The organism is Mucilaginibacter sp. P25, assembly GCF_050859465.1.
Lineage (GTDB): Bacteria > Bacteroidota > Bacteroidia > Sphingobacteriales > Sphingobacteriaceae > Mucilaginibacter > Mucilaginibacter gossypii.
In genome coordinates this window covers 1,262,405-1,318,714 of sequence record NZ_CP193937.1, presented here as the reverse complement: position 1 = coordinate 1,318,714, position 56,310 = coordinate 1,262,405, and the positions used below count along the sequence as shown (strand labels likewise).

Annotated in this window: 60 protein-coding genes and 8 pseudogenes (2 of these 68 only partly in view); 35 read left to right on the top strand and 33 right to left on the bottom strand. The window is 42.4% G+C overall.

Translation table 11 applies throughout. The annotated features are described in order from the left end of the window. The 7 genes from ACRQ5D_RS06940 to ACRQ5D_RS06910 form a co-directional block, all read left to right on the top strand. Positions 1-381, top strand: partial view of a SprT-like domain-containing protein gene (locus tag ACRQ5D_RS06940; protein ID WP_090532317.1) — the 3' portion only. Its footprint begins 249 nt before the window's first position; only the last 381 of its 630 coding nucleotides appear in the window; its start codon lies beyond the left edge, outside the window; the stop codon is at positions 379-381. Positions 382-689: 308 nt separating this feature from the next. Continuing rightward, a complete protein-coding gene (locus ACRQ5D_RS06935; RefSeq protein WP_431199311.1) occupies positions 690-1,328 on the top strand; it encodes an MBL fold metallo-hydrolase in 639 nt (212 codons plus the stop codon). A 61-nt stretch (positions 1,329-1,389) separates the two neighbouring features. Next, positions 1,390-2,370: an ABC transporter permease gene (locus ACRQ5D_RS06930; RefSeq protein WP_431199310.1), complete on the top strand. Its 981-nt coding sequence runs from the start codon at positions 1,390-1,392 to the stop codon at positions 2,368-2,370. Next, positions 2,367-2,615 (top strand): hypothetical protein, encoded by a 249-nt coding sequence (locus tag ACRQ5D_RS06925; RefSeq protein WP_431199309.1) that lies wholly within the window; start codon positions 2,367-2,369, stop codon positions 2,613-2,615. The genes ACRQ5D_RS06930 and ACRQ5D_RS06925 overlap by 4 nt, the downstream gene beginning before the upstream one ends. Positions 2,616-2,630: 15 nt before the next feature. Continuing rightward, positions 2,631-2,996 carry a hypothetical protein gene (locus tag ACRQ5D_RS06920; RefSeq protein WP_431199308.1) on the top strand — a complete coding sequence of 122 codons (366 nt, stop codon included), beginning with the start codon at positions 2,631-2,633 and terminating at the stop codon, positions 2,994-2,996. 99 nt (positions 2,997-3,095) lie between these two features. Then, positions 3,096-3,476 (top strand): 30S ribosome-binding factor RbfA, encoded by a 381-nt coding sequence (gene rbfA, locus ACRQ5D_RS06915; RefSeq protein WP_112653375.1) that lies wholly within the window; start codon positions 3,096-3,098, stop codon positions 3,474-3,476. Positions 3,477-3,482: 6 nt separating this feature from the next. Further along, the gene (locus tag ACRQ5D_RS06910; RefSeq protein ID WP_091167094.1) at positions 3,483-4,190 is read left to right on the top strand and encodes a peptidoglycan DD-metalloendopeptidase family protein; all 708 of its coding nucleotides are present in this window, start codon (positions 3,483-3,485) and stop codon (positions 4,188-4,190) included. Positions 4,191-4,347: 157 nt separating this feature from the next. On the opposite strand, the gene bshC is transcribed toward ACRQ5D_RS06910, so the two are convergent. From bshC to ACRQ5D_RS06875, 7 genes and pseudogenes are all read right to left on the bottom strand, one after another. Continuing rightward, positions 4,348-5,901, bottom strand: coding sequence for a bacillithiol biosynthesis cysteine-adding enzyme BshC (gene bshC, locus ACRQ5D_RS06905; protein ID WP_431200963.1), 1,554 nt, complete (start codon positions 5,899-5,901; stop codon positions 4,348-4,350). 193 nt (positions 5,902-6,094) lie between these two features. After that, on the bottom strand, positions 6,095-7,432 hold the full coding sequence (gene rimO / locus ACRQ5D_RS06900) for a 30S ribosomal protein S12 methylthiotransferase RimO (protein WP_431199307.1): 1,338 nt from the start codon (positions 7,430-7,432) through the stop codon (positions 6,095-6,097). A gap of 101 nt (positions 7,433-7,533) precedes the next feature. Next, a pseudogene (ftsY, locus tag ACRQ5D_RS06895) lies at positions 7,534-8,498 on the bottom strand (signal recognition particle-docking protein FtsY). 185 nt (positions 8,499-8,683) lie between these two features. Beyond that, positions 8,684-8,848: a DUF4295 domain-containing protein gene (locus tag ACRQ5D_RS06890; protein ID WP_090532298.1), complete on the bottom strand. Its 165-nt coding sequence runs from the start codon at positions 8,846-8,848 to the stop codon at positions 8,684-8,686. A gap of 84 nt (positions 8,849-8,932) precedes the next feature. After that, a complete protein-coding gene (gene rpmG, locus ACRQ5D_RS06885; RefSeq protein ID WP_022830075.1) occupies positions 8,933-9,115 on the bottom strand; it encodes a 50S ribosomal protein L33 in 183 nt (60 codons plus the stop codon). Positions 9,116-9,197: 82 nt separating this feature from the next. After that, complete coding sequence (gene rpmB, locus ACRQ5D_RS06880) at positions 9,198-9,431, bottom strand: 50S ribosomal protein L28 (protein ID WP_022830076.1); 234 nt, start codon at positions 9,429-9,431, stop codon at positions 9,198-9,200. A gap of 416 nt (positions 9,432-9,847) precedes the next feature. Beyond that, positions 9,848-10,990: an NAD(P)/FAD-dependent oxidoreductase gene (locus ACRQ5D_RS06875; protein ID WP_431199306.1), complete on the bottom strand. Its 1,143-nt coding sequence runs from the start codon at positions 10,988-10,990 to the stop codon at positions 9,848-9,850. A 171-nt stretch (positions 10,991-11,161) separates the two neighbouring features. On the opposite strand from ACRQ5D_RS06875, the gene ACRQ5D_RS06870 reads away from it, so the two are divergent. After that, entirely contained in the window at positions 11,162-11,869 is a 708-nt protein-coding gene (locus ACRQ5D_RS06870; protein ID WP_256337406.1) for a zinc metallopeptidase, read from the top strand. 204 nt (positions 11,870-12,073) lie between these two features. Here the strand turns inward: ACRQ5D_RS06870 and apaG are convergent, their stop codons facing one another. Both apaG and dusB read right to left on the bottom strand, forming a co-directional pair. After that, positions 12,074-12,460: a Co2+/Mg2+ efflux protein ApaG gene (gene apaG / locus ACRQ5D_RS06865; protein ID WP_090532292.1), complete on the bottom strand. Its 387-nt coding sequence runs from the start codon at positions 12,458-12,460 to the stop codon at positions 12,074-12,076. Between the two features lie 45 nt (positions 12,461-12,505). Further along, positions 12,506-13,496 (bottom strand): annotated as a pseudogene (dusB, locus tag ACRQ5D_RS06860) (tRNA dihydrouridine synthase DusB). Between the two features lie 39 nt (positions 13,497-13,535). On the opposite strand from dusB, the gene ACRQ5D_RS06855 reads away from it, so the two are divergent. From ACRQ5D_RS06855 to ACRQ5D_RS06840, 4 genes and pseudogenes are all read left to right on the top strand, one after another. Beyond that, the gene (locus ACRQ5D_RS06855) at positions 13,536-14,480 is read left to right on the top strand and encodes a lysostaphin resistance A-like protein (protein ID WP_431199305.1); all 945 of its coding nucleotides are present in this window, start codon (positions 13,536-13,538) and stop codon (positions 14,478-14,480) included. Next, positions 14,481-14,693: a DUF2007 domain-containing protein gene (locus ACRQ5D_RS06850; RefSeq protein WP_091167115.1), complete on the top strand. Its 213-nt coding sequence runs from the start codon at positions 14,481-14,483 to the stop codon at positions 14,691-14,693. It begins immediately after the preceding gene. Beyond that, positions 14,690-15,423: pseudogene (locus ACRQ5D_RS06845) on the top strand (phosphatidate cytidylyltransferase); the annotation flags it as partial. The gene ACRQ5D_RS06850 and the pseudogene ACRQ5D_RS06845, both read left to right, overlap by 4 nt. A gap of 98 nt (positions 15,424-15,521) precedes the next feature. Further along, positions 15,522-16,175 (top strand): annotated as a pseudogene (locus tag ACRQ5D_RS06840) (phosphatidylserine decarboxylase family protein); the annotation flags it as partial. Positions 16,176-17,000: 825 nt separating this feature from the next. Here ACRQ5D_RS06840 and rplS read toward each other — a convergent pair. Beyond that, a pseudogene (rplS, locus tag ACRQ5D_RS06835) lies at positions 17,001-17,347 on the bottom strand (50S ribosomal protein L19). 912 nt (positions 17,348-18,259) lie between these two features. On the opposite strand from rplS, the gene ACRQ5D_RS06830 reads away from it, so the two are divergent. Continuing rightward, on the top strand, positions 18,260-19,495 hold the full coding sequence (locus ACRQ5D_RS06830; RefSeq protein WP_432328591.1) for a hypothetical protein: 1,236 nt from the start codon (positions 18,260-18,262) through the stop codon (positions 19,493-19,495). Between the two features lie 55 nt (positions 19,496-19,550). Here the strand turns inward: ACRQ5D_RS06830 and trmD are convergent. From trmD to ACRQ5D_RS06790, 8 genes and pseudogenes are all read right to left on the bottom strand, one after another. Next, positions 19,551-20,230, bottom strand: a pseudogene (gene trmD, locus ACRQ5D_RS06825) (tRNA (guanosine(37)-N1)-methyltransferase TrmD). Positions 20,231-20,336: 106 nt separating this feature from the next. After that, positions 20,337-20,708 carry a VOC family protein gene (locus tag ACRQ5D_RS06820; protein WP_413323181.1) on the bottom strand — a complete coding sequence of 124 codons (372 nt, stop codon included), beginning with the start codon at positions 20,706-20,708 and terminating at the stop codon, positions 20,337-20,339. A 153-nt stretch (positions 20,709-20,861) separates the two neighbouring features. Then, on the bottom strand, positions 20,862-21,251 hold the full coding sequence (locus tag ACRQ5D_RS06815; RefSeq protein WP_431199302.1) for a VOC family protein: 390 nt from the start codon (positions 21,249-21,251) through the stop codon (positions 20,862-20,864). Between the two features lie 16 nt (positions 21,252-21,267). Further along, positions 21,268-21,468 carry a helix-turn-helix transcriptional regulator gene (locus tag ACRQ5D_RS06810; RefSeq protein ID WP_176625861.1) on the bottom strand — a complete coding sequence of 67 codons (201 nt, stop codon included), beginning with the start codon at positions 21,466-21,468 and terminating at the stop codon, positions 21,268-21,270. 192 nt (positions 21,469-21,660) lie between these two features. Next, positions 21,661-21,903, bottom strand: a complete 243-nt coding sequence (locus ACRQ5D_RS06805; protein ID WP_432328590.1) for a hypothetical protein — start codon at positions 21,901-21,903, stop codon at positions 21,661-21,663. Between the two features lie 68 nt (positions 21,904-21,971). Beyond that, the gene (locus ACRQ5D_RS06800; RefSeq protein WP_091167138.1) at positions 21,972-22,406 is read right to left on the bottom strand and encodes a hypothetical protein; all 435 of its coding nucleotides are present in this window, start codon (positions 22,404-22,406) and stop codon (positions 21,972-21,974) included. A gap of 158 nt (positions 22,407-22,564) precedes the next feature. Beyond that, positions 22,565-23,092, bottom strand: coding sequence for a ribosome maturation factor RimM (rimM, locus tag ACRQ5D_RS06795; protein WP_091167147.1), 528 nt, complete (start codon positions 23,090-23,092; stop codon positions 22,565-22,567). A gap of 122 nt (positions 23,093-23,214) precedes the next feature. Beyond that, the gene (locus tag ACRQ5D_RS06790; protein ID WP_091167150.1) at positions 23,215-23,736 is read right to left on the bottom strand and encodes a 30S ribosomal protein S16; all 522 of its coding nucleotides are present in this window, start codon (positions 23,734-23,736) and stop codon (positions 23,215-23,217) included. Between the two features lie 231 nt (positions 23,737-23,967). On the opposite strand from ACRQ5D_RS06790, the gene ACRQ5D_RS06785 reads away from it, so the two are divergent. Together ACRQ5D_RS06785 and ACRQ5D_RS06780 are read left to right on the top strand one after the other, a co-directional pair. Then, on the top strand, positions 23,968-24,504 hold the full coding sequence (locus ACRQ5D_RS06785) for a 5' nucleotidase, NT5C type (RefSeq protein ID WP_091167152.1): 537 nt from the start codon (positions 23,968-23,970) through the stop codon (positions 24,502-24,504). A 54-nt stretch (positions 24,505-24,558) separates the two neighbouring features. Further along, positions 24,559-25,911 (top strand): PAS domain S-box protein, encoded by a 1,353-nt coding sequence (locus ACRQ5D_RS06780; protein WP_143020744.1) that lies wholly within the window; start codon positions 24,559-24,561, stop codon positions 25,909-25,911. A 55-nt stretch (positions 25,912-25,966) separates the two neighbouring features. Here the strand turns inward: ACRQ5D_RS06780 and pfkA are convergent, their stop codons facing one another. The 4 genes from pfkA to ACRQ5D_RS06760 all read right to left on the bottom strand — a co-directional run bounded on the left by pfkA (position 25,967) and on the right by ACRQ5D_RS06760 (position 30,113). Next, a complete protein-coding gene (gene pfkA, locus ACRQ5D_RS06775; RefSeq protein ID WP_090532241.1) occupies positions 25,967-26,944 on the bottom strand; it encodes a 6-phosphofructokinase in 978 nt (325 codons plus the stop codon). 146 nt (positions 26,945-27,090) lie between these two features. Next, entirely contained in the window at positions 27,091-28,722 is a 1,632-nt protein-coding gene (locus ACRQ5D_RS06770; protein ID WP_431199301.1) for a protein-disulfide reductase DsbD family protein, read from the bottom strand. Between the two features lie 148 nt (positions 28,723-28,870). Next, positions 28,871-29,323, bottom strand: a complete 453-nt coding sequence (locus tag ACRQ5D_RS06765) for a protein-disulfide reductase DsbD domain-containing protein (protein WP_091167161.1) — start codon at positions 29,321-29,323, stop codon at positions 28,871-28,873. A gap of 16 nt (positions 29,324-29,339) precedes the next feature. After that, positions 29,340-30,113 carry a biotin--[acetyl-CoA-carboxylase] ligase gene (locus ACRQ5D_RS06760; protein WP_091167164.1) on the bottom strand — a complete coding sequence of 258 codons (774 nt, stop codon included), beginning with the start codon at positions 30,111-30,113 and terminating at the stop codon, positions 29,340-29,342. 47 nt (positions 30,114-30,160) lie between these two features. Between ACRQ5D_RS06760 and rsfS the strand changes: the two are divergent. From rsfS to ACRQ5D_RS06745, 3 genes and pseudogenes are all read left to right on the top strand, one after another. Beyond that, positions 30,161-30,534 (top strand): annotated as a pseudogene (gene rsfS / locus ACRQ5D_RS06755) (ribosome silencing factor). Between the two features lie 90 nt (positions 30,535-30,624). Further along, positions 30,625-32,736: an ATP-dependent zinc metalloprotease FtsH gene (ftsH, locus tag ACRQ5D_RS06750; RefSeq protein ID WP_091167169.1), complete on the top strand. Its 2,112-nt coding sequence runs from the start codon at positions 30,625-30,627 to the stop codon at positions 32,734-32,736. A gap of 55 nt (positions 32,737-32,791) precedes the next feature. Next, the gene (locus ACRQ5D_RS06745; protein ID WP_091167171.1) at positions 32,792-33,430 is read left to right on the top strand and encodes a LutC/YkgG family protein; all 639 of its coding nucleotides are present in this window, start codon (positions 32,792-32,794) and stop codon (positions 33,428-33,430) included. 130 nt (positions 33,431-33,560) lie between these two features. Here ACRQ5D_RS06745 and ACRQ5D_RS06740 read toward each other — a convergent pair whose 3' ends face one another. Then, positions 33,561-34,646: a metallophosphoesterase gene (locus tag ACRQ5D_RS06740; RefSeq protein ID WP_091167174.1), complete on the bottom strand. Its 1,086-nt coding sequence runs from the start codon at positions 34,644-34,646 to the stop codon at positions 33,561-33,563. Positions 34,647-34,796: 150 nt separating this feature from the next. On the opposite strand from ACRQ5D_RS06740, the gene ACRQ5D_RS06735 reads away from it, so the two are divergent. Both ACRQ5D_RS06735 and ACRQ5D_RS06730 read left to right on the top strand, forming a co-directional pair. After that, the gene (locus ACRQ5D_RS06735; protein ID WP_091167176.1) at positions 34,797-35,168 is read left to right on the top strand and encodes a hypothetical protein; all 372 of its coding nucleotides are present in this window, start codon (positions 34,797-34,799) and stop codon (positions 35,166-35,168) included. Positions 35,169-35,221: 53 nt separating this feature from the next. Next, positions 35,222-35,596, top strand: coding sequence for a hypothetical protein (locus tag ACRQ5D_RS06730; protein WP_431199299.1), 375 nt, complete (start codon positions 35,222-35,224; stop codon positions 35,594-35,596). 174 nt (positions 35,597-35,770) lie between these two features. Here the strand turns inward: ACRQ5D_RS06730 and ACRQ5D_RS06725 are convergent, their stop codons facing one another. After that, positions 35,771-35,944, bottom strand: a complete 174-nt coding sequence (locus ACRQ5D_RS06725) for a hypothetical protein (RefSeq protein WP_431199298.1) — start codon at positions 35,942-35,944, stop codon at positions 35,771-35,773. Here ACRQ5D_RS06725 and ACRQ5D_RS06720 point away from each other — a divergent pair. Genes ACRQ5D_RS06720 through ACRQ5D_RS06695 form a run of 6 tightly spaced genes read left to right on the top strand, consistent with a single transcriptional unit; the run spans position 35,936 to position 38,379 of the window. Next, complete coding sequence (locus tag ACRQ5D_RS06720) at positions 35,936-36,154, top strand: histidine kinase (protein ID WP_432328589.1); 219 nt, start codon at positions 35,936-35,938, stop codon at positions 36,152-36,154. The two genes, ACRQ5D_RS06725 and ACRQ5D_RS06720, sit on opposite strands and share 9 nt — an antisense overlap. Positions 36,155-36,192: 38 nt before the next feature. After that, on the top strand, positions 36,193-36,672 hold the full coding sequence (locus ACRQ5D_RS06715; protein ID WP_431199296.1) for a sensor histidine kinase: 480 nt from the start codon (positions 36,193-36,195) through the stop codon (positions 36,670-36,672). Continuing rightward, a complete protein-coding gene (locus ACRQ5D_RS06710) occupies positions 36,638-37,144 on the top strand; it encodes a response regulator (RefSeq protein WP_432328588.1) in 507 nt (168 codons plus the stop codon). The genes ACRQ5D_RS06715 and ACRQ5D_RS06710 overlap by 35 nt, the downstream gene beginning before the upstream one ends. 4 nt (positions 37,145-37,148) lie before the next feature. Then, entirely contained in the window at positions 37,149-37,280 is a 132-nt protein-coding gene (locus ACRQ5D_RS06705; RefSeq protein WP_432329726.1) for a LuxR C-terminal-related transcriptional regulator, read from the top strand. A 29-nt stretch (positions 37,281-37,309) separates the two neighbouring features. After that, on the top strand, positions 37,310-37,750 hold the full coding sequence (locus ACRQ5D_RS06700; protein WP_431199295.1) for a hypothetical protein: 441 nt from the start codon (positions 37,310-37,312) through the stop codon (positions 37,748-37,750). Further along, entirely contained in the window at positions 37,696-38,379 is a 684-nt protein-coding gene (locus ACRQ5D_RS06695) for a radical SAM protein (protein WP_431199294.1), read from the top strand. Before ACRQ5D_RS06700 ends, ACRQ5D_RS06695 begins: the two co-directional genes overlap by 55 nt. Before the next feature lie 99 nt (positions 38,380-38,478). Here the strand turns inward: ACRQ5D_RS06695 and ACRQ5D_RS06690 are convergent, their stop codons facing one another. The 4 genes and pseudogenes from ACRQ5D_RS06690 to ACRQ5D_RS06675 form a co-directional block, all read right to left on the bottom strand. Further along, positions 38,479-38,850 carry a DUF2809 domain-containing protein gene (locus tag ACRQ5D_RS06690; RefSeq protein WP_091167189.1) on the bottom strand — a complete coding sequence of 124 codons (372 nt, stop codon included), beginning with the start codon at positions 38,848-38,850 and terminating at the stop codon, positions 38,479-38,481. Positions 38,851-38,932: 82 nt separating this feature from the next. Continuing rightward, entirely contained in the window at positions 38,933-39,676 is a 744-nt protein-coding gene (locus ACRQ5D_RS06685; RefSeq protein ID WP_090532210.1) for a zinc ribbon domain-containing protein, read from the bottom strand. Next, a pseudogene (locus ACRQ5D_RS06680) lies at positions 39,676-40,772 on the bottom strand (Nif3-like dinuclear metal center hexameric protein). Before ACRQ5D_RS06680 ends, ACRQ5D_RS06685 begins: the two are co-directional and overlap by 1 nt. 32 nt (positions 40,773-40,804) lie before the next feature. Beyond that, positions 40,805-41,161, bottom strand: a complete 357-nt coding sequence (locus ACRQ5D_RS06675; RefSeq protein WP_223266146.1) for a TM2 domain-containing protein — start codon at positions 41,159-41,161, stop codon at positions 40,805-40,807. Positions 41,162-41,298: 137 nt separating this feature from the next. Between ACRQ5D_RS06675 and ACRQ5D_RS06670 the strand changes: the two genes are divergently transcribed. From ACRQ5D_RS06670 to ACRQ5D_RS06645, 6 genes are all read left to right on the top strand, one after another. Continuing rightward, the gene (locus tag ACRQ5D_RS06670) at positions 41,299-42,171 is read left to right on the top strand and encodes an NAD-dependent epimerase/dehydratase family protein (RefSeq protein WP_431199293.1); all 873 of its coding nucleotides are present in this window, start codon (positions 41,299-41,301) and stop codon (positions 42,169-42,171) included. 111 nt (positions 42,172-42,282) lie between these two features. After that, entirely contained in the window at positions 42,283-42,978 is a 696-nt protein-coding gene (locus tag ACRQ5D_RS06665) for an SDR family NAD(P)-dependent oxidoreductase (RefSeq protein ID WP_431199292.1), read from the top strand. A 99-nt stretch (positions 42,979-43,077) separates the two neighbouring features. Beyond that, entirely contained in the window at positions 43,078-43,353 is a 276-nt protein-coding gene (locus ACRQ5D_RS06660; protein WP_091167204.1) for a hypothetical protein, read from the top strand. A gap of 334 nt (positions 43,354-43,687) precedes the next feature. Beyond that, positions 43,688-46,054, top strand: coding sequence for an ABC transporter permease (locus ACRQ5D_RS06655; protein WP_432328587.1), 2,367 nt, complete (start codon positions 43,688-43,690; stop codon positions 46,052-46,054). Between the two features lie 142 nt (positions 46,055-46,196). Then, positions 46,197-47,798, top strand: coding sequence for an ABC transporter permease (locus ACRQ5D_RS06650; protein WP_432328586.1), 1,602 nt, complete (start codon positions 46,197-46,199; stop codon positions 47,796-47,798). 2 nt (positions 47,799-47,800) lie between these two features. Next, on the top strand, positions 47,801-48,556 hold the full coding sequence (locus tag ACRQ5D_RS06645) for an ABC transporter permease (RefSeq protein WP_432328585.1): 756 nt from the start codon (positions 47,801-47,803) through the stop codon (positions 48,554-48,556). A 116-nt stretch (positions 48,557-48,672) separates the two neighbouring features. Here the strand turns inward: ACRQ5D_RS06645 and ACRQ5D_RS06640 are convergent, their stop codons facing one another. The 4 genes from ACRQ5D_RS06640 to ACRQ5D_RS06625 form a co-directional block, all read right to left on the bottom strand. Continuing rightward, entirely contained in the window at positions 48,673-48,801 is a 129-nt protein-coding gene (locus tag ACRQ5D_RS06640) for a hypothetical protein (RefSeq protein ID WP_432328583.1), read from the bottom strand. Next, a complete protein-coding gene (locus tag ACRQ5D_RS06635; protein WP_432328582.1) occupies positions 48,756-50,027 on the bottom strand; it encodes a UDP-N-acetylmuramoyl-tripeptide--D-alanyl-D-alanine ligase in 1,272 nt (423 codons plus the stop codon). Before ACRQ5D_RS06635 ends, ACRQ5D_RS06640 begins: the two co-directional genes overlap by 46 nt. Positions 50,028-50,194: 167 nt before the next feature. Continuing rightward, the gene (locus ACRQ5D_RS06630) at positions 50,195-52,087 is read right to left on the bottom strand and encodes a RecQ family ATP-dependent DNA helicase (RefSeq protein ID WP_432328581.1); all 1,893 of its coding nucleotides are present in this window, start codon (positions 52,085-52,087) and stop codon (positions 50,195-50,197) included. After that, on the bottom strand, positions 52,059-52,373 hold the full coding sequence (locus ACRQ5D_RS06625; protein ID WP_432328580.1) for a DEAD/DEAH box helicase: 315 nt from the start codon (positions 52,371-52,373) through the stop codon (positions 52,059-52,061). Before ACRQ5D_RS06625 ends, ACRQ5D_RS06630 begins: the two co-directional genes overlap by 29 nt. 182 nt (positions 52,374-52,555) lie before the next feature. Here ACRQ5D_RS06625 and ACRQ5D_RS06620 point away from each other — a divergent pair, with 182 nt between their 5' ends. The 3 genes from ACRQ5D_RS06620 (at position 52,556) to ACRQ5D_RS06610 (ending at position 55,121) form a co-directional block, all read left to right on the top strand. Beyond that, positions 52,556-54,772 carry a M14 metallopeptidase family protein gene (locus ACRQ5D_RS06620; RefSeq protein ID WP_432328579.1) on the top strand — a complete coding sequence of 739 codons (2,217 nt, stop codon included), beginning with the start codon at positions 52,556-52,558 and terminating at the stop codon, positions 54,770-54,772. Positions 54,773-54,843: 71 nt separating this feature from the next. Then, positions 54,844-54,987 carry a hypothetical protein gene (locus ACRQ5D_RS06615; RefSeq protein ID WP_432328578.1) on the top strand — a complete coding sequence of 48 codons (144 nt, stop codon included), beginning with the start codon at positions 54,844-54,846 and terminating at the stop codon, positions 54,985-54,987. Positions 54,988-54,992: 5 nt separating this feature from the next. After that, positions 54,993-55,121: a hypothetical protein gene (locus tag ACRQ5D_RS06610; protein WP_432328577.1), complete on the top strand. Its 129-nt coding sequence runs from the start codon at positions 54,993-54,995 to the stop codon at positions 55,119-55,121. A gap of 136 nt (positions 55,122-55,257) precedes the next feature. Here ACRQ5D_RS06610 and ACRQ5D_RS06605 read toward each other — a convergent pair whose 3' ends face one another. Beyond that, positions 55,258-56,310, bottom strand: the 3' end of a protein-coding gene (locus ACRQ5D_RS06605; RefSeq protein ID WP_091167221.1) for an outer membrane beta-barrel family protein. The gene runs 1,395 nt beyond the window's last position; 1,053 of the gene's 2,448 nt are visible here — the last part of the coding sequence; its start codon lies beyond the right edge, outside the window — the gene reads right to left on this strand; its stop codon occupies positions 55,258-55,260.

The following is a 56,310-nucleotide window of genomic DNA, read 5'->3' as shown; positions in this document are numbered from 1 at the left end:
CAAAAAGCCAAACCCCACGGAACAGAATGGAAAAACAATTTCAAAAAAATGATGCAGCCATTTTTTGAAAAAGAGATTTTCCCGGCAGATGTTAAGAAGGCTATTGTAAACTACCTGGATAACCCGGCGGCGTCAAGCTGCTCAGATTTGAACCTGTACCGCTCGCTGCGCAAATATGATCCCCCCAAAACATCCGAAGCAATTTTAACGGTAGAAAAGATCCCGCTTAAGGCATTATTTAAGCTAAAGGACGGCAGGGTGTTCCGCAAAGACGAAAAGCTGCGTAAGCGCTTTAAATGTACCGAAGTGGCTACTAAGCGGATCTATTTGTTTAGCCCGGTAGCGGAGGTGGAGTTGATTGAAGGGGCTACGGCGGCGTAGTACTATATAACAATCGTCATTACTGTAGGTACCAAGCAATCCCCGATGCCTTTGCCAAGCAGGTACGCCTTTTTTCATAAGATTATCAAGGCTGACAGTGGGAACATCAGGGTCCTCTAACGAGAGACCCTGATGGGACAGAAAGAGGCAACGGCGGCGTAATATTATATAACAATCGTCATTGCGAGGAACGAAGCAATCGCGAACTTTACAGGGCGTATCTGCCAATAGGAGATTGCTTCGTGCGCAATAACGATCGCTCAATCTTACCCCAAACACCCAATCAATTTATTCCGTACTTTTACCGCATGGCAAAAGTTATATCATTTGTAAATAACCCTTACCAGGAGAATACTTATATTTTGTATGATGAAACCGGCGAATGCGTGATCGTCGATCCGGGCATGTATACTGCGCCCGAGCAAAACACCGTGGTTGACTTTATCAAAAACAATAACCTCAAGCCTGTTATGCTGCTCAACACCCATTGCCATATCGATCATGTGCTGGGCAATAAATTTGTATTCGAACAGTATGGCCTTAAGCCCCGTTTCCACGTTGGCGAGTCGGAAGTATTGGCTGCTGTGGTAGCTTATGCGCCATCTATGGGCTTCCGTTACGATGTATCGCCTATGCCAGATGAATTTTTGCCCGAAACCGGGACCATCCATTTTGGCAACACTACGCTACACTTGATATTCGCACCCGGCCATTCGCCTGCTCACTTGTGTTTTTATGATAAAGAGGCTAAAATCCTGATAGGGGGCGACGTCCTGTTCAGGCAAAGCATCGGTCGTACGGATTTGCCGGGAGGTAACTTCACCCAACTGATTGATAACATCGAAACCAAGCTGTTTACCCTGCCCGATGATGTTACCGTTTATCCTGGCCACGGCCCCGAAACAACCATCGGCTACGAAAAACAAAACAATCCGTTTTTAACTTAGTTAACATCATAGTGACGTTTTACTGAGCATAAGCAAACCTGAACGCATAATTCCCACACAATTGAACACCTCCATTTACATAGCAAAGCGTTACCTGTTCTCGGGCAAAAAAATGCATGCTATCAATATTATTTCGGGTATATCCATGTTGGGGGTGCTCATTGGCAGCGCGGCATTGCTTATCATTCTTTCGGTGTTCAATGGTTTTGAAAAAGTTATCCTTTCGTTATACAGCAACTTTACACCCGAAATAAAGATAGAAGCCAAACTGGGCAAAACTTTTAATCCCAACACTCCTTATTTTGCCTCCCTGCATAAAGATGCCCGCTTATTTTCATTTACCGAGGTATTACAGGAAAAAGCCCTGATTAAATATGGCGATAAACCGTTTTTAGGCACGGTAATGGGCGTGAGCGATGATTTTTTGAAAAACAGCCAGCTCGATAGTACTATAGCCAGCGGCTCATTCACGCTTAAAAGCGGCGATCAAAATTTTGCCGTTATTGGCGCTACCATACAGGGGAGCTTAGGTATTAATGTTCATGACGAGCTTTCGCCCATGCAGATCTATTCGCCGCGGCGCGGTGCGGAAAATTCGGCTAATCCTTTAAATGAATTTGTTGTACGCAGCATTAACCCATCAGGAGTGTTTGCCATACAGCAGGAATTTGATGATATAGCGGTAACCCCCATTGAGTTTGCCCGCGACCTGCTTGACCAGCCGGTAAATGTTTCTTCACTACAGCTTAATTTTAAGCGCGGCACCAATATCGATGCCATGCAAAAAGACATCCAGGATAAAATAGGGAATGATTTTACGGTAAAAAACCGCAAGGAACAAAACAGCGAACTTTACAAAACCCTTAATTACGAAAGCTGGGCGGTTTATATGATCCTTACCTTTGTGCTTATCATCGCAATATTTAATATCATTGGCTCGTTAACCATGCTGGTTATTGATAAGCGCAAGGACATAGCCATTTTAAGCGGGCTGGGCGCCAATAAAAATATGATCCAGGGGATTTTCTTTTTGAGGGAATGATGATCACCGCTATTGGCTGTATTATCGGCATAACGCTGGGTACCATTTTTTGCCTGCTGCAGCAGCATTACGGATGGATAAAAATGGGGGCCAAAATGTCGGTGTTAGACTCGTATCCTATCGACCTTAAAATTAAGGATTTTGGCCTGGTACTGCTAACCGTTGGTGGCATTTCGGTAATAGCTGCCGGCATCAGCGCCCGTTTAAGTATTAAAGGATTGGATGAAATCAAACAGGATTTGTAAATTTGTTAAATGGGTATGAGGTATATCAAAATTTTTGTTTTGCTGCTTGTTGTTATTGCTGTTTACGCATGTAATAATGATGCCCATAAAAAAGACGGGGTTACGCTTTATAAAGGCTTGTATAGCGCGGGGCCCGAAATTAAATCATTTAAAGATTGCGATAGCGGCCAGGAGTTTTGGGCTGTTGACAGTTCGGCTCAGTTGGAGCTTCAGTATTCCCAACTCAATTTCGAAAAACCCTACGAACCGGTTTACGTGGAAGTTGAAGGAATCAAATCAAAATCGGGAGATGTTGGCCGCGGGTCTGAATATGACAGTACCCTTGTTGTAAAAAGAGTAGTAAAAATAACCAAAGAGATCCCGCAGGACGTATGTAATTAACCCCCTGCTGCCATTGTTAATAAAAGCCTAAAACAATAACTTAGGCTTTTGCATTAAGCATTAAACACTCATCTGCCTTATCGGCGTAACTAACAACCCATGGAATCAAAACGTCAGCAAAAATTTGCCGGAGTAATACAGGAAGACCTTGCAGCTATTTTTCAGCGCGAAGGCATGAATTATTTGCCTAATACACTGGTAACCATAACCAAGGTACGTGTAACGCCCGATTTGGCCATAGCCCGTATATTTTTAAGCTTTTTGGGCAATCCTAATGTGCAAACCGCTTTGCATACCATCAAATCGCACGCTTCGGAGATCAGGTACAAACTGGGCGCCCGCATCAAAGACCAGGTAAGGATCATTCCGCAGCTTGAGTTTTTTGTTGATGATACCAGCGAATACGTTGAGCGTATGGACAAGATCTTTGATAAGATCAGTAAAGAGGAACGCCAGCCCGATACCGAAGAAAACTTATAACCACTGATGGACCGGCACACGCTGTTTGCTAATTACGTTAACAATCATCCCGAAGCCATTGGCAAAGTGGTTGATTTTGATGCAGATCATGACCGCCTTTATCATTTTGACCTTACCGCCGCCAATAAGGAATTGACGGCTGAGGTTATTAACAAGCCGTGGATGTTTAGCCAGTTAGTGAACGAAAAGCTGCATGACAACAATTGCCGTTACGGTATTGGCGGGTATATGGAACACCGTACCATTTATGCTTTTAGCAGTCATTTTGACACAGATGATGAGCCCCGGCGCCTGCATTTGGGCGTCGATATCTGGAGCGATGCCGGAACGCCGGTATATGCCCCGCTTGATGGCATTGTACACAGTTACCAGGATAATAATACCATTGGCGATTACGGCCCAACCATTATTTTACAACACGACCTTGATGGCTTAACACTTTATAGCCTGTATGGGCATTTAAGCCGCAAAAGCCTGAAAGGGCTTTTTAAAGATATGCCTGTGTCTAAAAACAGCCAAATAGCAACCATTGGCAATGCTGATGAAAACGGCCATTGGCCACCGCATTTGCATTTCCAGCTGATGTTTGATATGGAAGGTAAACAGGGCGATTATCCCGGCGTAGCTAAGTTTTCAGAAAAAGAGATCTGGCAGAAGAATATACCTGACCCCGGTTTGATATTGAAGTTTCCGCAGGCGGTGAATGTAGGGTAGCGCCCCGTAGAGATGCATAATTGCGTCTCCCTCACAATTCTTAGCTGGCGCAAGTTTTGTGTGATTGCAAATGCTGGGGTAACTTGTGCCTTCTGCTCTATGTAAACGTATAACAGGATTTAGCATTTAAACTGTAAACTTTTTTAGGACGATACAGTCATTTTTCCGTTAATACCGTAAACTTAAAATCAAGCGGTTCAAACAGGCGGATAAGCTCATCAATAAAAGTTTGCCCCCATTTTACATACATGAGGCCGAAGTTTTCAGAACGCTCCTGCAGGCTGTCTTTAGGGAAGAGCTCGGCTTTGACAGCGGTTAGCTGCTCCAACCGTACACTGTAATTTCTTTTTTCGGCACGGATCAGCTTCTTTTCAAGGTTATCCATGGCCTTTTTAAGGCGGGCCTGTACAGCCGCCGCTGATGGTGAAAGTGTAGGATCGATTTTGTATGCGCGGAGTTTTATTTTCTCAAAAAGGTTTTCCATTTCGCGCCATTCTTCAGCAATGCTCAGGTTATGGTCGCTGTGCTTTTTGATCCAATAGGTTTGCAGGGCATCGCTTTGTTTAAACAGGTCTATAGCTTCAAGGTTCATACGTTCAACCTTGGCGGCCTGTTCTTTTTTGATTACCAAAGCCGAGTTGCGAAGGATGAGGATAGGGAAATCAATTTTATAATGATCAAAATTGGATTTCAACTCGAGCCAGTAAACTACCTCTGCACCACCACCGATGTAGGCAATGTTTGGTAAAATACATTCCTGGTAAAGCGGGCGCATCACTACATTAGGGCTAAAGCGTTCGGGATATTCGGCGATCTCCTTTTTTAGCTCAGCTTCAGTAAACCTGATTTCGGTATTGAGCACCTGGTAGCTGTCATTCTCGAAAACTATCCGCTCGCGAAGCTGATCTTGCAGGTAAAAGAAATTGATCTCGCGTGGGTTAACCTGGATGTGTACACCAAGCTCATGCAGCTTTTGGTTAGTTTCGGTAATGTTTTTAAAACTGTGCTGACCAATGATATCCTGCTCAATAACAGGTGCGAACTCTTTTTTAAACTCATGGTCATCGGCATCGATGATCACCAAACCATATTGGCCAAACAAGGAGTTAACAAGATAACGGGTAGCATCGGCCAGTTTATCAAATTTGGTATAGGCGGTTTCAACAATTTCGGCAAGGTCAGTAGCGTGACCTTCCATGCCTAAAACGCCTTTGTATTGGTTAAGTGCCTGGCGCATGCTCACCGGGTCGATACGACCTGTGGCTCCCGAAGCCTCATACCACCAGTGTACTTTTTTACCGCCAATGTTAGTATAGTTGATCTCGGCAAAGTCGTGGTCTTCGCTGGCCATCCAGTAAACAGGAACAAAATTTTTATCGGGATGGGCGGTTTTCAATTGCTGCACCAGTTTAATGGCCGTTGCAATTTTATAAAGGAAATATAAAGGTCCGGCGAAGATATTCAACTGGTGGCCGGTTGTAATGGTATAGGTATTATCCTGCTTTAACAGCTCCAGGTTTTGGGCTGTAAGGGCAGTTGAATAAGTACATAATTTACCCGGCTCTTTGCCTAAACACTCGTACTGCTTAGTTAAAACACGTACCAGCACTGCGCGGTCAGCAACTACCTTTTTGTTTTTCAAAAACTCGGCAAAACCGGCCATATCCGGGCGGTAACCATAAAAAGGGCGTAGTTCGGGTTTATTGTCGATATATTCGGCAACTGTGCTTGAAAAAAACGGTGTCTTTATAACTTATACAGGATGCGTCCATTGTTGATTTCGGGTTTTGGATGCTCGATTTCGGATTTGGCCTAAAACAAAACATCAGCAAATAAAATTAAATGCTGATGTCGAAATTAGATTATAAATCGCAAATCGCTTTACAGCCGACCGCAAATTAACATTATTTTACAATTTGTCCATAAAGGTCAAAGTCTTCGGCGCTGTCTATCTTTACGTTAACAAAGCTGCCAACGGTAGCATAATCAATGCTGGCATCAATCAAAACTTCGTTATCAACCTCAGGCGAATCAAATTCTGTACGGCCAACAAAATAGCCACCATCCTTTTTGTCAATCAGTACTTTATAGGTATTGCCGATCTTTTCCTGGTTTTTATCAAAAGAAATGCCCTGCTGGATTTCCATGATGGCATCGGCACGCTCCTGTTTTACTTCTTCAGGTACATCATCAACCAAAGTATGAGCATGGGTCTTTTCCTCGTGCGAATAGGTGAAACAGCCCAAACGGTCGAACTTGGTATCCTCAACCCATTGTGCCATCTCTTCAAAATCCTGCTGGGTTTCGCCCGGGTAACCGGTGATTAACGTAGTACGCATAGCAATGCCCGGTACACGATCTCGGATCTCGTTCACAATATCAATGGTTTTTTGCTTGGTAATACCGCGGCGCATCGATTTCAGCATGTTATCGGTGATGTGCTGCAACGGCATGTCAAGGTATTTACAGATGTTTTCGCGCTCGTTCATCACATCCAATATTTCCATCGGGAAACCTGAAGGATAAGCATATTGCAACCTGATCCATTCGATACCGTTCACATCAGATAAACGGCGAAGCAGCTCATCCAGATTGCGTTTGCCGTAAAGGTCGAGACCGTAATAGGTTAAATCCTGTGCAATCAGGATGAGTTCTTTTGTTCCGTTTTTAGCCAATTTCTTAGCATCCTCAACCAGTTGTTCAATAGGTGAGCTCAGGTGTTTACCCCTCATTAAAGGGATAGCACAAAAAGAACATGGGCGGTTACAGCCTTCAGCAATTTTAAAATAAGCAAAGTGCGAAGGTGTGGTTAATAAACGCTCGCCTATCAACTCGTGTTTATAGTTTGCGCCTACAGTAGCTAATAAATTTTGCAGGTCATTGGTGCCGAAGTAGGCATCAACATTGGTGATCTCAGCTTCAAGTTCGGGTTTATAGCGTTCGCTCAGGCAGCCGGTAACAATCACCTTGCCTACTTTGCCCTGCTCCTTAAGTTCGCTGTATTGCAGAATAGTATCTATCGACTCCTGCTTGGCATTATCAATAAAGCCACAGGTATTAATTACTATAATATCATTTTTGCCTACCTTCTCGGCCTCATGCACCACATCAAACTGGTTGCCCTTCAGTTGGCCCATTAATATCTCCGAATCGTAAATATTTTTTGAGCAACCTAACGTAACCACGTTTACACGGGGTTTGGCCTGTTTAACTGATGGATGGGAAATTTCTTTTGTCTTCATAACACACTAATCATTGAGGGAAGCCCCTCTAAATCTCCCCCGGTAGGGGAGACTTTCAAGTTCATTTAGCCCTCCCTACCGGAGAGGGTTGGGTGGGGCTGTTATTGCTTAAATAAGCTATCTACAAACGCCTGCCTGTCAAACAGCTGCAGGTGATCCATTCCCTCGCCAACACCTATATATTTAACCGGAATCTTAAACTGATCTGATATTCCTATAACCACACCTCCTTTAGCTGTACCATCCAATTTGGTTAGCGCCAGGGCGTTTACGTTGGTAGCTTCGGTAAACTGCTTGCATTGCTCAATGGCGTTTTGCCCGGTTGAGGCGTCCAGTACCAGCAGTATCTCGTGCGGAGCACCGGGGATCACCTTTTGCATCACGTTCTTGATTTTGGTTAGCTCGTTCATCAGGCCAACTTTGTTGTGCAAACGGCCGGCAGTATCTATAATAGCCACATCATCGCCATTGGCCACAGCCGAACGAAGGGTATCATAAGCAACCGAAGCCGGATCGGAACCCATAGCCTGGGCAACAACTTTTACACCAACACGTTCGCCCCAAAGTTTAATCTGGTCAACCGCGGCTGCGCGAAAGGTATCGGCGGCACCTAAAACAACCTGGTTGCCGGCCTGCTTTAGTTTATGGGCCAGCTTGCCTATAGTAGTGGTTTTACCTACGCCGTTAACGCCAACTACCATAATTACGTATGGCTTATGATCGCCATATTCAAAATTACGGAAGTCGTTACTGTTGTTTTCGGCAAGCAGTTGCTGAATTTCATCTTTTAACAGGGCGTTCAGCTCGTTGGTGCTTACGTATTTATCGCGGGCAACACGGGCCTGGATCCTGTCAATGATCTTGAGCGTGGTGCTTACGCCAACGTCGGATGTAACCAGGATCTCTTCCAGCTCATCCAACACATCATCATCAACGGTTGATTTACCGGCGATGGCTTTGGTGATCTTTGAAAAAAGTTATCCTTGGTTTTTTCCAAACCGGTATCAAGCGCCTGCTGTTCCTGCTGCGTGTTTTCCTTTTTCTTAAAAAAATCAAATAATCCCATGGTGATCAGAATTCTCAGAATTATAGAATTTTCTGAATTTAAATATGTTTTCAGAAATATCAGATATTAATTCAAACAGCATTCTGTCAATTTATTAATTCTGTAAATTCTGATTCAGACAACATTCAACAAAAAAAGCCCTCTCGTTAAAACAAGACGGCTTCAATATTTTAATCAAAGAGTGATTATATAGTTTTACCTGCAATTGCATCCTTAACTAAATCGTTAGGGACAATTTGCTCTTTGAATGAATAAGCACCAGTTTTAGGTGATTTATTCATGGTGATCACTTTTGAATATTCTTTGCCTTTACCTGCTACTTTCAGCGTTGCAACTACTTTCTTTGCCATGTTGTTTAATTATTGATTTAGTGAATTAATTGAGTTGGCTATATCAAATTAAAACTTAATGAGCCAATCAATCCGGTCAACTAATTATTTAATCTCTTTGTGAACGGTTACTTTCCTCAAAACAGGGTTGAATTTTTTCAACTCTAATCTTTCAGTTGTATTTTTTTTGTTCTTAGTGGTGATATAGCGAGACATGCCTGGCATACCGCTTGTTTTGTGTTCGGTGCACTCTAAAATCACCTGAACCCTATTGCCTTTTTTTGCCATTTTCTTTTTATGTTGTACGTGTCACCTCACGGCTTACGTAATTTTTCAATTTTATTATACTGCTAAACTTGAAAGCCAACTACTAAATGTAGCCTTTTTTAACAAATTTATTGATGCAGGCGGTAATACCGTTTTTGCTGATAGTTTTTACAGCAGAAGTAGATACCTTTAAGGTAATCCATTTATCTTCTTCAGGAATATAAAACTTTTTAAGTTTCAAGTTAGGATGAAACCTGCGTTTTGTTTTAACGTTTGAGTTTGAAACGTTGTTACCTACGATAGATCCTTTTCCTGTTAGATCACAAATTCTTGACATGACAAATATTTTTAATTATCAACCCTTTATCCAAAAAGAGTTTGCAAATATCAGACTTTTAAATCAAATATTCAACAGTGATTTGAAAAATTTTCAAAAAAGATTTACAGCAGTGCAAGGCGCTTATCTATTTAGCTAATAACAGGTTATTTTTACCTGTGCTTACTGTTGTCTGAACCCAGATCCTGTAATTGGATCAATTAACAAAATGCTAAATAAATTCGATGAATTCTTTTAGTTTCATCAAATCGGGTTCACACAAAATCGGCAAATAATTTTAATCAGTGATTATAGCGCGCTGGTTCGGCCCGGGCTTCTTACCTTATCTCCGCTCAGGAGTTCCGTTGGATGTAGGCTCAATGACGTGCTGAGAGGCAGTTTTATATCACAATTATCGGGTTCTTAAAATCAATTACTTACGAATTAAGTAACAACTCTGCCACTTCCTCACCTACCAAGCTCCCCATGGCAACGCCCATGCCATTGCATCTCACAGCGCAAAAAATATTAGGTCGTACTTGGTTTACTATCGGGCTGATCTCCTGCCCGAAACCCATGATGCCGCTCCACCAATAATCAATCTCTACATTTTGGCCAGGGAGGATCACCTCGTTCAGATAGTTTATCAATTGCTGTTTAACTTCATCGGTATGGCCAAAATCCCAGGTTTCTTCCGCTTTATAATTGAGGTTACGGCCGCCGCCAAACAATACCCGCCCGTCAATATTGCGGAAGTAGTAATAACCCTGATTAAAATGATAAGTGCCTTTAAGTTTTAACCCGGGAACAGGCCTGGTAACCATTACCTGTCCGCGGCCGGGCACTACATCGAGCTGAGGATATAGCTGGCTTGCAAAGGCATTGGTAGCCAGGATCACTTTGCCCGCTTTAAAAATACCTTGCGAGGTACTTAGCCTGATGTGCTGATCTTCCTGCCCGATAACGGAAATACTACAATTGTTAAGTACCAATACGCCAAGTTGGTATGCTTTATATAAAAGAGCACGCATCATTTTGCCTGTGTGGATCTGCCCTTCAAAAGAGTTGTATATGATATGCTTCACTTTATTGAAGCCAAAATCTGCAATTTTTTCATCGGCTACTGAATAAATGTCAGCCCGGCCTATAGCTTGTTGTATTAATTTGTTAAGGTGGTCTATTTGATCAATACAATTACGTGCATGGGTTTCCTCATGATCCATAAACAGTTCATGCCCGCCATATTGATAATAATCGATGTTAGCGTCACCCAAATTTTCCCTTAAACGTTGCAGCCCTTTCCACTTGTAAGCTACCAGGTGCATGGCCTCTGTTTCTGATGAATGATTTATTGCTTCAATTTGTTCCGAAACTGTACCAAAACAGGCAAAACCAGCGTTTTTAGTACTGGCACCTGACGGTAAGAAGCCGCGCTCCAACACTAAAACTTTTAAGGTTGGTTGTTGTTTTTTTAACTGAAGGGCGGCGCTAAGGCCAACAAGTCCGCTGCCAATAATGATAACATCGGCATTATCAGTAAAGGCTGTACGCTCCCAGTATGAAAATGATGGCTCCAACATGTTCAAAAATAGCTATTCGGGAAGCAAAAACTTTGAGGTAACCTAATGCTTTTAAAATTTTTTGCTTAAAGCGGAATAGTTTTTGAACAAGCGCTGTAACGTTTGTAAGGTTTCAACCTACTTAGTTTTAACTTAATATTTATCAATCATATGAATCACATGTCATTAATTATGGGATACATCGCGCCGAACTCGGCCTGGTTCCTGATGATTATTGTTGCCCTGGTAAGCTTTATTGTACAATGGCGGTTCAGGAGTAAAATTAAGCAGTATTCTGAAATTGGCTTAATGTCTGGCTTATCGGGACAGGAAGTAGCCGTGAAGATGCTGCGTGCGCATGGTATTTTTGATGTACAGGTAATTTGTGTTGAAGGACAGCTTACGGATCATTATAACCCCGAAACAAAAACAGTGAACCTGAGCACCGATGTTTTTTACAGCCGCAGCATTGCCGCTGCCGCTGTCGCCGCACACGAATGCGGCCATGCCGTACAACACGCCGAGGCTTATGGCTGGTTAAGTTTCAGATCGGCTATGGTGCCCGTTATCAACGTGGCATCAACTATTACCCAGTGGACTTTGTTCATCGGCATTATGCTGTTATTCTTTTCGGGTAGCCCTTATGTTTTGGCGGTTGGTGTTGCCGCGCTTGCATTGGTTACATTTTTTAGCTTTATAACCCTGCCGGTTGAGTTTGATGCAAGTCGACGGGCGTTAGCGTGGCTGGATAACAATTATGCTGTAGTACAAACCGGACAAGAACATGAAATGGCAAAAGACGCCCTCTGGTGGGCTGCCATGACCTATGTAGTTGCCGCGTTGAGCGCGTTGGCTACGCTGGTTTACTATGCTTCATTTTTGTTTAATAGGAGGAATTAAGCTTCAAGAGGCAAGAAGTCAAGAGCCAGGAGGCAAGAAATCAAGATTCAAGAGACAAGAAAAAGAAGTCTTTTGCGTTGATGTCAAATGAAAAGCCCTAACCGATTATTCAGTTAGGGCTTTTCTATTTTTAAATTCTTTCTCTTTTCTCTTGAATCTTGACTTCTTGCTTCTTTACTTGTTTCTTGAATTCTTGCCTCTTTATCAATTCAATCTATATGGCGCTATCAGATAAAACTCAGGGATTTGTACATTGAAGTTGGCGTTATCCAACAGGCGGATCATGTGGTATTCGCCTTTCATGTTGCCCATGTCGGTTTTAAGGTTACAGCCTGATACATACTCATGGGTATGGCCCGGCTCAATAACAGGCTGCTGACCTACTACACCTTCGCCTTCCACTTCGCGCTTTGCACCGTTTGAGTCAAATATATACCAGTGACGGCTCATCAACCTGATGGCGTAGTTGGTCATATTTTCGATGCTTACCTTGTAGGCAAACATAAAATGATCGTTTGCCGGGTTTGAATACTCCGGCTGATATATGGTTTCGATGGAAACCTTAACACCCTCAGTTATAGTGGTAACCATGTGACAAGTATCGTTTATTTCAAATATATGGAAAGGGAGCAAATATTAAGCCATTTCGATGGCATATTTTTCTTCGATCTCGGCCAATATCTGGTCAACTGCTTCAAGGTCAGGGGCAGTAACAAAACGCATCCTGAACTCTTTGAAATGATCTATACCTTTAAAGTAGTTAGAGTAATGCCTGCGCATCTCAAAAATGCCCGTTTTAGGGCCTTTCCACTCTATTGATTTGTATAAATGGGCCCGGCAGGCTGCAACGCGCTCGGCAATTGTTGGCTTATCCAGGTATTCGCCGGTTTTAAAAAGTGCTTTATTTCGCGGAAAATCCATGGATAACCAATCGCCGCACGACCGATCATCATGCCGTCAACCTCATATTCCATACGCCATGCGGCAGCCTTTTCGGGCGAATCGATGTCGCCATTGCCGAAAATGGGGATTTTTATCCGCGGATTTTTTTGATATCCCTGATCAACGACCAATCGGCTTCGCCTTTATACATCTGCGAGCGGGTACGGCCGTGTATGGTAAGTGCCTTGATCCCCACATCCTGCAAGCGTTCGGCAACTTCGTAAACATTTTTAGTGTTATCGTCCCAGCCCAGGCGGGTTTTTACGGTTACCGGTAAATGTGTGGCCTCAACAACCGCTTTGGTCATGGCTACCATTTTATCAATATCCTGCAAAAGGCTTGCGCCGGCACCGCGGCAGGCCACCTGTTTTACCGGGCAGCCATAATTAATATCCATTAAATCGGGATTGGCCAGCGTAGCTATTTCGGTAGCTTCGCGCATGTGGTCAATATCACTGCCGAAGATCTGGATGCCGATAGGCCTTTCGTATTCAAAAATATCCAGCTTTTGCCTGCTTTTTGCCGCATCGCGGATCAGGCCTTCGCTTGAAATAAACTCTGTATACATCATATCCGCGCCGTTTTGCTTACACACATAGCGGAAGGGCGGATCACTCACATCCTCCATCGGCGCCAGCAGCAGCGGGAACTCACCTAAATCAATATTTCCTATTTGTACAGACATCCTTATCTTTAGCCTGCAAAAATACGAATTTTACATCGAATGATAAAAGCCTCATATCAAAGCCCTCAGCCACAGGGAAGTCAAATAACGCCGTTTTTACAATTTATAATACTGATTGCGCTAACTATAGGGATGCTGATTGTGTGCGGTTTAATAGCCGCCGGAATTATCGGGGTGATATTTGGGTCACAAACGCTTACTGATACGTTTACTTTTAATACCCGAAACCCGCATGTTGGTGCCGCTTTATGGACGCTGCAAATTATCAGTACTACCTTGCCCTTATATCTTGCCCCTGTAATTTTTGCGCGCTTTATAGTAAAGGAGCCTATAGATTATTTGAAGGTTACCCCCAAATTTCCGCCGGTGCTGTTACTGCTGATCCTGTCCATCATGATCTGCTCATCGCCGGTTATGGAAGTGTTGGTAAATGTTAACCAGAAACTGGCTTTGCCTGCTTCTTTGAAAGGCCTTGAGGATGCCTTGCGGGCCATGGAAGCCCAGGCCCAGAAGGCTACAGAAGCCATGCTTCAAATGAAAACGGTATCAGATATGCTTTTTGCGGTTTTAGTAGTTGGACTATTAACTGCTATCGCCGAAGAGTTTTTATTCAGGGGATGCTTACAAACCATCATGATCCGGTGGACAGGAAATCCGCATGCAGCAATCTGGATTACTGCTATCCTTTTCAGTGCCTTTCATATGGAGTTTTTTACCTTTTTACCGCGTGTGGCGCTGGGCGTGTTTTTTGGCTATTTTGTAATGTGGAGCGGCAGTATCTGGACAAGCGTTTGGGCGCATTTTTTAAACAATGCCACCCAGGTGGTGATCCTGTACCTGTATTCGCAAAAGCGCATTACCCTTGATCCTAATGATCAGCACGTATTTAATTACCAGAGCTATGCTTTAAGCCTGATAATTATTTTAATTTTGCTTTTTATGTACAGAAATACTGCTAAAGGAAAAAGCCCGCTGTTGAGTTAAATGGAAAAAAACTGGGTCAAAATTTTTACTTCAACTAATTTTTACCAATCAGAAATTGTTAAGCAAATGCTTACCGGGAATCATATTGATACCGTTTTGCTGAATAAACAGGATTCATCGCACCGCAACTTTGGCGAAATAGAGGTTTATATTCACCAGGAGGATTTTAGTAAGGCTATTGAGATCATGATCCTCAATCAAATTAATATATGAAACAACGCGCCATCACTGGCTTATTTTTTATTATCGTAATGATTGGGTCTAATTTATTAGGCCCATATGTATTTAGTGTTTTTTACCTGTTATTGAGTCTGTTTTGCCTTTTGGAATTTTACAAATTGGTTAAACAGGGCGGTATGCAGCCCGAGCGTTTTACCGGGGCACTTGCCGGCGTAATCATGTTCTTCTTTTTTGCGGCTAACTGCTATTTCCCGGCATATAAATACATTATACTGCTACCCGTACTGCTTAGTTTTATTCCGATAGGCGAGTTATATAAAAAATCTACCGCGCCATTCACTAATATTGGCTTCACTTATTTGGGTTTGCTGATGGCTGTTGTGCCGTTCATGTTTTTTCATGCGATGGCTTTTACCCGTGGCGATGGTGTTTTTAACTTTCACGTGCCGCTTGGCTTTTTAATTATGCTGTGGAGCAATGATACCGGAGCTTACCTGGTGGGCAGCAAATTTGGCCGTAACAAGTTATTCGAAAGGCATTCGCCTAAAAAATCATGGGAAGGCTTTATCGGCGGCATCCTGATCTGTGCTTTTGCGGCATATATTTTGAGCCATTTTTATACAGAGTACAACTGCTTTGACTGGATCATTATGTCGCTTATTATCTCAAACTTCGGTACCATGGGCGATTTGGTTGAATCCATGTTCAAGCGCAGCCTCAACGTAAAAGATTCGGGGGCATATTACCAGGCCATGGCGGCCTGCTTGATAGGTTTGACGGCTTGCTGATGGCCGCGCCAATTGTATATGCATACCTGTACTTAATTTCAAATTAGTAGTTTTGTATTAAACACAATAAATAATGACCATACATAAAGAAGGCTATACCTCACTCGCTATTACTATCCTGTTCATTTTTGTTTTAAATGCGCTCATCCAGTTTTACATGCCAACTGCGCATACGCTGAAATGGATAGTTTATATTTTTTCGGGTGCTTTATTTTTGATCATCCTGCAGTTTTTCCGCAGTCCGTTCTTTGATATTGAAACCGCCGAAAATACTATTCTGTGCCCTGCCGATGGCAAGGTTGTAGTGATTGAAGAAACTGAAGAAACCGAATTTTTAAAAGATAAACGTATTCAATTATCGGTTTTCATGTCGCCGGTTAACGTACACGTGAACCGCAACCCAATTGCTGGTGTTGTGAGTTATTTTAAATACCACAAGGGTAAATACCTCGTGGCCTGGCACCCTAAGTCATCAACAGAGAACGAGCGTACAACTATAGCCATTGAAAACAGCAAAGGTGTAACCGTATTGTTCAGGCAAATAGCCGGTGCGCTGGCCCGCCGTATTGTATGGTATGTTAAAGAAGGCGATGTTGTTGATCAGGGCCAGCAGTTTGGCTTTATCAAGTTTGGATCAAGGGTGGATGTTTTCCTGCCCTTAGGTACTAAAATCCTGGTAAATATTGGCGATGTAGTAAAAGGCGGTCGTACCATTTTAGCCGAGCTGGTTGACGCTGAGCCTTTAAAAGAAGTTGCGAAACCTGATGTCATTGTTGTTCCCGAGCCGCCTGCAGCACCTGTTGAACCAGCCGTTTTGGTAGAAGAAACGCCAACCATGAATAGCATTACGCCGGCTCCTTCGCTGGTAGTTGATCACCCTGAGACAGCTGAAAATCCGGCAGTGGAAGAAAGCGCCGCAGAGAAACCTGTTAAGAAAAAAACTGCATCAAAAGCAAAAAAAGGTGATAGTGGTGATGCGGCAAAGGAAGCGGATAGCGAATAATTAGCGTACGTTTTATATAAAGAAAGGCAGATGGGGAACTCATCTGCTTTTTTGTGCCCGGATAGTTGCTTGTGCCATGCAATCTACATAAGCAAAACCTGTTGTCATTTCGACGAACAGGCGGAGGGTAAAGTAATGGTGTGAGGAGAAATCTTCTACACCATGCTTTAACGTTTACAGTGGCTTAGCAAGGCGTATAAGGTTTCTCTTTCGCCCCGTTGCGAATCCTTCCCTGCTCACTCGAAATGGCAATTTTATTTATTGGAATAAAAAACGCTGTCGCGGGTTTAGCGATAGCGTAACCCATGATTCGGCATGATTGAAGCTTTCAGCTTCAGTGGCATCTTAAGCTGAAAGCTTAAGCCATGGTTCACCACGGGTTACAAACCCGCGGTAGTTTACTTTGATAGCTTGCCTTTGCCTTCGTATTTGAAAATCAATAGATTAAGAGGACGGTTTTTCAAAAACCATCACATAGCAAAAGGCCTTACCGAAATTACTTCAGAAAGGCCTTTTAATTTTTTATATACCGCTAAGCGGTTGGGTAAATTAAACGCGTTTTGATTTGATACGAGCTGCTTTACCAGTAAGGGCACGCAGGTAGTACAGTTTAGAACGACGAACTTTACCAACGCTGTTAACTTCGATTTTGTCGATGTTTGGAGAGTTAACAGGGAAGATACGCTCAACGCCAATGCCATTTGATACTTTACGCACAGTAAAAGTTTCGCTTACACCAACGCTGTTACGCTGAATAACAACACCTTGGTAAACCTGAACGCGTTCTTTATTTCCTTCTCTGATTTTATAGTGAACACTTACAGTATCACCAGCTTTGAAGGATGGAAGCTGCTTTTTTCTACTGATTGCTCTTCAACAAATTTTACTAAATCCATGATTTTAAGCTCTTAATGCGATTTTTAGCCCGTAAAAATCGGATTGCAAGTATAGGGATTATTTTCAATAAAAGAAAGCCAAATTTAAAAATTTCCACATTTAGTTTTTTTATTAACAGTAGGTTGTGGTTTTAGCAAAGATAAGGGGATGTTTGCGTGGGTTAACCACCCCTTTTTAAAATTGGACAGCAATGTTAAACCTATTGCCGCTTTGGCGATGTTATTAAACTCATGTTTTTGATTAAATTGCCAATGCTAACCAAGCCTGACATGCGCAACTCAATTGATTCAATTATTGCAAGAGCCTCCAATATTGCCAGGTGGTTATTCTTTATCAACCTTATACCAACAGTTATTGCGGGAGGCGTTATTTTTATCACCTTTAATAAGTTGGAACAAAACTCTTTTAGAGATACTTACGATTGGATAGTCCTAAGCTTAATGTTATCTGGTATAGCATTGCAATATATTTACTATCGACAGACGACTAACACAGATAATGTCCTCAACCCGGTTGGGTGGGTTTTCTCAATAATTGTCAATGCAATTTTTATTGTTAGCTATCTGGTTAGGTTTTTCAGCGCGCCGTCCTTCGGCGCATTGATGATCGTTTATCCTGCTGCTTTTCTTGTTTGCAGCGTAAAAGGGTTAAGATTGATAAGGCATTTCGAATCATCGTATATTTCGTAATGCCATAAATCGGCTTTTTATTTTTCAATAATTCCCAGCACGGGTCTCTTCTCGGTGAAGTAAGCTATAAGTGTGTAGATCAGTCCAATTAAAAGCAGGTTAAATGCAAAATTGATGCGCGTATCGCTGCAGAGTGCGAGTGTTTATGGTTGCCTTTTAACAAAGCGTTGAATTTTGAATAATTATATCCGGAGATAGGCCATAAATTGGTATCATTGATATATGCCATATCATATGCGTTTTAATGTAAAGCAAAGCCCCTATTTCCTATTTTTACCGTTCCTTGTTTATTACGTTTATCGTGTATTGAAATTTAAATATCCTGTGTTATATGGCGATGAGCCCAGGTACGTTGGTTTTGCATCCAACTTAATTCATGGTTTTTACTCGCCCCCCGCGCCTGATATTAATTTGTGGAGCGGTCCGGGTTATCCTATTGTACTTATGCCTTGTGCCGCTTTGCATTTACCGGTTATTTGGTATCCCTTATTAAACGTGCTTTTCTTTTACCTGTCGATCGTGTTTTTGTATCAGGCCCTGCGCTATCTGGTTAAGGAAAAGCTTGCCATGTTATTTGCCATTATATGGGCATTTTATATTAATCTTTACCAGTTTTTGCCCGCTATTTATACTGAAGTTTTTACTTCATTTTTAATAGTAAGTATTGTATACAGCGTCACCTTGTATTTTGTGAAGCATAAAACAATATACCTTGTACTTTCAGGTTTTCTGATTGGTTTCCTGGCCTTAACCAAAATCATTTTTGGTTATGTAATATTGCTTTGTTTTATCATCTGTTTGCTGTTAAGTATCATAAAAGCGATAAGAACATCTTGTATTAAAGCGGTATATATCTTCGCTATAGCCTTGCTTACCACAGTGCCCTATCTTTCCTATACCCAACACCTTACCGGAAAGGTTTTTTACTGGGGAAATTCCGGAGGGATGAGTTTGTACTGGATGAGTTCGCCTTATGATTTGGAATATGGCGATTGGAAGGCTCCCTATCTGTCTAACTCAATACTCCCGATGCCGTTTAAATCAACCGAAGGCGATTCGCTGCTGCAAGCAAATCATGCCAAAGAGATATCTTTTATTATGGCCCATCAAGGTGTTGAGCAGGATGAACTTTTTAAAAAAGCGGCAATCAGAAATATCAAATCCGCCCCTAAAAAATTTGTAAAAAATTACTTCTACAACATCTCGCGAATGCTTTTTGATTTTCCTTATTCATATACCTATCAGGTTACCCAAACAATAAGCAACATTATTACAGGATCCTTGCTTTTGTGGGCTTCCGTTATTTGTTTGGTCATAAATGTAATTAACCGAAAGCAGGTCATCTATCCGGTTAAGCTAACCATGCTGCTTTTTACGGTTTACTTTTTGCTTAGCGGCTTTGCAAGTGCTTACGTGAGGCAATTGGATGTTGTAGTGCCGATACTGTTTTTTGGATAGCCTGTGCTATTGATAAACTTCCAAAAATGAGCCTTAAGTTTAAAGAAACGGCTGTTTAATCTTTATCCAAAAGATCGGGCCGTCGTGCTTTTGTACGCTCTAATGCCTGCTCATGGCGCCATTTTTCTATTTCGGGTGTGTTGCCTCCTAAAAGTATTTCGGGGACCTTGTGCCCGTTCCAGTCGGCCGGACGGGTATAAACAGGGGCATCCAGCAGGTCGTCCTGGAACGAATCAGACAATGCAGATGTTTCATCACTTAACACCCCCGGGATAAGCCTCACTACGGCATCAACCAGTACGGCTGCGGGCAGTTCGCCTCCCGAAAGTACATAATCGCCTATCGAGATCTCGCGGGTTACATAAATGTCGCGGATGCGTTGATCGATACCTTTGTAATGACCGCAAAGGATAATGATATTTTTTTGATGGAAAGCTGGTTAGCGATAGCCTGATTGAGGGTTTCGCCATCGGGCGACATGAAGATGATCTCGTCATAATCACGCTCTGATTTTAGTTTTTCAATACATGCCGCAAAAGGTGGAATGGTCATCACCATACCGCTGCCGCCACCGTAAGGATAATCATCCACGCTTTTTTGCTTATTGGTGGCATAATCCCTAAGGTTATGAACAACAATTTCAGAAATCCCCTTTTTCTGCGCACGCTGCAAAATAGAATGTGCAAAAGGGCTTTCAAGCAAACCGGGTAATACAGAAATGATATCGAAACGCATATTTTCTTCAGACTCAGGATAAAAGAATCAGGATGCAAGATTACTGAAAAATGTCCTCTCTCCGAAATTGTCTTGATTCCTGAGTCGTGCAATCTTGCTTCTATGACTATCCTCTATGCTGATAAATTCCCCATAAATTACCCGCCGGATCGGTAAAATGTGCGGTAATCTCAGGAAAATCTTTACCAATGGGTTGAACAATGATACCTCCGTTAGCCTCTATCAGTTTAAGTGTTGCTTCTGCATTATCAACCATAATGGAGATCAGTAACCCTGCTTTGCCCATCGGTTCGCGACCGGTTACCCACATGCCGCTTACTTCTCCTACGCCGTCATCAAACGAGGCGGAGCCGTGATTATCCGTACGGATGTGCCAGCCGAAAACAGTTTCAAAAAACTTTGAGGATATGCTGATATCAGTAGCTGGAATCTCGATATAACATATTTTGCCATTGCCGTAGGTGGGTTGCTTTGCCATGGGGTTATTGGGTTAAGTGTTTTAAAATCTACGCAAAAATTATGTCATTGCGAGGAGGAACGACGTGGCAATCGCATGCTATACAGGGCGGATATGCTTCCGTGCGGTTGCCGCGCTACGCTCGCAATGACATGGTTTATAAAAGTATTTTGTTTAAATAACCTTCTCAATCATCCATCGATGCCCGAAAGGGTCGATAAAGTCACCCTGGCGGTAACCATAGTCCCAGTCTGTTACTTCCGAAGCTATTGTTGCGCCTGCCTGCCTCGCAGCTTCCATCACCGCATGCACATCATCAACAAAAACACCGATGGTTACAGTGGTAGCCTTTGTGGTATCGGGGCAAAGCACAGCCGTTCGTTCGGTTTCCTCATGTAAATGAAAAATGGTGCCATCTATCGAAAGCTCCGATACGTGGATGCTGCCATCATCATTACTAAAACGCCTGAGTTCTACCGCGCCCAAAGCCCTAATGTAAAAGCTGATATCGGTTACACCATGCGGAATGGCTAACTGCGGTGCGAAGCTTGGTTTTGTTGCCATGGTTATATTGGTTTAATTAATCCTCTTCATCTAAGGAAAAAACATCTTCAACAGGTTTGCCAAATACACGGGCTATTTTTAAAGCCAGCACGGTAGATGGCACATACCGGTTGCTCTCAATAGTGTTGATGGTTTGCCGCGACACCCCGATAAGCTCTGCAAGTTCGGCCTGGGTTATGTTTTTGATGGCCCGCTCAACCCTGATGTTATTTTTCATGCCTGCCCCTCTTCCTTATTGATGAGACGGTTGTTCTGAAAAATTTTCCACCTGAAACGCACAATGAAAAACACAAGCGGTACCAATAAATTTAAAAACAAAATATGTTCGGTGTCTTTACTTAATATTAAACTCACAACCAAAAGTATATAATTTACATAAATGGCCCATTGCAATGAGTCGAGCCGGAGTTTAAAGATCTGTTCTGTCTTCAATGCGTTCTTTTGCGAAAGCGATAAAGAATAAACCTATGGACATGAGCAGTGTGGTAGTCATGAAAAAGATATGATGGCTGTTAAACAGGTCGTCGCTCACGGTCTCTTCATTCATGCTAAAGCCCATTTCTTTTTTAAACATTACGATGGGAATATGGATCAGGAACAGCGCAAGCCCCAGATACCTGAACCAGTGTGGGAATAAAAAACGTGATTTCATGATTGTAAAATTTGCTCGAAACACAAGATGGCTGTATTCTAAATTTTTCTTATTCAATCAACTATAGTTTAATTTGATTCTTTTGCGAGGCTTCTGTTTAATAAAAAAACCTTCCATCTAAACCGGATGATAAAGAATATCAAAGGGGTAATGACATTGTAGGCTACGATTTCAAGAAATTTAAAGCCATGTATCAAAACGACTAAGATCAGAAAAAGGCAATAGTTTACATATATCGCCCATTGTAATGAGTCCAACCGCAGCTGTGAAATATGCTCATCTTCATCTTTTTCTTTGGAGAAAGCTATAAGCAATAATCCGATGATAACGATGATAATATTAAAGTCGTTTGTGATATTCATCCAGATATTGGGAGTATCTCCTGTTTGGGCGAAGCCCTTGGGATAAATAAATTTTAAAGCAACGGCTTTTAATATATCTATGACAAAACACAAGTAACCGATTAATCGACAATAGTGCGGAAATAAAAAACGTGATTTCATGATTGTAAAGTTTGGCTTACCAAAAGTAAAGTAAACTTTACAAAAGTCAAATATATTTGACAAATATTTTTTAAAATCCCGTTAAATGAAAAATGCCCGTGAGGACACGGGCATGGGGGAATCTTATTTCTTTAATCTAAAAGTCTTGACTATCAAACTTAGCCTTCCAGGTAAATGTCCAGCAACCCTTCGGGCAGGTCAATGTAAATCTCACCGCCTTCAACATCAATACCTTTAATTATCTCTAAGTTAAGCGGAAAAAGTACTTCCTTATTTTTGTATTTAACTGTGGCTATCAATTGCTGCGGATATTCCTGCACCGATAATATTTCGCCCAGTTCACCGTGGGTTTCATCTATAGCGATAAAGCCTTCCACGTCATTCAGGGTAAACTCGTTCTTTTTCTTTTTTGGCTTTAGCTTAGCGGGCAGGTAGATATCCCGCTTTACCAGGGTTGATGCTTTTTCAATGGTATCAACATCTTCCAGGTTTAAGTAGGCGTTGTTTTTTTGCAGATACTTTATTGATGATACAAAATAAGGGATCATTTTACCCGCAATGTCAATAAACACTGCGTTAAATTTAATGGCTTCAATGCCATCAAAATCAACGTAGATCTGTAGTTCACCTTTTAAGCCTTTGGTTTTTAGTACGCTGCCTATCCTGAAATGCTCTTCAGTTTTCATTTAAAATATAATTAAACAATAATGGCGAAGCTGTTTGCCTCGCCATTATTCGGATTTAAGAAATCAAACGTATAGATTCAAGATAAATTACTTTTCCTGCGTTCTGTACGCTTTTTTCAAAATTATTCTGCGCTTTCAGCTTCTTCAGTTGCTGCATCTTCTGCAGGAGCTTCTTCTTCAGCAACAGGAGCGTTTTTAGCAGCAATAGCAGCGGCTTTTTCTTCGCTCTTTTTAGCTTCAGCAGCTAAAGCGGCTTTACGGGCTTCGTCTTTAGCAACGTTAAGGCTGGTTTTTTTACCAGTGATTTTGCTGTCTTTTTGATCCAACCATTCAGCAAATTTGGTTTCAAGTTGCTCTTCGGTTAAAGCACCTTTTTTAACACCACCTTGTAAGTGTTTTTTGTACAGTACACCTTTGTATGAAAGGATAGCACGACAAGTATCGGTAGGCTGGGCACCGTTGTTAACCCAATCTAAAGTTTTGTCGAAATTGATGTCAATAGTTGCTGGGTTAGTGTTTGGGTTGTATGAACCTAAACGCTCAATGAAGCGTCCATCACGTGGAGCGCGTGAGTCTGCTACTACGATGTAATAAAAAGGTTTGCCTTTTTTACCGTGTCTTTGTAGTCTGATCTTAGTTGCCATTGTAAATTTTTATGTATTCAACATTATCCCCGGAGTTCTTTCTGCGGGGATGCAAAGGTATTAATTTTTATCATAATTAAAAATGGTTGATAATTAATTATTTATGGTTGAAGTGAATGGCTGATTGGGTTGACTGGTGAATGGCTGTTTTTGCAGGACTTGATTCGGTTTATTTAGCTGTTTTTTAAACTTAACATTGCAATAATTTAAAAAAATCGGAACTTACCAGCCATGAGCATCAACAGAAAAATACGGGTAGCTATTGATATGGATGAAGTTATTGCCGATACCATTGGCAAATTCATCAGTATGTATAAAGAAAGGCATGGTGAAGAAATAAGCCTGGGCAATATGGAGGGTAAGGAGTTTAGGGAGATCCTGCCGCCGCACTTAAGCGAAACCCTAAGGGTTTATATTAATGAACGGGGTTTTTTCAGGGATATCCCGGTAATGCCGGATGCACAGGAAGTAGTAAAGGCCCTGCACGAAAAGTACGACGTGTACATAGCATCGGCTGCTATGGAGTTCAAGTACTCGCTGGAGGATAAGCAGGAATGGCTGGAAGAACATTTTCCATTTATTTCGTGGACAAACATAATTTTTTGCGGGCACAAGATTTTGGACGTGGATATCATGATAGATGACCGGATCAAAAACTTCGCCACGTTTAATGGCCGGAAGATCCTGTATACTTCGCCGCATAACATGCTGCTTACCGACTATGAGCGGGTAAATACCTGGAAGGAAGTTGCAGCGAAATTATTGTAGTTGTTTGTTTATCATGTAAATAGCCATATCTTTAAGTATTCACAGCTTTTTTATATGTTTAACCCAAACCCGGCTGCAACCGGAAATTGTACAATTGTTTTTGATATCGATGAACAGAAATACCTGTTTGTAAGTGAAAGCTTTTACAACCTTTTTGAGGTCGGCGCTGATCACCTTCGTCAAAATGTTGATTTTTTGATTGGATTGGTAAAACCTGAAACGTTTGCCGGTGTAAAGCAACTTACTGAAGGGCTTGCTATGAACGAGTCGATCCAAATAACGTATCCACTGGAGGCCGGCCAAAAGCAGCTAACCGAAAAACGGACACTTACTACTGATGGGCTTACCGGGCATAAAATTATATTAAGTAACATTACCTCTGCCCTGGAAGGTGTTCGTACCCCGATCCCTTTTATTAAACCCGGCCTGAGCGAGCAGTTCCTCAATTCGCTTATTGATTCGCAAACCAATTTCCTGGTGAGGGTAGATACCAATGGCAGATTTAGCTTTGCTAACCGCCGGTTTTTTAAAACCTTCGGTTATGATGAGGCTGACATAATAGGGCATCATTTTTCAAAAACAACCATTCCGCAGGATGCGCAGCTGTGCCAGGACGCTTTTGTGGAATGTATTAATAATCCCGGCAAGATCGTCAGGCTCGCTCACAAAAAGCCTGCTAAAAATGGGAACCTGCATGATACCGAATGGGAGTTTGTATCCATCGCCGACGATAACGGAGTGGTAGTTGAGATACAGGGTATAGGCAGGGACATTACTCCGCAAATACAAATGCGCGAGGAGGCTTTGCATATGAAAGACAGCCTTGAAGCATTGATCAATAATACCCGGGACCATATCTGGTCGGTTGATAAGGAGTTGCGTTATTTGTACATGAACCAGGCCTATGTTGAGCAGGTGACTCATTTAACGGGCCAAAAACCTTTTAAAGGTGAATACTCCTATAAACATAAGGGCTTTGGCAAGCAATTAATTAACGATTGGACTGCTTACTATAACCGTGCTTTAAGCGGAGAACGGTATGATATTATCAGTGAAAGCATAGATCCGGTAAATGGGCAGCGGTTGTATTACGAAGTGAGTTTTAATCCTATTTATACCGCAACCGGCGACGTAATAGGTGCCGGATGTTTTGGCCATAATATTACCGAACGGCTCAAAATACAGAAAGAGCTTGTTAGCCAGAACGATCGTTTAAGAAACATAGCTTCTTTAAGCTCGCATGAGTTACGCCGGCCGGTGGCAAGCATGCTGGGGCTTATCAGCTTAATGGATCATGAAGATTTCTTTAACCCCGAAAATAAGGAGATCATAGCGCACCTGTTTACCGTGAGTGCCGAAATTGATACAGCGATAAGACTTGTTGTTGACAGCACCATTGCCAAATAAAACAGCCCCGGCTTGATTAAGGCGGGGCTGTTTTTATTTATCGTTTTAGCTTAAATTACATAGAAAGCATTTCAACCAGTTTGATCATGTTTGGATCGATGCCCTGATGGTGTTTAATAGCATGCTCAAATGGGGTATAAGCAATTTCACCATTGATGAGGCCTATCATTTCGTTGCGGTGCCCGTCTCTCAAAGCTTCGACTGCGGCAGCGCCGACACGGCTTGCCAATACCCTGTCCATACAGCTTGGTGCTCCGCCGCGTTGTATGTGACCTAAAATAGAGATCCGGGTATCATAATTAGGGAACTTTTCCTGCACTAACCTGCCCACTTCAAACGCGCCGCCCGCATCTTCACCCTCGGCAACAATTACTATACGCGATGTTTTATCTTTACGGCCAAATTCAAGACGGTTTAACAAACCTTCGAGCCCGGTTTTGCTTTCGGGGATCAGGATAGCCTCGGCACCGGTAGCAATACCTGTACGTAAAGCAATCAGGCCCGAGTCGCGGCCCATTACTTCAACAATAAATAAACGGTCGTGCGATTCTGCAGTATCCCTGATCTTGTCAACGGCGTCAACAACAGTATTAATGGCGGTATCGTAACCAATGGTAAAATCGGTGCCTACAAGGTCATTGTCAATTGTACCTGGTAAACCAACCACCGGAATATCATACTCGCTGCCAAAAACTTTAGCGCCGGTAAAAGTACCATCGCCGCCAATGGCTACCAATGCGTCAACTTTATTTTTTACCAGGTGCTCATATGCTGCCTTACGACCTTCGGGTGTTCTGAACTCATCACACCTTGCAGTTTTAAGGATTGTACCGCCACGCTGGATAATGTTTGAAACGGATTTACGGTTCATGGTAAAAAAATCACCTTTGCCCATGCCGTCGTAACCACGGCGGATCCCAGTGACTTCAATTCCGTAATACATGGCGGCACGTACAACCGCCCTTATGGCAGCGTTCATTCCGGGGGCATCACCACCCGAAGTAAAAACGCCGATATTTTTGATCTGAGTCATTTTTTTGTTTTGGTTATAAACAGGCTAACCTATTCATAACTAATTAGGGTTGTAAATATTGTTCATTATTCAAACGCCGCGCCTAACCAATAAAGCACAAAATTTGAATTTTGCGCGAATTTACACTTATTTTTTAAACCCGATCCCTATTTTTTGTAAGCCGCTACGCCGCTATCCAAAAATTTAAGGTAGTTGGCTATGTCATAATTTGCAGGTGAGGTAGGGATTTCGGCCCCCGACGCATCTTTTAGCAGGTTGCCGTCACTGTCAAGCATGACATATAACGGTTGCGAATTGGAGTTGAAGCGCTGCGCCTCCAGGTTGCTCCATTTACCGCCAAGTGTAGTGATCTTTTTACCGCTGTAATCTGATACAAAGTGTTCCGCCGCAGGTAATTCTGCTTTGTCATCAACTACCAGCTGCAGCAGCACAAAATCATTTTTAATGCGGCTAAACACCTGCGGATCTGACCATACGTTGGCTTCCATTTTACGGCAGTTAACACAGTTAAAGCCAGTAAAGTCAATGAGTATCGGTTTATGCAGGGCCTTTGATACCTGTAAAGCCTGGTCATAATCATACCATGCATCCAGCCCTTTGGTTTTGATACGGGTATAGTTGGAGGCATATTTACGTTCGCCAATGCTTGCTGGGATTGTGGCCGACGGGCTTGCTAAAGCTGAACCCGAGCCATCCGGAATATTTGAAAGGTTAAAATCCTGCGTAGCTTCAGGAGGTAAAAAAGCGCTTATGGATTTTAGAGGCGCTCCCCATAGGCCAGGGATCATGTAAATAACAAATGCAAATACAATTATGGCGAGGAATGTACGCGGAATAGTAAGGTACTTTACATCACTGTCATGCGAAAACTTGATCTTACCGATGAGGTAAAGCCCGATCAGTAAGCCAATGGCTATCCATAACGATAAAAATATCTCGCGGTCAAACCAGTTCCAGTGGTAGGCCAAGTCAACATTTGATAAAAACTTCAATGCAAATGCCAGCTCAAGGAAACCCAATACAACTTTAACGCTGTTAAGCCATCCGCCTGATTTCGGAAGTGTTTTAAGTGCTGAAGGGAATAAAGCGAATATGGTAAATGGTAAAGCTAATGCTAACGAAAAGCCAAACATACCCATTGCCGGGCCAAGGCGATCACCCTTTGAGGCTGCATCAACCAGCAATGTTCCTATAATAGGGCCTGTACATGAAAACGAAACAACAACCAATGTTGAAGCCATAAAGAAGATACCTGCAAGACCGCCTTTATCCGAATTTGCATCCAGTTTATTGGCCAGCGAACTTGGTAGTGTGATTTCAAACGCCCCCAAAAAGGAAATGCCAAATACAATGAGCAGCAAAAAGAAGAAAATATTAAATATGCCGTTCGTTGCCAGTTCATTGAGTGCATCCGAACCAAAAATAATGGAGATCAGCAACCCTAACGTAACATAAATTACAATGATTGATACCCCATATATGAGCGATTGCATAACAGCTTTGCTTTTGCTGCCGCTTTTTTTGGTAAAAAAGCTTACTGTTAAAGGCAGTAAAGGATAAATACAAGGCAAAATTACCGCGGTAAAGCCACCCAGTAAACCTTCAATAAAGATTTGCCAAAGTGATTTTGGTTTTTCTGCTGTTTTTGAAGCAGCTGCGGGCGTCTTTGATGTTTTTGCCGCTTCTGCCTTTTTTACGGAATCGGCTTGCTTTTTCCTGATGGCTACGCTATCGGCAGCGGTGGGGATATCTGTAAATGTAACATCGGCAGCTGACACAGATGTATCGGCTGCTTTTTTTGCACAGCATAAACCGGGTTTGCCCCGGCTATGTTAAAGATGATGATAGTGACTAATGTGATAAGCCCGGCGCGCAGGTAAGCACCTTTATTTAATAATTTCATGACTACTGTTAAGGTGTGCTGAATTATTTACCTAAAGGGATAGTGAAGTCAACATCTTCCGGTGGCAGGCATTTCATATCGTTACAGGTCATGTAGGTTAGTTTGCCTGTAACTGCTGTTGCTTTGGGCGATTTTAAACTGATTTTTTGGCTAAAAACAACTTCCTTTTCAAAATAGCTTACATTCATGCTGAATGATTTTTCGTATTTTGTTACAGGAGTTGGCTCCGTTGTTTTGCCAACGGCAGCATATAATTTTGATGGGGTAAAATCAAATGAAGTTTTTATTGGGCCGCCGTCTTTTACGGTTTGTGAATAAATGTGCCAGCCGTTTTGTATGGTTGCTTTTAAAAATACTACAGCTTCTTTGTCATTTACCTTTTTTGCCGCGTATGACCACCTCACAGGCGATTCGATCTGAGCGTAAGCGCCAACGCTGATGATAAGCGCGGTTACCAATACCAATAGTTTCTTCATTTGTTTGTTACGGTTATTATTTATTTAAAAATTTCAATTCTTTGAGGTTAAACTCCATTTGTTGCCCGTTAGTATCTTCAATAAGCAATAAGCCGTTTGGCAGTACATTTTTTACAATGCCATTGAATACCCTGCCGTTTGACTCAAAACTTTTAACCTCGTTTAACCAGTATAGTCGGCTTAAGTATGTATTCCTTACCAAATCAATTTGCCCGGCTTTCAGTTTAAGATAGTATACCTCAAGCTTTTTGCAAATTTCCGATAATAACAGTGTTAAATCATAATCCTTTTGTAAGATTTGTTTTACAGAAGTGGCGTTTGAGGCGCCGGCCGGAAAATTTTCCTGGTTTATATTTAAACCGATGCCAATAACCGAGTCTTTGAGCTGAGCACCCTGTATGGTGTTTTCAATGAGCATGCCCCCAAGTTTTCGGTCGCCGTAATAAATATCATTGGGCCATTTTATTTTTAACCGATCGCCTAAGAGGGGATGCAGGGCGTCATATACGCTTAAACTGGCCGCGCGGTTCAAATCAAATTGTGCTTCAACCGGTAAGAAACGGGGTTTTAATAAAATACTAAAAGTAAGGTTTTTTCCAGACTCGCTATGCCAGGTATTTTGTTGCTGGCCCCGGCCGGCGTACTGCTCTTCTGCCATAATGACCGTACCTTCGGGTACTGGCTTGGAATTTGACAGTAGATTTTTAAGAAAACTATTTGTTGAGTCAACTTGTTTAATTGTTACTAAATTTTGACCAACAAATAATCCTGAAAATATGTTATTTTGCAAAGTGTAATAATTTTATACTCAAAAACGTTCAAAACTAATTCTTTTTGATGGTAAAAAACAAAGTGTTAAGTGAATCTGCCTATATTTCAGAGCTGGCAATACATGGTATCCAGGAAAAAAAGGCAACGATATTATCAGGTTAGACCTTCGTAATATATTCAGTTCAGTAGCAGATTATTTCGTAATCTGTCATGCTGATTCCTCGACACAGGTAAAAGCTATAGCAAATAGCATTGAGGATGAAATTTTCAAAGCCACCCAAGCCGAGCCCTGGCGCAAAGAGGGAATTGAGCATGGTGAGTGGATATTGCTTGATTATGTGGATGTTGTGATCCACGTGTTCAGGACCGATAAACGTGAGTTTTATGGAGTGGAAGATTTGTGGGGCGATGCAGATATTAAATATTATAAAAGTGCATAAACATCCGTCACAAAAAGGCTCAACGCATAGTCTTACTGTTACCGCGTAAAATTTAAATTATAGATTGTAAGTTTGAGCTCGTTAAAAGAAATGAAAGATATTAAAGATTCTAAATCAGAAAATCCAAGACCTATCCGTAAAATTGTGAACAAGAAGCCCTCGCCAAAACCGCCCAAGTTCAATATCATGTGGTTATATGGTATTGTTATTTTGGCTTTTTTACTGATTCCGGCCTTGTTAAACGGCGGATCGGGCAAACCGGTTACTTTCCAGGAATTTGAAGCAAACATGCTTCGTACAAATGATGTTCAAAAAATTGTAGCTTATAAAAGCGGGGACCTGGTAATGGCCGATGTTTACATTAAACAACAAAGCTTGTCAAAGCCATATTTTGCCAGTAACGTATCTAAAGACAAAAACTTTTTTAATACCAGTACCAATAGCGGTCCGCAGTTTACTTTTACGGATGCCTCATATGAGAGCCTGAAAAAGTCTATTGCCGATGCTCAAAAGGATGTGCCTGATGATCAAAAAGTATCTTTACAATTTGAACAGGGACACGAAAGCCTGTTATCAAACTGGCTGGTACAGGGCGTTATCATGGTGATATTGTTTGCCGGCGTGTGGATCTTTATCATGCGCAGGATGAGCGGTGGTTCGGGCGGTGGCCCGGGCGGCCAGATCTTTAACATAGGTAAATCAAAAGCTACCCTGTTTGATAAAGAAGCCCAGGTAACCGTTACATTTAACGATGTTGCCGGTTTGGAAGAAGCCAAGCAGGAGGTAATGGAAATTGTCGATTTCCTTAAAAACCCTAAGAAATATACTAACCTGGGTGGTAAAATCCCTAAAGGCGCGCTATTGGTAGGTTCGCCCGGTACCGGTAAAACCTTATTGGCCAAAGCTGTTGCAGGCGAGGCGCAGGTACCTTTCTTCTCTCTGTCAGGTTCTGATTTCGTGGAGATGTTTGTAGGTGTAGGTGCTTCACGCGTACGCGACTTGTTCCGCCAGGCTAAGGACAAAGCTCCTTGTATCATATTTATTGATGAAATTGATGCTATCGGCCGTGCCCGTGGCAAAAATAATATAGTAGGTGGTAACGATGAACGTGAAAACACCCTGAACCAATTGCTGGTTGAGATGGATGGTTTTGGTACTGATTCGGGTATCATTATCCTTGCTGCTACCAACCGACCTGACGTACTGGATTCGGCGTTATTGCGTCCGGGACGTTTCGACAGGCAGGTATCTATCGATAAACCGGATTTGATTGGTCGTGAGCAAATTTTCAAAGTTCACCTGAAACCAATTAAACTATCTGATGGTGTAGATGCTAAAAAACTATCGGCACAAACCCCTGGTTTTGCCGGTGCCGAAATTGCCAACGTTTGTAATGAGGCTGCGCTGATTGCCGCCCGAAAAAATAAAGAGTCGGTTGATATGACCGATTTTCAGGATGCTATCGACCGTGTTATTGGTGGTTTAGAGAAGAAAAACAAAATCATCTCTCCGGAAGAAAAACGGATTGTTGCTTACCACGAAGCCGGTCACGCTATTGCAGGCTGGTTCCTTGAACATGCCGATCCTTTGGTTAAGGTATCAATTGTGCCTCGTGGTGTCGCTGCGTTAGGTTATGCTCAATATCTGCCAAAAGAGCAGTTTTTGTACACTACCGAGCAATTGCTTGACGAAATGAGTGTATCTATGGGCGGTCGTGTTGCCGAGGATATCGTTTTCGGTAAAATTTCTACCGGTGCACTGAGTGATTTGGAGCGTATTACTAAACTTGCTTATGCCATGACCAAAATTTATGGTATGAACGATAGCGTGGGTAACGTATCATTTTATGATCCGCAGGGCGAGTATCAGTTTAACAAACCATATTCTGATACTACAGCCGAAATGATTGACGCTGAAGTGCGCAAACTGGTTGATGTGGTTTATCAAAAAACCAAAGACCTGCTGAATGCTAAACGCGACGGACTTGAAAAGATAGCTCAAAAGCTATTGGAGAAGGAAGTATTGTTCCAGAGTGATCTGGAAGAGATCCTGGGCAAACGTCCGTTTGACGAGCGCACAACTTATGATAAGTTTGTAAACGGTGAAGCCGCGTTAAATCCGGATGTGGATAACAATGCTATTCCAGACTCGCTGACTAATCCTGAACTTTCAAGAATAGACAGCGAAGATCCGAAACTTTAATTTTTAAATTATAATACAAAGCCACCGGCAAAGCTGGTGGCTTTTCTTTTTAGCCATGAGGGATATCACTACATCAAAAGAAAAACTGCTTAAAAAAATCAGGAAAGCACTTTTGGAGAAAAGGGATAATCCATACCCTCAACTGGAAGACCAACCCCTTTATCCTGCAACGGATGAAATGCCCGAGGTGGTCTTCGCCGAACAGTTTACCAACGTAGCAGGCCAGTTTGTTTTTTGTGAGGATGAGCTGCAATTTATTGAAAACCTGCTTACCCTTGCCGAAGAACGTAAATGGCACAAAATTTACTGCTGGGAACCTAAGTTGCAGGAGATCCTGAACCAGTTTGAATACCCGCACTACGAAACCGATAAAGACTTTGAACAAGCCGAAGTTGGTTTTACTCTTTGCGAGGCTCTGATTGCCCGTAACGGCAGCATCCTGCTTTCAAACGGTAATATGGCCGGCCGCAGGTTAAGCATCTATCCATCGGTGCATATTGTACTGGCTTATACTTCGCAAATGGTTATGGACTTGAAAGATGGTTTTAAACTCATCAAAACCAAATATGGCAACCAACTGCCATCCATGATCAGCACGGTAACCGGCCCAAGCCGTACCGCTGACATTGAGAAAACACTGGTATTAGGCGCCCACGGCCCTAAAGAGCTTTTTGTTTTTATGCTGGAAGGCTGACCGCTGATTTTTTTGATTACAATGATTTGGTTGGTTTTTTCTGAAGTGCGATTTTTCGATTAGAGATTGATCTGATTTTTGCGCCATCTGATTGCTGTTCCTTCTCGTCTTTAACCTTTCACCGCTCTCCTCAAAACAGCTCTTCCAAACCACATCCCTCTAATACTATTCGTTCACTTTGATTTAGCTTGTTGTATTCCCATTTAACGAGGCGGATGTGGCCATCTGAGATTTCGATGCCTGTTATATCGCCATCATCGTAACAACAGCAGCCGCTATTGAAATAGCTTGGGTGGCATGCGCTAAAATCGGGAGCCACATCACCTTTCACTTGCCGGTTAACGATCTGTTTATTTAGCTCATCGGCCAGTTTATCGTTTCCTGCTTTCCTCGCTTTCGCTATATCGTTATACAGTTTTTCGAGGTGGGTTAATGACCTGAATACCGGCTGATGTGTGTGCCCGGTTATCAGCAGCGTGTTTTTTTGCCTCTGGCTCCATTCATACATAATGCGGTTATGATCTGTTTTAAGCAGGTCATTATTTGCCGGCGTATTGATATTTACCTTCAGATATGCCTGGAAAGGTGCCCATACATTGGATACAAACCATTTACTGAACCAGTTGCCATCGCTTTGCAAATCGCCCTGGTGGCCATGCGTCATGAATATATTTAGTGGTTTACCATTAACTGTTGTTTGTAGTACAGCTCCTTCATAGATCTTAATTACTTCATCATAAATTTGCTTTAATCCAACTGCCGCTAAAGGGTCATTGTCCCAAAACAGATCATGATTGCCAAATATTTTCATGAATTCTTTACGTTGTATGAACCGTTTTTCGCTTTCAAATGTGGCTTTGTTGTGCTTTTTTATGGTGATGAACAAGTTTTCCCAAAGCTCCTCGCTGTCGCCAAGATTGATGTAGAAAAATGGTTGGCTGTAGTAATAATCAAGTGCTGTAAGGTAGTTCTTCTCGGCAAGGGCGAAAATGTCCATATCATCACGGGCGCCCTTGTGTTGATCAGAAAAGATAATGAATTTACCTTTTTCTGCGTCGAAAGGTATTATAAGGCCTTTTTTACCCGACCCGGTTAGCAGGCTTTTGTATAACCGGTTCAGTGATCTGTTAACCCGCTTCTTATCCGGTCGTGATGAGAGCCTGTCGGCCAACCGGGCAACCGGCTTAGTTAACAGTTTTTGTAAAAACTTGCGCATGACTTTTTAACGTATGATATAGTGTATTGTGTTGTAAGTTGACAGTTACTTTTACCGTGTTTAAACGGGATGTAATACAGTGAAATAACGGATAGGTTGTTTTATTATAATTAGTTAGATTAGGCCTGATTTAAAGACACCCTAAATTATATGGAACCTATTGACTTAAAAACAGCCAGGGAAATGGTGGCTCGCTATAAGCAGACCCGAAAAGCGGTTATTGACAAACATCATGAGGTTAATGATACGGAATCGACATGGATTTCGATTGATAAGCTAAAGGAGTTTGTTAATAATTTACCTCCTGAAGCCACAGGTGTAAGGTTACATTTCGGAGTTCATGATGCCGATCATAGTAATGCGCCGCACCAAACGTCGGTTGCTATAGTTGGCACTGTTGCCGGAGCAGGTAAAGATGAGCATATTGATGCGATACAAAGTGATCAGGTAGCAAACCTGTCTGTGAGCGGCCTTGCAGCTTTAAGCAGCGGAAGGGAATGTCCGCCAATGTGCCAGGGATAGAATAAATTAATCAGTTTCATGAATGCTAAAGTATATATGTTATTTTAGCATTCATGCTGGAGAATTTTTACTATGTAATGGATGTGGTGGCTTTTGTATGCTGCCTTTTTACATATAAAGGGCTTGACAAGAACTTTAAAAGACTACTGCCCTTGTTGAGCTTTTTGCTTGTTTACGATTTTGTGAACATTTTTGGCTGGCTAAATATTTATCATTCAAACGCGTGGTGCAATAATATTGAAGACATACTGCTATTTGCCTTTTTTACATGGTTTATACAAGGCTTTGATGAGCGTATTGGACGACGAAAGAAGGTTTATATAGGTGCCGGCGTAGTTATCTTGTTATCGATACTGGATATCTTATTTGTACAAGGGGGATATGGAAAAGAGCAACTGCAGCTACCCTTTTACAAGATCTTTTTCTGATATGGATGATTTGCGATTATTACTATCGCCTGCTGAACAATGATAGTGACGAGTATATTGAGCTGATAACCCACCCCCTTTCCTGGCATTAACGGGCGTATTTTTTTATTACTTATCCACAACATTTTTTTACTCATGTTTTGGTTATATGGTGTATCGAAATAATTATCATTTCTATTTGATAGCAGCAACGCTGCTTAACCTAACAACTTTTGCATTGAATTTTTTATTCTCAATAGCCTTTATATGCTCTTTCAGGAAGAACAGGTTATCCTCGTTATAATAGCGGGCTCCGCCTTCATACTGCTGCTTGGTGTATTCATTATCGGCTTTATGCTCATGTACCAAAAAAAGCAGAACAAAAACCTGCTTGAGCGCGAAAACCTTAAAGCCTCATTTAAGCAGGAGATGCTTAAAACGCAGATAGAGATTCAGGAGCAAACGCTTAACGATATAAGCCGTGAGATCCATGATAATATCACGCAGGTTTTGTCATTTGTAAAATTGAACCTGGGCCTGCTTAACAATAGCCTTGATGACGAAAAAAAGCCCGTGTAAATGAGAACCGCGAACTGGTTTCGCAAACCATTAATGATTTGAGGCACCTTTCAAAAAGCATGAGCTTTGAGCATATCAGTTCGCAGGGACTTATAAAAACCCTCGAAACCGAAACCGAACGTTTAACCCGCAGTGGTATCATCAATGTTATTTTTGAGGTTGAAGGTGATGTATATAGTTTAGGAGAGCAGCGCGAACTGGTGATATTCCGGATCTTCCAGGAAGCGGTCAATAATACCCTGAAATACGCTAAGGCAGCTAACCTTAAAATCGGTTTGTATTATACTGCACAAATGTTTAATTTGCTCATCGAAGATGATGGTGCTGGTTTCAATGCCGAAAAGGTTGATAATAAGGGCGGTTCGGGATTGCGTAACATTGAAAACAGGGCAGCTTTAGTAGGCGCGGACGTAATTATTGCCAGCTCGCCTGGTAAGGGTTGCCAGATAAAATTGTCGTTCAATCCCCTGGTACAACAAATTTATGCTAAAGGAACCCATTCAAATAGCCTTAGTTGATGATCATAAACTCTTCAGGAGCGGTATGGCTGCTCTTGTCTCCAATTTTAAAAGATACAACATACTATTTGAGGCCGCAAACGGGCAGGAACTAATAGACACGATAAGCAAAGGCATAGTTCCTGATATTATACTGCTGGATATCAGTATGCCGGTTATGGATGGCGTTGAAGCCGCGCAAGTGCTCAGGGCAAAATATCCCGGCGTTAGGGTCATCATATTATCCATGTTTGAGGATGCCGAAAAGGTACTGCTCATGGTAAAAATGGGCGTTAAAGGCTACCTGCTTAAAGATTCGGAGCCTTATGAAGTTGAAGAGGCCCTTTTGAAGGTTTCGCAGGGAGAGCTTTACTATCCGGAATTTGTAACCCGCCATCTCATTACCAACTTTAACAGCAAGTTAGAGAACATCAAGCTTAACCCGCGCGAAATAGAATTCCTTCTGTCTTACCGGCACAGAGCTTACTTATAAAGAAATTGCCGAAACCATGAACATCAGCGTGCGCACCGTTGATAGCTATCGCGACCAGCTTTTTGAAAAACTCCAGATTAAAAGCCGCGTAGGGCTGGTTTTGTATAGCATAAAAAATAAACTGATTGAATTGTAATTTGCTAATAAATTTAGCAAATTTGTTCAATGTCACATGAGGAAAATCCGGATTTTTTTAAAGGACGAGGGGCGCAGGTAAATACGCACAATAAGTTTCTGAAAAACAAGTATGTACTTGATCATATCGAGGGTATTGACGAGCCTTTGCTTGAAAATAGCAACACGCAGCTTTTTGAAGAAACGCCCAAAAAAATTGTAAGCGAATCCAACAGTCCCGACCTGAGCCATATGTACTCCATAAACCCGTACCAGGGTTGCGAGCATGGCTGCATTTACTGTTATGCCCGTAACAGCCATGAATATTACGGCTTTAGCGCCGGGCTCGATTTTGAGCGCAAGATCATTATTAAACCCAATGCCCCCCAGCTGCTTGAGCAATATTTCAACAAAAAAATTATAAGCCGGTTTGTATCATGCTCTCCGGTAATACCGATTGCTATCAGCCCGTTGAACGGAAGCTTAAGATAACCCAGGCCCTGCTGGAGGTTTTCTGGAAGTATAAAAATCCGGTTAGTATCATCACTAAAAACAACGTTATACTGCGGGATATCGATTTGCTTACAGATATGGCCAGGCTGAACCTGGTACATGTAAACATATCCATCACCTCCCTTAATGAGCAACTGAGGCAGAAACTTGAGCCGCGCACTGTAACAGCAACAGGCCGTTTGGCGGTAGTTCAAAAGCTTTCGGAAAAAGGCATCCCGGTACGGGTAATGGCAGCGCCGATCATTCCCGGGTTAAACAGTAATGAAGTGCCTAATATCATTAAAGCCGCCGCTGACAGAGGCGCTTTAGCCGCCGGTTTTACCATGGTGAGGCTCAACGGCAGCATAGCCGAGATTTTCAGCGACTGGATTTACAAAGCTTTTCCAGACCGTGCCGAAAAGGTACTGAATATGATCCGCGCGACGCATGATGGTAAACTAAATGACAGCGATTACGGCCGCAGGATGAGCGGCGAGGGCAAGGTAGCCGAATCCATTCACCAGATGTTTAAAATGGCTTGCAAACGCTTTATGGGCGATAGGCAAATGCCCGAATATGACTATAGTTTATTTGTGCCGAGGAAAGGGAAGCAGACGAGTATGTTTTAAGTGGAATTTCTTTCGACGCTCTTTTACAATCTTGTATATACAGTTTAGAACGTAAGTGGTTTAAAGTTAATAGTCAAATAAGGTTTAAAGTTTCCAGGGCTATCGGCTCCGTGTGAATAAAAGCTTTTCAACTCCAACACCTATCCCCACCCCAATAACATAACACAACAAATCGCTCCACAAAAAACCCTCACCTAAAACGAGCCTGCCAAACAGTGTGTTCCTGATGTCATCTATCCATGGCGCTTTATAAAGTTGGCTGAACTCTATCGCAAAGCAAAACAGCAAAGCCGCAATAGCATTGAACCTGATAGTTTTGGTAATAAACAGAAATCTCATGATAAAGTAAACCATAGCAGCCCATAAAATATCGCCAATAAATAAAGGGATAAATTTAAAATGGCGGGATAGCAAGCCGAAGATAATGGTTGCTATTGATAATATAAAATAGGTTATCCGGGTTTTAGACATACAATAAATATCGGCTAAATAAATGCAACAAAAAAGGCACCCATTGGGTGCCTTTGATATATTTAACTTTATAAATGGTTGCTTATGCTTCTTCAGCTTCCAAAGCCATTTGCTCGTCAACAAGGATACGTCCGCAATGCTCGCAAACGATGATCTTTTTACGCTGACGGATGTCTGACTGGCGCTGAGGAGGGATCTGGTTAAAGCAACCAGAGCATGAATCACGTTGGATAGTTACAACTGCAAGTCCGTTTTTAGCGTTTTGACGTAAACGGGTGTAAGCAGTTAATAAACGTTCTTCGATGTTGTCCATAGCTTTTGCAGCCTGGGCATTTAATTCGGTCTCTTCTTTTTCAGTTTCGGCAGTAATGGTGCCTAATTCTTCTTTCTTGGCGTCAAGGTCGGCCTGGCGGGCTTCCAGATCGGCCAATGCTTTTTCGTAAACCTGGGTTTTGTTGGTGATTTCGAAGCCGTATTCGCGAATCTTCTTTTCACTTACCTGTATATCTAAGCCCTGGATCTCAATTTCTTTTGAGATTGCATCATATTCGCGGTTGTTTTTAACCTCGTTAAGCTGGCCTTCGTATTTTTTGATGTTCGCCTGAGCTTCTTTGATCAGGTTTTTACGGGTAACTATGTCATCTTCCACATCGTCAAGTTCACCTTTGATCTTTTGGATGCGGGTTTCAAGGCCTGCAACGTCGTCCTCAAGGTCGGCAACTTCCATTGGCAATTCGCCCCTTACCTGGCGGATCCTGTCAATCTTGGTGTGGATAGTTTGTAGTTCGTATAAAGCTTTAAGCTTTTGTTCTACGGTTTGTTCCATTAAATAAAATATTTGACGGGGTTTGTATTTACTTCTGTTAAACGGACGGCAAAGATAGGGAATTTTTTCTAATTATTTCATACAATAATTGCTGCGTAAATTGTTCACTCTCAAAGTGTCCGATATCTGCAATAACTATCTTTCCTTCGGCATCAAAAAACTCATGATACTTGTAATCGGCCGTGATAAAAACGTCGGCTCCTGCGGCTATGGCATGCTTTAGCAAAAAGCCTCCCGAACCGCCGCACACAGCTACTTTTTTAACGTGTTTGCCTAATAATTTAGTATGCCGTATCACATGCGTGCGCATCTTATCCTTTACATGAAACAGGAAACTTTCTTCATTAAGCGGCATTTCCAGCTCGCCTATCATACCCGAGCCTACCTGCTGGTGCTGATTGGTTAAATTGTAAAGATCATAGGCAACTTCTTCATACGGATGGGCCAGGATCAGCGCCATCAGGATCTTGCTCTCCAAATTGGCCGGATATACCGTTTCAATGCGGATCTCATCTTCCTTGTGGCGTTTGCCAATTTCGCCCACATAAGGGGTTGCGGCATCATTGCCTTTAAATGTCCCTGTTCCCTCTGCATTAAAACTAACCTCGCTGTAATTACCAATATTGCCTGCACCTGCTGCAAACAAAGCATCACGTACAGTGTCGGCATGGTTTAGCGGAACGTACGTAACCAGTTTTTTGATCAGGTTATGTTTGGGCAGCAGTATTCGGCTGTTTTTTAAACCCAAAGTTTCGCAGATGCGGGCATTAACACCGGTCATGATGCTATCCAAATTGGTGTGAATAGCGTATATAGCAATACCTTTACGGATAGCTTTTTCAACCACGCGTTCTACATAAGTTTTACCGTTGAATTTCTTGATCCCTTTAAAAACTATAGGGTGGTGAGATATGATCACCTGGCAGCCGGTGGCGATGGCTTCATCAACCACAGCTTCGGTGCAATCAAGCGAGATCAGGGCCTGGCTTACCTCCTGCTCCGGGTTGCCAACTATCAGGCCAGAATTGTCGTAATCTTCCTGGTAATTAAGTGGCGCGAGGCTTTCAAGGTAAGCGGTTAGGGCAGATAGTTTCATTAAGTTTTTTTAGAGATAAATAACGGCTTTGTTTAGCTGCTCATTTTAGCCATTTGGTAGCTTTCATAAGCCATATTCTTATTATACTCCAAAGTTATCGACTTATTGTTGATCAAATCCACAATGGTGCCAATCCAGCAAAAGCCTACTGTTAGTAAATAAACAATACCCATCCCAATCTGGCCTAATACAAAGCGCTGAATGCCGGCAAAGCCTACAAAACCAAGCAAGGTAAATAACAATATATCCTGCGAGTTTTTGCGCTTATTGCTATAAACCATGTAAAAATATTTTTTCTGGCTTTCTGTCAGATCGGGGGTGGCGTGCTGTAAAAATCCCAACTCTTCTGGCGAAAAACCGGCAAACGTACTATGTGGGTCCTGGTACATGTTCATATAGGTAAGGCTTATTAAAAAGTAATAAGCCAAATTTAAATATTTACCGCATTAAAACTATAGGTTAAAAAATGATTTAAAAATTCTTTTCCATACGTAGGGGTAAACAATAGTGAGGTTGTAATACCTGTATGAAAGTTTTAGTAACCGGGGCAACAGGGTTTATTGGCAGGCAGCTCACGTTATCGCTGGCTATGCAGGGCTATGATGTTAAAGCCTTATGCCGTAATACCGATCATCCATATTTAATAAAGCATAAAAATATTGAACCGGTTACAGGCAATATCATGTACCGGCAAAGCCTGGGCAGGGCAATGCAGGGCTGCCAGCAGGTGTATCATACAGCCGCCATGGCCAAAATGTGGTGCCGTAACCCGGATGATTACCATGAAACCAATGTTGTTGGTACCCGTAACGTACTTGAAGTTGCAGCAGGTGCCGGTGTACAGAAAATAGTTTACACATCAACCTGCGGTGTTTGGGGCCCAACAGTAAAACATCCCATGAGCGAGAATGATCCAAGAATAGCTGGTTTCCCCATTGCTTACGAGCGTACCAAATACCTGGCAGAATTGGAGGTGCAAAACTTTGCAAAGCAGGGAGGGATATACATCGTTACAGTAAATCCATCACGCGTATATGGCGAAGGGCCTGTTACCGAAAGTAATACAGTGGGTAAAATGGTTTTGGCCTATTTACGCGGCAAATGGCATTTTATTCCCGGCAACGGCGAACAGGTAGCCAATTATGCTTTTTTAACTGATGTGGTTGATGGACATTTTGCGGCTATGAATAATGGAACCAGCGGCGAACGCTATATCTTGGGCGGAGAGGATATTAGTTTTAATGATTTTTTCAAAACAGTACATCAGGTATCAGGTAAACAACATCGTCTCATTCATCTGCCGTTAAAGGCTATCGAATTTTACAGCCATCTTGAAAAGCTGAAAGCACAGCTTACCGGGTTACGCCCCTTTTTTTACCTGAGTTTGCCGAACGTTTAAAGTATGATCAAAAGTATAGCAGCAATAAGGCTATAACCCAATTGGGTTATCGGATAACCCCTTTGCCGAAGGGATGCACAAAACAATCAACTACCTTAAACAAGCCTGAACATGGTACATCAAACTGCAATTATAACCGGAGCCAGCGAAGGGTTGGGCAAATCATTTGCCATTGAACTGGCATTACGCCATGTAAACCTGGTACTGGTTTCATTGCCGGGTTCAGGTCTGCCCGAACTGGCATCGTTTATCCGCAAAAATTTTGAGGTTAAAGTAAGTTATCTTGAAATTGATTTAACCCTTGCCGAAAGTTACCCGGCTATTTTTAATTACCTTAGTGATAAGCAAATTACGGCCCACCTACTCATCAATAATGCGGGTTTAGGTAACTGGTCGTGGTTTGAAGATTTGAACATTGGGTTTTATAAAAAGCAAATTGAACTGAACGTGATTACACCTGTACTGCTTACCCGCCTGTTCCTGGCCCAGGCCGATGTCTCTACTACCTCTTATATATTGAATGTAGGGAGCTTGGGCGGCTTGTTTGTAGTGCCTAAAAAGCAGGTTTACGGTGCTACCAAATCATTTATCAGGTATTTTACCAAATGTTTGCAGCTGGAACTTCAGGGCTCAAATGTGAAAATCAGCCTGCTTAGTCCCGGAGGCATTAACACCAAGCCTGAGCTGCTGGTAATGAATAATAAGCTTAGAGGCATATCAAAGGCAACTATTATGGAGCCCGGGCACGTGGCACGTATAGCAATTGATGGTTTGCTGAAAGGAAAAAAGAAATTATACCTGGCATGATAAACAGGATGCTTGTTTTACTAAACAGTTTGCTGCCTGCCGCTGTTAAAGACATCATTATAAGGCAGCGCCTGGCCACCATTATTAAAAGCTGACAGCATGATCATTTCATTACTTACCTATCGGCATATTAAAAACCTTTGCAGCTTTTTCAAGCGCACGCGCAATAGTTTTAAGCTTATTAATAACGAACGTATTGTTATTATCTCGGGCAGTATGCGCGGATTGGTATTGTATTTTGACCGCGATGCCTGCGAGGTGAAAAATGGAGAAACAGATTTTATCAGTATTGACATAACCCGCGATTTCTCAGTCGAGATGCTGATGCGGATCCTGGTGAACCATAACATCATAACTTCGGTTTTTGAAGGTTGATCGCATTGCTATCCAGGTAATTTATTCAGTAATAGTTTAATAACCAGACCTAACCGTTTAAAGCCGTACACTGGCTGTAACGTTTCCGAACAATAGTGTCCTTTATTGCCTTTCAATGTGTTCATTGTAAGTTATTTATATTGTGGCATGAAATTTAATATCATGTTATGGTACCTGTACCGATATTACAAATGCGATGCCTGATTAGTTTAAATATGTGCTGAAAAAGATTATTGGGACATATCTGTGAGTATAATAGCATAACGCTGTTGGGGACTGTATATTGATGAATAAAATTGTTCTTTTCGTTAGGAAAACTTAAACCTACATAACCATGATCAGAACGTACTTTAAACTCGCTTACCGCAATTTAATTAAAGACAAAACCTATTCCGTTATTAATATATCTGGTTTGGCAATTGGCCTCGCAGCAAGTATCCTGATATTGCTTTGGGTACAAAACGAACTGAGTTACGATATGTTTCATAAAAATGCGGCACAACTATATCGTATAAACTGGGATGTTGATGGCTTAACCATGGCCGGCACACCCACTGCAATGGCTGCCTCGGTAAAAGCGCAATTACCGGCTGTGAAAAATGCAGTACGTATAAACACGAAGAGTTACTTGTTTGGAGCCAACGACAAAAGGTTTATAGAAGACAGGGTAATTTATGCCGATCCCAATTTTCTGGATGTATTTTCATTCCCGCTTGTAAAAGGTGATCGTGCAGAAGCTCTAAAGCAAATAGATGGCGTTTTAATAACGGAAGCTACAGCCGTGAAATATTTTGGTAATGAAAATCCCGTTGGCAAGTTTCTGAAAAAAGACAATAGTGAAAACGTGGTAGTGACCGGGGTTTTAGCCAACATCCCTGCTAACTCGCACATGCAATTTGATTTTGTAATGCCAACAGCAGCATTGTACAGAGCTAACCCAAAGGTTGAAAAATATCAATGGGAAGCGCCGTATTTTCATACTTATCTTCAGTTAGATGAAAATTTTGATCCAAGCCCTGTCAATTTAAAAAAGCTGGAAAGCCAGATTTTCCAGATCTACCATAAATACGAACCGCAAATGAAGAGCGCTTTCCATCTTCAGCCGATTACCCAAATCCATATGGCCCCGGCGATAGAGATGGATTTACCCGGGCACGGTAATGCGCTATACCTAAAAATGTTTTTTGTTGTAGCTATTTTAATACTTGCCGTTGCCTGTATCAATTTCATGAACCTGGCTACTGCGCGTTCGGCCCGACGGGCAAAGGAAATTGGCTTGCGCAAAGTAGCTGGGGCGCAAAGGTTTCAACTGATATTTCAGTTTTTAAGCGAAGCCGTGTTCACTGCTTTTTTATCGCTGCTTCTTGCACTTTGGATAGTAGTTTTGGTCCTGCCGATGTTTAATCAGCTGATTGGTAAACAACTTACCATTGATTTTGCCGATGCGAATCTTTGGCTTGGTCTGTTATGTATCGCGTTATTAACAGGGGTGATATCGGGAAGTTACCCGGCATTGTTTTTATCGGGTTTTAATCCTGTTAAAGTGCTTAAGGGGAATGTGAAATCAATGGGCGGTAATTTAATTTTTCGCCATGCTTTGGTGGTGACCCAGTCTGTTGTTTCGGTGGTTTTACTGATAGGTACGATAGTTATTTACCAGCAACTTAAGTTTGTACGAGAAAGAAATCCCGGCTTTAACAAATCCAGTCTTTTATATATGGACATGAACGGTGACATGGTAGATAAAGAAGCTTTGCTGAGAAATGAGCTACGGCAAAATCCGCTCACCAGTGATTTTGCTATTACCAACGAACTTCCTATAGATGTGGGAGCTGGCGCAAACGTTTCATGGCCCGGCAAAGACCCCAAAACGCTCGGAAACCCGACGCCGGGAATTTACGTGAGCGAAAATTTTGCCCATCTATTCGGATTGAAATTACTGGCAGGCCGTTTCTTTTCCGAATCAATTAAAACCGATTCAAATAATTGTGTCATTAACCAAAAACTATTGAGCTTGATGGGCTTTACTGATCCTGCGGCAGCCATTGGCAAACCGATGACATTGCACAATAAACCCAGTGTTATTATTGGTGTGGTTAAAGACTTTAATTTCAAACCTGCCCAGTCGGCCATTGAACCCCTGATCATTGCTTTAACAGGTGGTGGCGGTAATGTGGTTATACGAACTAAGCCTGGAGCAACCTTTGCAACTATAAAGGCTCTGGAGAAAATGAGTAAAGAAATTAGTCCTGCTTATCCTTTCAGCTTCAATTTTGTTGATCAGCAAATGGCCAGCCTTTACCATGGAGAGCAGCAGATGGGTAATATTTTTAAACTATTTGCGGCAATAGGCATTTTTATTTCATGTCTTGGTTTATACGGTTTATCGGCGTTTATTGCCGAACAGCGTACCAGGGAAATAGGCGTACGCAAGGTATTGGGCGCATCGGTATTTAACCTGGTTTATTTGTTATCATCCGGAATTACCAGGTTGATCCTGATAGCTATCTGTATAGCATTACCGGTTGCGTGGTACGCGGCAAATACCTGGCTGGCTGGATTTGCTTATCATATTAATGTTAGCTGGCTGATATTCTTGTTGGCATCGGGGTCAGCTTTGGGTATAGCCTGGCTTACGGTTGGCTATGAATCTATCAAAGCCGCAACCGTGAACCCTATTAAGAGCTTAAGAACTGAGTGATGCTTGCGTTACATAAATGAACACCCACCTGTCCGTATCCGAACGGTACTTCATTGTTGGTTGAGTTTAATTGTTTGATATATAGCTATTTGTGATATTGGCACTGTTTTGCATGCCACACAATTAAATAAAACGGATTTTTATGCTGAAAAACTATATCAAAACCGCCTGGCGGAACCTTGTCCGCAATAAGTTTTATTCGGTGATCAATATTGCCGGGTTAACTGTAGGCCTCGCCATTGGGATCCTCATCCTGCTTTGGGTGCAGGACGAATTTAGCTTTGATAGCTTTCATAAAAACGCATCAAATATTTACCGGGTAGAGCTTTTTGGCGGTACAGGGGCCAGCAAGCAGATCTGGCAAACAACAGTAGCACCGATGGGGCCGCTGGCCAAACAGGAACTGCCCGTTGTGCAAGATCAGGTGCGCATAACCAATAACTGGTTTTTCTCATTATTTAAATACCAGGATAAAATTTTTAACGAGCAGGCGGTAGGCTTTGCTGATCCCTCCCTGTTTACTGTTTTTGACTTTCCGCTGATTGAAGGTAACAAGGCAAAGCCTTTTACGAACGATAATTCCGTAGTGATTACAAAAAGAACGGCAAAAAAATATTTCGGTAATCAAGATGCTTTAGGAAAAGTTATTGTGGCCGATAATAAAGAGAATTTTACTGTATCGGGCGTTATTGATGATTTCCCGCTTAACTCAAGCATTAATTATGATATGATCATGCCTATGAGCTATCATATCAAATATATGTTTACCAACAATAAGGTTGATCTGAACCATGATTTCAGCAATTACGCTTATGAAACCTATTTGTTGTTGAAGCCGGGTACTTCTTTAAAAAAGCTATCGGCCGATTTGAATAAAGTTCACCTGAAACGGAAGCCTGAAGATACCGATGCCGATTACCTCTTGCTGCCCGCAACTAAAATGCACCTTTATAATGCTGATGGTACCGACCGGGGGATCAGCACTGTACATATCTTTATCATTATCGCCTTAGTAATATTAGTAATTGCCTGTATCAACTATGTTAACCTTTCAACCGCGCGGGCCATGCTGCGCGCCAAGGAAATAAGCATGCGAAAGATCATCGGCGCGGCAAAAACACAATTGTTTATGCAGTTTGTGGTAGAAACAGCTTTGCTGTTTATCCTTTCGTCGGTTTTAGCAGTGTTGGTAATTTATAACGTAATTCCTGTATTTAATGAAATTGCGGGTAAGCAGCTGGTATTTAATCTTTCCAACTACCATATCTGGTTAGTTATTGCGGGTACCATTACTGCTACACTTGTATTGTCCAGTATTTACCCGGCGCTCCTGTTATCATCTTTTGAACCTTTAAAGGCACTTAAGGGTAAAATATCCAATGGCATTGGCGATGTGGTTTTCCGTAAAATCCTGGTAGTGGTACAGTTTACCTTTTCGGTTGTGCTTATTATCGGTACAATCGTAATCACCAGCCAACTTAATTACATCCGGTCTAAAAATTTAGGCTATGATAAAAGCCATGTGTTTGCTTTTTGGATGCGCGATATGAAAGATCATTATGATGCTGTTAAAGCCGAACTGTTGAAACAACCGGGTGTTGAGGCGGTAACCCGATCAAGCGGAAATATTGTTAACAACGGCGGCATCTCGGGCGATAATGATTGGGATGGCAAAGCCACAGGGCAAACATTTATCGTGCACCCGCAGGGAATTGATAAAGATTTTATTTCTTTTTCAAGATAAAAATGACTGCAGGTCGCGGTTTTGATGGCTCGGTGAGTGATTCGGCTCATTATATCCTGAATGAGGCTGCAATTAAGGAGTTAGGTATGAAAGACCCGATAGGCAAACGTTTCAGGTTGCGTAAAACTGAAGGAACTATCATAGGCGTGGTAAAGGATTTTCACTTTGCAAGTATGCGTGAAAAAATTGGGCCGATGGTGTTTTTCTACGCCCCGGATACGTATGCTTCACTGTATATTAAAACAACCGGCGATGGTGCGCCAAAAGCCATAGCAGCTGCCGAAAAAGAGTTTAAACAATACAATGGGCAATTTCCATTTGGTTACACTTTCCTGGATGACATATTCAACAACCTTTACCAGGGCGAGCAGCGCGAAGGTACCTTATTTAACTATTTTGCAGGGATCGCGATTTTAATTTCTTGTCTTGGCCTGCTTGGTTTAGCTGCTTACACCGCCCAGGTGCGTACCCGAGAAATTGGCGTGCGAAAGGTTTTAGGCGCTACCGTTACTAATGTTGTTGCCTTATTAGCCAAAGATTTTATAAAGCTTGTATTGATTGCTATTGTAATAGCCTTCCCGATAGCCTGGCTGGCTATGAGCCACTGGTTGGATGCATTCGCTTACAGAGTGGGTATTAGCTGGACAACTTTCATCTTATCGGCAGCTATCGCCCTATTGATAGCCTTTATTACCATCAGCTTTCAATCGGTTAAAGCCGCGCTGGCTAACCCGGTTGATAGTTTAAGGAGGGAGTAATAGTTGGTTCAAATTGGTAGAGACTCGTCACATGCGTTTCCCGAATGACTGGTTTTGCGTTGATTGCTTATCTGTCCTCATGGGAGACGCATGTGATGCGTCTTTACTTTGAAAACTTAAAACAATTCCACCAACCGCTCCAAAGCCATCCCTCTCGATCCTTTGATCAGGATAGTTGAATTGGTAATAGGCTGTGCTTTCAAAGCAGCAATGGCATCTTCGGCAGTTTCATAAAACTTGTCCATGGTCCATGGTCCATGATCCATGGACTGCGAAGCACCCAAAAATCCTTTCCGATAAAGATGCGTTCATCAACAGCGGTATCCATAGCTTTGCGGATAACAGATGCATGTTCAACAGCCGCTTCCGGCCCCATTTCAAACATATCGCCCAAAATAAGTACCTTCCTTTTTGCTTCAATTTTGCCCACGTTTTCAATGGCTACAAACATGCTGCTTGGGTTGGCATTGTAATAATCGCAAATGAGCGTATTAGTAGCTGTTTGTACAATTTGCGAGCGGTTATTTTTAGGCTGATAACCCTCGATACCGGCGTTGATTTCATTAGCCGGTAAACCGAGATAGGTGCCTATACATATGGCTACTAAAATATTGGGCAGGTTATAAGTACCCGTTAGCTGGGTTTTAACTTGATAGCAGTCGCCGGTTTTATTATTGGTCCAACTTAAAGTGAGCAACGGAGAATTTTCCAACAGTTCACCGCTGATGAGATTGTCAATAGCATCGGTTCCGTAATACTCCACGTGAGGTAAACGACGGACAGCAGCCATCTCCATTAAAACAGTATCATCGCTATTGACAAAGACAGCACCATCTGTTTTGCTTACTCCTCCTTTAGGGGGCAGGGGGGCAAAATAATCATACAACTCCCCTTTACCCTTCTTCACTCCTTCAACTCCGCCAAAACCTTCCAGATGCGCTTTACCAACATTGGTAATTAAGCCAAGCGATGGTTGAGCAATACTGCAAAGCATCTCGATCTCTTTTTGGTGATTGGCCCCCATTTCAATAACGGCCACCTCGTGGCTGGCATCAATGGTTAAAATTGTAAGTGGTACACCAATATGGTTATTTAAATTGCCTTGGGTAGCCTGGGTTTTAAAATGCTGCGATAATACGGCATTGATCAGTTCTTTGGTGGTGGTTTTTCCGTTGGTACCTGTAAGTCCGATAACCGGGATGTCAAGCTGACGGCGATGATAACGCGCTAAATCCTGCAAGGTAGTTAAAACATCCTCAACCAATAAATACTGTTCGCCCAGTTGATATTCGGCGTTATCAATTACTGCGTAAGCTGCACCGGCCTCAACTGCTTTTTGTGCAAAAGTGTTGGCGTCAAACTTATCGCCTTTGAGGGCGAAGAACAGATTGCCAGGCACTATCTTCCGGGTGTCGGTGCTAATTACGGGGTGTTTGAGGTATATATCGTACAGTTGGGTTGTGGTAGTCATGTGTGTTGAACAAATACAATTCAAAAATATGTCATCATTAGCTTGCGTACGTTTGCAACGAGTGCTTAACGTGGCTCGGCGATTGTATCGCCGGGCTTGCGTTTAAAACGCAAGCCCATTTTAAGCGCTCGTTGCAAACGAGCCCAAGGTTTCAAACTTAACAAAAATTATTCCCCCTTGTTCATCCAGCCAATTACAGCTTTGATTTCACCGTAGCTGTAATCATCGCCTAAAACTTCTTTTAAGGGCGATAGTCTTTCAGTTCCATAACTTTCAACGGCGTCGGCAATAACAGCGATCTTTTTCTGCGGAACTATTTCGGTGATATCCAGATCGCCGTTTTGTACATAATAACTCAGGTGTGTTTCTATGGTAGCTGTAGTGAACCCACGCTCAGCAGCTATTTCGACAACGGTTTTTCCGGAGCGATATAGGTTAAACGTTTCGGCTTTAGTATCATTGCTTCGCGAAGAAGATTTGGTTTGCCCCGGTGATTTCGCCTTCCGCTCCCGTTTAGGCGATTTCTGTTTTATTTTTGAACCGAGGCCTTTTTCAGCACAATAAATCTTAACCGGTTCAAGCAGTTCGCGACCATAACGGGCCAGTTTAATATCGCCAAAACCAGAAATCATTCGCAATTCATCCAAACTTTGTGGCAGGTAGGTAGCCATTTCCTGCAGTGTAGCATCGGATATAATAACATAAGCCGGTACATTTTCACCCTCGGCAATGCCCCGCCTAACTTCCCTTAACCGGTTGAATAACGGAATCTCATAAGGAAGGCTTTCTTCATGATGAACTTCTTCAACTTTTTCTATTTCAATAAACTCAACTTTTTGGCCGCCTTTTAAAACAGCTGCACTTTGCGCGGTAAGCTTTAAAACCGGATATTCGTCGCCGGCGGTTTGCAGATAGCCCATGGTAACCAGCTCGCGGATGTGGTGCTGCCAGTCGGCCTTGCTGATATCTGCACCGATACCGTAGGTTTTTAACTGCTTATGTTCTTCACGGATCTTATCGCTTTTCGATCCCCGCAAAAAATCTATTACATAGTTAGCCCCGAAACGTTCATTTAACCGGGCTACCGCCGAGAGCGCTTTTTGAGCGATCAGCGTGCCATCAAAACGTTTATATTCAGTTAAGCAAACATCGCATGAGCCGCATTTGGCCGGAAATTCTTCGTCGAAGTATTTCATCAGGTATTGCCTGCGGCACGATAGCAGCTGACAATATTTAACCATATCATTAAGCTTATTAAGCATGATGCGGCTTTGCTGCTCGTTGCCTTCAACTTTGGCAAAAGCCTGCAATTTCATTGCATCGCCGGGCGAGTAAAGCAACAATGCTTCCGATGGAAGCCCATCGCGCCCAGCCCTGCCGGTTTCCTGGTAATATCCTTCAATGTTTTTTGGCAGATCAACATGTACTACATAGCGCACGTTTGATTTATTGATACCCATACCAAAGGCGATGGTTGCCACGATGATTTTGAGGTCGTCACGTAAAAAAGCTTCCTGGTTACGGGCTTTAACTTCATTACTAAGACCGGCGTGATAGGCCTCGGCAGCAAAGCCTTCATCTTTTAAATCCTCGGCCAAAGCCTCGGTAGATTTACGGGATAGGCAATAAATAATCCCCGACTCATCCTTATGTTCATTTAAAAAGGCGATGAGCTGTTTAAAGCTGTTCTTTTTAGGCGCTACGCGGTAAGTAATATTTGCCCTGTTAAATGAGGATACAAATATTGCCGGCTTATGAAGGTTGAGCTTTTCAAGAATATCTTTTTGTGTAAGCTTATCCGCAGTAGCCGTAAGTGCTATAACCGGCACCGACGGAAACTCTTCCTTAAGCCCGGCAAGCATTAAATACTCAGGCCTGAAATCATGTCCCCATGATGAGATACAATGCGCCTCGTCAATTGCTATCTGGGAAACTTTCAGCGTTTTTAAAAAAGGAATAAGCTTACTTTCTTTATTCTCTTTGCTTTCGGCACTGAACAAACGTTCGGGGGCAAGGTAAAGTAGTTTGATCTCATTGTTTCGGAGCCGGTTTACCAGCACCCTCGTTTCCTCGGGATTTAACGACGAGATTGAGGAAAGCCGCAGGGATGCCGTTAACGTTCAGGCTATCTACCTGGTCTTTCATCAGCGCAATAAGCGGTGATATTACAATGGTCAAGCCATCAAGCAAAACAGCGGGCAGTTGGTAGCACAATGATTTGCCGCCACCGGTAGGCATCAGCGCCATTACATCCTGCCCCTTAAGTATATTTTGAATGATAGCCTCCTGCTCATGCCTGAAGGTACTATAACCAAAGTATTTTTGCAGGGCCTGAATAGGTGTCATGTTTGTTGATTGCAGATATGCAAATGTGCAGATTTCAGATTATAAATATGCGGATTTCAGATGTGCAAATTTTAAATTATAGATGTGCAAATTCCAGATGTGCGGTTCTCTTCTACCTTAACTAACTGTAATTACATTTTATCATTTACATATGCACATCTGAAATTTGCACATCTAACAATTTGCCAATATTTTTCTGCATATTAGCTTATCTCTTTTCTCCTATATATCTATTATTTATTTATGATAAAAAAACATTTACTCCTTTTTGTATTTGTAAGTTTTTTTGCCCGGCCTTTGCGCAAAAGATCCAATCGCCGCAGGAGTTCCTGGGTTATAAACTGGGTGAGCATTTTACTCCACATTATCGTATCGCCGAATATTTTAGATACGTTGCGTCGGTTTCAAAAAATGTAAAACTACAGCAGTTTGGTACTACCAACGAGGGCCGGCCTTTACTGGCGATGTTCATCGCTTCTGATGAAAATATTGGCAGGCTGGAAGAGATCCGTCATAATAACCTTAAACTGGCCGGGATAGAAAGCGGCGGCGGCAGCACTGCCATGCCTGTTGTTACCTGGCTAAGCTATAATGTACACGGTAACGAGCCTGCATCAAGTGAAGCTTCGATGTGGACTTTGTTTGACATGGTTGATCCGGCAAATGCTGCTACTAAAGCCTGGCTTAAAAATATGGTTGTTGTTATCGATCCTTGTTTAAACCCCGATGGGCGCGACCGCTATGTTAATTTTTATAATTCGGTAGTTGGCGCTGCGCCAGATCCCAGCCCAACATCGCGCGAGCACGTTGAACCATGGCCGGGTGGCAGGGTAAACCATTTTTATTTTGACCTTAACCGCGATTGGGCATGGCAACAGCAAAAAGAAACCCAGGCACGTGTAGGTTTGTATAATCAATGGTTGCCGCAGGTACATGTTGATTACCATGAGCAGGGTTATAACGCACCATATTACTTTGCCCCTGCTGCCGAGCCTTACCATAAAGATATTACCCAATGGCAACGCCAGTTCCAGATCACCATTGGTAAAAACAATGCCAAGTACTTTGACCAGAACGGTTGGATGTATTTTACAAAATACGAGTTCGATCTGCTTTACCCGTCATATGGCGATACTTATCCTTTATACAATGGCTCTATCGGCATGACGTATGAGCAAGGTGGTATCAGTGCCGGTTTGGCTGTGGTTACCCGCAGCGGTGATACCCTTACTTTGGTGCAACGTGTAGCCCATCACCACTCAACAAGTTTAAGCACGCTTGAAATAGCCGCGTTAAATACTCAAAAGCTTTTGGATGAGTATAAAAAGTTTTTTGACAACAGTCGGGCCAATCCCCCGGGCGATTACAAAACCTATGTTATTAAAAACGATAACAATAATAAAATTAACGCGTTGGCAAAAATGCTGGGCCGCAACGGCATCCAGTATGGTTTTGGCTTAGCTAATAAAACCGTTACCGGCTTTAACTATGTTACCCAAAAAACGGAGCAATATAATGTTGGCGCAAACGACCTGGTAGTTAATGCCTATCAGCCTAAAGCAGTATTACTGCATGTGCTTTTGGAGCCCAAAACCTTTATCCCGGACTCGAATACATATGATATCACGGCATGGTCGCTTCCGTATGCTTATGGATTGAAAGCTTACGGATTGAAGGAATCATTTAAACCTGCCAGTACCGAATGGAGCGTGGCCGAGCCTAAGCCTCTGGTAAATACACATGCTTACGCATATGTATCGGCGTGGCAATCGGTTAATGATGTGAAGTTTTTGGCTGCTTTGCTAAAAAAGAAGATTAAAGTGCGTTATGCCGAGAAGCCTTTTGAAGCAGGGGGCAAGCAATTTACAGCAGGTTCATTAATTGTTACCCGCGCGGGCAACGACCTGGCTGCTTTTGACCAGGTGGTTACACAAACAGCTGCAGCACTTAATCAGGAGATCACTCCTATTTCAACAGGCTTTGTTGATAAAGGATCGGATATTGGTTCGGATGCGGTAAGGTTTATCCATCAACCTAAAATAGCATTGATTGCCGGCGACGGTGTTAATTCGGAAGCTATGGGCGAAGTTTGGCATTTGTTTGAGGCGCAGATTGGATACCCGGTTACTTTAATAAGGTATCAGGACTTAAGTCGCACAAAACTGGGCGAATTTGATGTGGTGATTTGCCCCGATGGCCGTTATGAAGATTTCCCTTCGGAGAAATTACAAAACTGGATCCGTGATGGTGGTAAGCTGATAGCCGTGGATAATGCTGTATCGTTACTGGTTGATAAAAAAGGCTTCCTGATTAAGCATAGGGAAGAGAAAAAGAAGATAAGGACAAAGAAAAGGACAAGGATAAAACGGTTAAGTTATATGGAGATCGCGACCGGTTAGCGCTTAGCGAGTCTATTCCAGGCGCTATTTATAAACTGAACCTTGACAATACCCATCCGCTTGGTTTTGGCTTGCCGGATTACTACTATTCATTAAAGTTGAATGATGATATCTACGATCTTTTCTCTGGCGATGATGGCTGGAACGTAGGCACTATAAAAAAGGATAGTTACGTATCAGGCTTTGTAGGTGCCGAATCAAAAAGAAGATCATAAACGGTTTGCTGCTTGGCGTACAGCCCATGGGCCGCGGTTCGGTAGTTTATATGGTTGATGACCCGTTGTTCCGCAGCTTCTGGGAAAACGGTAAGCTGTTGTTCAGTAATGCCGTATTTATGGTGGGGCAGTAAGCCCCCCAGCCCCCTGAAGGGGGAGCAGCTACATCGCTTTAAAATTAAAGGGCTTGTTTCCATTTTGGAAACAAGCCCTTTAATTTTAACTTATAGCCATGCTAATCAAAGGCTCCCCCTTCAGGGGGCTGGGGGGTTAATTATTCCCCTTTACCCTTCCTTTTTCATCATCGGCGCCGCTGCGGTGCTGACGCATTTTGATAGAACTGTTACCAAAGTTATAAGTAAAAGTAAGGCGCATTACCCGGGTATCATTTTTTTGTTTGATAACAAAGTTATTGTTCACCACCTGGCTGCTCAAATCATTGCGGCGAATGTTGAAGATGTCATCGCATGAAGCTTTGATGTTGAATTTCTTTTCCATGAATGATTTACTGACACCCATATCTACCGAGTAGCGCGGCCTGATCTTGTAAATGCCGTAGGTTAATGATGATTGGTAATCGCCGGTTACTTCAAAGCGGTAGCCTGCAAACTTGAATGTTTGTGTTGTACGGCCTTGGAAAGCCCATTGCCCATCATTGAACTTTTGACCGGCAAGGGTATCCGACTTAAAGCCCAGGTAAAACGCGGTTGCGTTAACATTGCCCTCCCACCATTTGGTAATGGTGAATGGTGTGTTGACGTTGACATTGTAACCGGTTTGGGTTTGCAGGTTTTGATGTGTTTCAAATGAACGCTTGCCTTCTGTTAAAATCAGCTCGGTAATAGCATCGGTAGTATGGCTGTAACCGAGGCTTACGTTGATGGTTTTATTATAAGTATAATTAAGCTCAAAGTTTTGAGTGTATTGCGGGTTCAGGAACGCGTTACCTTGCGAATAAGTGTAAGGGTCAAGGTAATAAACAAAAGGGTTCAGGTCGTCATAGCCCGGACGGTCGATACGGCGGCTGTATGAAAAGCTTACTTCGTTTTTATCATTAATGGTTTGATTAATGAATACGCTTGGGAAAAGATTTAAATAGCTTCTCTTAACAGGTGTGCTACCAATAAGGTTACCTGTAGATCGGGTTTGTTCGGCACGTAAGCCTAATTGTACAGAGAATTTTTTGAATTGCTTATTCAGGTTCAAATACCCGGCATTAATTTTTTCGGTGTAAATAAACCGGTTGGTACGTGTAGTATCATTAATATAAGCACCGTTGCTGAAGATCTGCGCTTGCAGGTCATTATCGGTTTTAACACTGCT

Bases quoted from the DNA above. Each gene is read 5' to 3' on its own strand.
- ACRQ5D_RS06920 (WP_431199308.1), top strand. From the start codon at position 2,631: ATGAGGTATATCAAAATTTTTGTTTTGCTGCTTGTTGTTATTGCTGTT.
- ACRQ5D_RS06690 (WP_091167189.1), bottom strand. From the start codon at position 38,850: ATGTCTAAAACCCGGATAACCTATTTTATATTATCAATAGCAACCATT.
- ACRQ5D_RS06660 (WP_091167204.1), top strand. From the start codon at position 43,078: ATGATCATTTCATTACTTACCTATCGGCATATTAAAAACCTTTGCAGC.
- ACRQ5D_RS06800 (WP_091167138.1), bottom strand. From the start codon at position 22,406: ATGAAATCACGTTTTTTATTTCCGCACTATTGTCGATTAATCGGTTAC.
- ACRQ5D_RS06830 (WP_432328591.1), top strand. From the start codon at position 18,260: ATGCCATATCATATGCGTTTTAATGTAAAGCAAAGCCCCTATTTCCTA.
- ACRQ5D_RS06640 (WP_432328583.1), bottom strand. From the start codon at position 48,801: ATGGACAAGTTTTATGAAACTGCCGAAGATGCCATTGCTGCTTTGAAA.
- ACRQ5D_RS06765 (WP_091167161.1), bottom strand. From the start codon at position 29,323: ATGAAGAAACTATTGGTATTGGTAACCGCGCTTATCATCAGCGTTGGC.
- rimO (WP_431199307.1), bottom strand. From the start codon at position 7,432: ATGAAGACAAAAGAAATTTCCCATCCATCAGTTAAACAGGCCAAACCC.
- ACRQ5D_RS06870 (WP_256337406.1), top strand. From the start codon at position 11,162: ATGGGATACATCGCGCCGAACTCGGCCTGGTTCCTGATGATTATTGTT.
- ACRQ5D_RS06890 (WP_090532298.1), bottom strand. From the start codon at position 8,848: ATGGCAAAGAAAGTAGTTGCAACGCTGAAAGTAGCAGGTAAAGGCAAA.
- ACRQ5D_RS06810 (WP_176625861.1), bottom strand. From the start codon at position 21,468: ATGAAAAATAACATCAGGGTTGAGCGGGCCATCAAAAACATAACCCAG.
- rpmG (WP_022830075.1), bottom strand. From the start codon at position 9,115: ATGGCAAAAAAAGGCAATAGGGTTCAGGTGATTTTAGAGTGCACCGAA.
- apaG (WP_090532292.1), bottom strand. From the start codon at position 12,460: ATGGTTACCACTATAACTGAGGGTGTTAAGGTTTCCATCGAAACCATA.
- ACRQ5D_RS06790 (WP_091167150.1), bottom strand. From the start codon at position 23,736: ATGGCAACTAAGATCAGACTACAAAGACACGGTAAAAAAGGCAAACCT.
- pfkA (WP_090532241.1), bottom strand. From the start codon at position 26,944: ATGACTCAGATCAAAAATATCGGCGTTTTTACTTCGGGTGGTGATGCC.
- ACRQ5D_RS06740 (WP_091167174.1), bottom strand. From the start codon at position 34,646: ATGCGCAAGTTTTTACAAAAACTGTTAACTAAGCCGGTTGCCCGGTTG.
- ACRQ5D_RS06785 (WP_091167152.1), top strand. From the start codon at position 23,968: ATGAGCATCAACAGAAAAATACGGGTAGCTATTGATATGGATGAAGTT.
- ACRQ5D_RS06700 (WP_431199295.1), top strand. From the start codon at position 37,310: ATGTCACATGAGGAAAATCCGGATTTTTTTAAAGGACGAGGGGCGCAG.
- ACRQ5D_RS06645 (WP_432328585.1), top strand. From the start codon at position 47,801: ATGACTGCAGGTCGCGGTTTTGATGGCTCGGTGAGTGATTCGGCTCAT.
- ACRQ5D_RS06815 (WP_431199302.1), bottom strand. From the start codon at position 21,251: ATGGCAACAAAACCAAGCTTCGCACCGCAGTTAGCCATTCCGCATGGT.
- ftsH (WP_091167169.1), top strand. From the start codon at position 30,625: ATGAAAGATATTAAAGATTCTAAATCAGAAAATCCAAGACCTATCCGT.
- ACRQ5D_RS06735 (WP_091167176.1), top strand. From the start codon at position 34,797: ATGGAACCTATTGACTTAAAAACAGCCAGGGAAATGGTGGCTCGCTAT.
- rbfA (WP_112653375.1), top strand. From the start codon at position 3,096: ATGGAATCAAAACGTCAGCAAAAATTTGCCGGAGTAATACAGGAAGAC.
- ACRQ5D_RS06875 (WP_431199306.1), bottom strand. From the start codon at position 10,990: ATGTTGGAGCCATCATTTTCATACTGGGAGCGTACAGCCTTTACTGAT.
- ACRQ5D_RS06650 (WP_432328586.1), top strand. From the start codon at position 46,197: ATGCTGAAAAACTATATCAAAACCGCCTGGCGGAACCTTGTCCGCAAT.
- ACRQ5D_RS06855 (WP_431199305.1), top strand. From the start codon at position 13,536: ATGATAAAAGCCTCATATCAAAGCCCTCAGCCACAGGGAAGTCAAATA.
- ACRQ5D_RS06685 (WP_090532210.1), bottom strand. From the start codon at position 39,676: ATGGAACAAACCGTAGAACAAAAGCTTAAAGCTTTATACGAACTACAA.
- ACRQ5D_RS06670 (WP_431199293.1), top strand. From the start codon at position 41,299: ATGAAAGTTTTAGTAACCGGGGCAACAGGGTTTATTGGCAGGCAGCTC.
- ACRQ5D_RS06655 (WP_432328587.1), top strand. From the start codon at position 43,688: ATGATCAGAACGTACTTTAAACTCGCTTACCGCAATTTAATTAAAGAC.
- rpmB (WP_022830076.1), bottom strand. From the start codon at position 9,431: ATGTCAAGAATTTGTGATCTAACAGGAAAAGGATCTATCGTAGGTAAC.
- ACRQ5D_RS06850 (WP_091167115.1), top strand. From the start codon at position 14,481: ATGGAAAAAAACTGGGTCAAAATTTTTACTTCAACTAATTTTTACCAA.
- ACRQ5D_RS06665 (WP_431199292.1), top strand. From the start codon at position 42,283: ATGGTACATCAAACTGCAATTATAACCGGAGCCAGCGAAGGGTTGGGC.
- ACRQ5D_RS06910 (WP_091167094.1), top strand. From the start codon at position 3,483: ATGGACCGGCACACGCTGTTTGCTAATTACGTTAACAATCATCCCGAA.
- ACRQ5D_RS06730 (WP_431199299.1), top strand. From the start codon at position 35,222: ATGCTGGAGAATTTTTACTATGTAATGGATGTGGTGGCTTTTGTATGC.
- ACRQ5D_RS06695 (WP_431199294.1), top strand. From the start codon at position 37,696: ATGCTCTCCGGTAATACCGATTGCTATCAGCCCGTTGAACGGAAGCTT.
- ACRQ5D_RS06720 (WP_432328589.1), top strand. From the start codon at position 35,936: ATGTACCAAAAAAAGCAGAACAAAAACCTGCTTGAGCGCGAAAACCTT.
- ACRQ5D_RS06745 (WP_091167171.1), top strand. From the start codon at position 32,792: ATGAGGGATATCACTACATCAAAAGAAAAACTGCTTAAAAAAATCAGG.
- ACRQ5D_RS06820 (WP_413323181.1), bottom strand. From the start codon at position 20,708: ATGGCAAAGCAACCCACCTACGGCAATGGCAAAATATGTTATATCGAG.
- ACRQ5D_RS06780 (WP_143020744.1), top strand. From the start codon at position 24,559: ATGTTTAACCCAAACCCGGCTGCAACCGGAAATTGTACAATTGTTTTT.
- ACRQ5D_RS06635 (WP_432328582.1), bottom strand. From the start codon at position 50,027: ATGACTACCACAACCCAACTGTACGATATATACCTCAAACACCCCGTA.
- ACRQ5D_RS06710 (WP_432328588.1), top strand. From the start codon at position 36,638: ATGCTAAAGGAACCCATTCAAATAGCCTTAGTTGATGATCATAAACTC.
- ACRQ5D_RS06805 (WP_432328590.1), bottom strand. From the start codon at position 21,903: ATGAAATCACGTTTTTTATTCCCACACTGGTTCAGGTATCTGGGGCTT.
- rimM (WP_091167147.1), bottom strand. From the start codon at position 23,092: ATGAAAACTGAAGAGCATTTCAGGATAGGCAGCGTACTAAAAACCAAA.
- ACRQ5D_RS06675 (WP_223266146.1), bottom strand. From the start codon at position 41,161: ATGTACCAGGACCCACATAGTACGTTTGCCGGTTTTTCGCCAGAAGAG.
- ACRQ5D_RS06925 (WP_431199309.1), top strand. From the start codon at position 2,367: ATGATGATCACCGCTATTGGCTGTATTATCGGCATAACGCTGGGTACC.
- ACRQ5D_RS06625 (WP_432328580.1), bottom strand. From the start codon at position 52,373: ATGACACCTATTCAGGCCCTGCAAAAATACTTTGGTTATAGTACCTTC.
- ACRQ5D_RS06935 (WP_431199311.1), top strand. From the start codon at position 690: ATGGCAAAAGTTATATCATTTGTAAATAACCCTTACCAGGAGAATACT.